The sequence below is a fragment of the Streptomyces sp. NPDC050121 genome, assembly GCF_044460385.1.
In the GTDB taxonomy this organism is placed as follows: Bacteria; Actinomycetota; Actinomycetes; order Streptomycetales; family Streptomycetaceae; genus Streptomyces; species Streptomyces soliscabiei.
In genome coordinates this window covers 55,883-112,920 of the sequence record NZ_JBITJV010000028.1, presented here as the reverse complement: position 1 = coordinate 112,920, position 57,038 = coordinate 55,883, and the positions used below count along the sequence as shown (strand labels likewise).

Sequence of the window (57,038 nt, the reverse complement as noted above, 5' to 3'; positions counted from 1 at the left end):
GGGCGCCACCTGACGAGGCTGGCGCAGATGGCGATTCCGTCAGTGCAGGGGCGGCGTCGCCTGCCCTCTGGAGGCAACGGCCGCTCCCCGCACCGGCGCCGCTCAGGGCGGCACGTCATCGAGTTCAGCGGGCGGGCGATTGAATGGACAGCCAGATCCGCCACCCTGATCAATGGCCTAGTTGCAGGTCACGGGCACGGCGCACGACGCTGACCGAAGAGCGAGCCTTGGTTTGCCCTTCTGCCGAGGGCGCGAAGCTTCTCGGGTCACAGCGCCGCATCCATGGGGAAGGCGGGTCGGGCAGGAGAGCGGTTGAGGGCGGGGCGACGGGAAAGCCCCCCGGATTCGAACGCAGAGCCGGTTGCGCGTGTTCACGTGATTCCTCTCGGTGCAGAGAAATGGATTCGAGGGCGCCGGTTCTTGTTCCGACCGTGCCGACCCCGCCGGCGCCAGGCATCGACTGTGGCAGCGAGGGGCTGTGGAGAAGCTGAGGCTTCCTGAAGGCCCGTGCGTCAACTCCCGGATGGTGTGCGGTTCTTCAGGTTGGTCACAGGCCGTCTCCCGCATGCTGGAGTCATGCGCTTACTGGTGGTTGAGGACGACCGGCGGATGGCGGAGCTGCTGCGGCGCGGCCTGGTCGGTGAGGGATGGGCGGTGGACGTCGTGCACGACGGGCCGTCAGGGCTCGAGCGGGCGGGCGAAAACCCGTATGACGCGATCGTGCTGGACGTGATGCTGCCGGGCCTGAACGGATACGGAGTGTGCGGCCGGCTGCGGGAGGCGGGCATCTGGGCGCCGGTGCTGATGCTGACGGCGATGGACGGGGAGTACGACGAGGCGGAAGGGCTGGACGTCGGGGCGGACGACTACGTGACCAAGCCGTTCTCGTTCGTGACGCTCCTGGCTCGGCTGCGGGCGCTGATGCGGCGCGGACAGCCGCAACGCCCCGCGGTGCTGCGCGTCGGGGACCTGGAGGTGGATCCCGCGGCCCGACACTGCCGTCGCGGCACGGTGCCGGTGGCCCTGACGGGGCGGGAGTTCTCGGTCCTGGAGTACCTGGCGCGGCGCGGCGGGCAGACGGTCACGAAGACGGAGATCCTGGAGCATGTCTGGGACGACCGGTTCGATGGAGACGTCAACGTGGTGGAGGTCTACATCAGCGTCCTGCGCCGCAAGATCGACACCCCCTTCGGTCGGCGGTCCATCCGCACGGTCCGGGGGATCGGCTACCGGCTCGACGTTGCCCCGGAGAGCGCATGCTGAGGACTCGCCGGGCACAACGAACCGAGCGCGGCCGGCGCCCAGGCAGCGTGCGACTGCGGCTCACACTGGCCGCGACCCTGGTCGCAGCCGTACTCCTGACGCTGGGCGCCGTCGCTGCCGCCACCGCGGTGCGCAACTCGCTCATGGCCTCGGCGCTCCAGCGAGTCACCGACGGCAGCCCCGTGCCGGCGGTGGAGACGTCGCTGTGCGTGAGCGACGCTTCTGGCACGTTGTCGTGCACCGCGGGGCCTCCTCATCGGGACGCCGTCCGACGGGACACGCTTCCCCTGATCCGGGGCGAACGCCTTTCGCAGTGGCCGTGGACCGATCCGGCCGACGCGATACCCGTGCGTCTGATTCCGGCCGACGGCTCCGACCCGATCGACTTCCCCGAGGCCTGGACGGACCAGGAGCGATTGAACACCACCGTGTGGTGGCTGGCAGGCGGCGCACTGACGCTCACCGCGCTGACGGCCGGCGGGGCTTGGCTGGTCGTCAGCCGGGTCCTGAAACCGGTGGACCTGATCCGGACGCAGTTCGCCGCGCTGAGCCTGAGCCGCCTCGACCAGCGCATCCCGACGCCACGCAGCGGCCGGGAATTCACACGGCTGGTGGCGACGATGAACAGCGCCCTGGACCGCATCGCCGCGGCAGCCGCTCGGCAACGGCAGTTCACCTCCGATGTCGCCCACGAGCTACGCACCCCGCTCGCCTGCTTGCGCGCCGAACTCGAACTCGCGCTCACCGGCTCCGGGACCGCCCACTGGCCCAATGCCGCCCGTGACGCCCTGCACGACACTCTTCATGTCCAGGACATCACCACGAACCTGCTGCTCCTGGCCCGCCTCGACGCCCAGGCCGCACACTCGAAAACCCTCCTGACCAAGCAAGTCGATCTGCCCGACCTGATCCGCGACGCCGTCGCCCGCCGTGACGTACCCGATCACCTGAGCCTGGTCGTCACCGCACCCGACGAATCCGCGCCCGTGAGCGGCCACCCAGGCCTGCTCGCCCGCGTCCTGGCCAACCTTCTCGACAACGCCGAACGCCACGCGGCCACCACCATCACCGTCACGCTCGCCCTGGACCACGAACGCCGACAAGCCGCACTCGACGTGGCCAACGACGGCCCGCCCATCCCGCCCGAACACCAGGAGACAATCTTCGAACGCTTCAGCCGGCTCGACGACGCCCGCACACGGGACGTCGGAGGCAGCGGCCTCGGCCTGGCCATCGCCCGCCGCATCACCACACTCCACCACGGCACCCTCGCCCTTGCCCCCATGCAGGATGACCATGCAGGCGCCCGCTTCACCGTACGACTTCCTCTCACCCACGAGGATGTCCTGCCACTGGTCACCGAACTCCTCCACGCCTGGGACCAGCCGGACGACATCCCAGCGCTCCTCACCCACAACGCCGGACAGCAGCCCCTCGAAGACGTCGTGCCCGACCTGGCACGTGCCCTTATCACAGCCGGACGCGACCACCACCTCCACGCACTGCTCCTCCACGTCGCACGCCAGGCACCCGCCTGGGAAGTCACCGGCCTCGCCGACATCCTCCGGGACGAAGGCATGCCCGCAGCCGCCGACGAACTGCTCGCCGCCCGCACCGCCCAGCGCAGGCCGGCACGGGGCGCCCGTGTGCGTTGAACCGGCATGACCATGTGGGCATTTCCCGCCCTCGATTCCCGGCAGCTGGTGTGTCACGGCACGGCGTGGAGATGCTGACCGAAGACGGTGCCTCTGGCTTGCCTTCCGTCACGCGCCTGCCTAGCCCGGCGGCTCGGCGTGCCGTATCCACGGGGGACAGGCGGGCAGTTGGGGGTGCTGTCGATGGCGGGGCGTCCGGAAAGCCCACTGGACCCGAGCGCGGGGCCGGTTGCACGGTTTGCCGCCGAGTTGCGCAAACTGCGTGCGGAGGCGGGGAGACCGACCTACCGCGTGATGGCGCAGCGCTCGGGTCAGGGGGCGAGCCCCCTGTCGCAGGCCGCCGAGGGGGGGAGCGGCTGTCGACGTTGCCGGTCGCGCTCGCCTGTGCGCGTGCCTGTGGTGGCAATGAGACGGAATGGGAGGAGCGGTGGCGTGAGGCGGCCACGGGGGTAGCGGCCGAGCCTCATCCCCAGAACGAGGACGACGAGTCCCCGTACCGGGGGCTCGTCCGCTTCGAACCCGGCGACGCAGGCCTGTTCTTCGGCCGCGACGAGCTCACCGACCGCCTGCTTGAAGGTCGATGCGAAGGTTCGCCTGTGGGATGTGGCGACGGGCAAGCTGCTCACCATCCTGAACGGACACACCGACACCGTCGAGTCGGTGGCGTTCAGCCCGGACGGCCGCACCCTGGCCAGCAGCGGGGACGACAAAACAGTCCGGCTGTGGAACATGGCCACCGGCGGGCTGCTCGTTCGTAGTGGCTGAGTCCCGACCTGCGGATGCGCTTGCCGTCAAGCCACAGGTCGAGCCACTCGCCGACGGCCGGACAGCCGATCAGGTCCTGACCGGACTTCAGGCGCCGACGGGTCTCCTCGACATCCGGCACCGGCGACTTTCTCGTCGCCGACCTCCTCCAGCATGGCGGCGATCAGCGCCATGCCCTCGGGGTCGTCGGTGTCGGCGGGGACTGAGACGTTCGGTGTAACTGGGCTGCTGCAACAGCTGGCCGAGCGGCTGCTGGAGTCCGCCCTGGAAGGCGAGATCACCGACCACCTCGGTCATGACAAGCACGATCCGGCGGGCAGGAGCGGCGGCAACTCCCGCAACGGCAAACGCTCCAAGACCGTGCTGACCGACGTCGGGCCAGTGGAGACAACCGTGCTCCGCGAGATGCGGTCACAGCCGAACCTCCGGGTGTGCGGCGGTGGCGGGCAGGGTCTGCGGATGGCGGGTGAGGGTGGTGTTCTCCGCAGCGACGTCGGCGAAGGCAAATAACGTGGGACGTGTTGCTGAGTGGATGTCAGGAGTTGCGCGGGGTTACCAGGCCGGATTCGTAGGCGAGGACGACGAGGTGGGCGCGGTCGCGGGCGTGGAGCTTGGTCATGGCCCGGTTGATGTGGGTTTTCGCGGTCAGTGGGCTGATCACCATGCGGTCGGCGATCTGGTCGTTGGACAGGCCCTGCGCGACCAGGGCGACGGCCTCGCGTTCGCGGCTGGTCAGCTCTTCCAGGCCCTTGTCGGTGCCGGTGTTGAGCGGCTGGGTGACGTAGCGGTTGATGAGCTTGCGGGTGATCGAGGGTGCGAGCAGGGCGTCGCCGCGTGCTGCGACGCGTACGGCGTGCAGGAGGTCTTCGGGCAGGATGTCCTTGACGAGGAATCCGGCGGCCCCGGCGCGCAGCGCGTTGAAGACGTATTCGTCCAGGCCGTAGTTGGTCAGGATGACGACGTGCACCCGGCCCAGGGCTGGGTCCGCGGCGATGCGCCGGGTGACCTCGATGCCGTCCATGACCGGCATCTGGATGTCGATGAGCGCGATGTCGGGCAGGTGCTGCTTGGCCAGAGCCAGGCCCTCTTTGCCGTCGGCGGCCTCGGCCACCACTTCGATGTCGTCTTCGAGGTCGAGGAGCGCGCGGAATCCGCTGCGGATGAGCGGCTGGTCGTCGACCAGCAAGACACGGATCATGGCGTCTGGCCCACGGGGAGTTCTGCCTGGACGGTGAATCCGCCCTCGTCGCGGGGTGCGGCGCGCAGCCGGCCGCCGAGGGCGGTGACTCGTTCGCGCATGCCGAGCAGCCCGACGCCGGGCACCGGGGCGGTGCCCGGCGTGGCCTTGCCGTCGTCGTCGACGCGTATGGCGAGGGCGTCCGGACGGCAGTCGATCCGCACCGACGCCGCGTTCGCGTCCGCGTGCCGGGCGATGTTGGTGAGCGACTCCTGAACGATCCGGTAGGCGGTCCGGTCCACCGCGGCGGGCACGTCGCATCGCTGTCCCTCGATCGTCAACGTTGCGTCCAGGCCCAACGTGCGGGCCCGTTCCACCAGTTCCTTGATGTGGTCGAGCCCGCGCGGCGGGGTCGTGTCGTCGTCGCGGAGCGCCTGAAGGGTCGCGCGCAGCTCCCGGCTCGCCTCCCGACCAGCCTCCTGGATGGCCAGCAGGGCTTCCGGCACCTGCTCGCCGCGTCTACGGGCCACGTGGACGGCGACTTCGGCCTGCACCTTGATGATCGAGATCTGGTGGGTCAGCGAATCGTGCAGCTCTCGTGCGATGCGGAGCCGCTCATCGTCGGCGCGGCGCCGGGCGGTCTCCTCCCGGGTGCGCTCGGCCTCGTCCGCCCGCCGCTCGGCCTGCCGCAGCGCCTCGCCCGCGGCACCTGCGGCGATCAGCCAGGCGATCTCCAGGGCGCCTCGGGCCTGCGCGAACGCCTCGCCGGTGTCGTGCAAGCCCGAGGCCAGGGCCGCGAGGGGCAGCAGGGCCAGCATGGCCACGCTCGCCGCGATCGTGATGGTGCGGTCTCCGGCTCGTACGGCGGCGTACACCGCGAACAGGTATGCGACGGCTGGCACGTCGAAGCCGGCCGCCTGGTAACCCACCGCGCACAGCCCGGTGACGGCCAGGACGACGACCGGAGCGTGGCGGCGTGCGGCCAGCGCCAGGCCGCCGCCCGTCATCAGCGCATAGCCGAGCAGGTCGGAGTCCGTGGCGGAGTGCTGCCCGGACAGCCCGGTGATCAGCAGCGTCGCCGCCACGCCGACGGCGATCGCCCAGTCTGTGACCCTGGCCCGGACACCGGAGAGTCCAGTCCTCATACGCGCACCCTAGCCGGGCGGTGCCGCGAGAGAGTCCCGCTCACGGACGAGCGGCCGACTACCGCACACGCAGTACTTCCCCTGCTCGTGCCGCGTCCGCGGTAGCCGGGTGCGCCGTCCGCGGCAGTGCGAAGTGCATCCGGCTGCGGGACGACCGGCGGTGGGTGCGGCGGACATGCTCGGACCACATCCAGTCGCAGGAGGAGACATGTCAGTCGGATTTGTGCTTGCCGCACCGGCGGCCGCGCACGCTTCGGTCCAGCCGGTCGCGGCCGATGCCTACGACCTGACCGCCGGGCGGCTCGTGGGAACCGTGGCCGCACTGGTGGCGCTGGCCGGCGTGGTCATCGGCGGGCTGGCTCTGGCCCGATCCGCCGGTCGTATCGGCAACGGCAACGGCAACGGCAACGGCAACGGGAAAAGGGGAGCCGTCGTCTCCCTGGTGGCGGGCCTGACCGGCATGGTCATCGGCGCGCTGAATCTGGCCGTCGCCGACGGTGGTCTCGGCACCGGCAACGGAGTGGCCGGGGGCGCCATTGCCCTGGTGCTGGGGCTGATCGCCATGGCCCTGGGCCGTCTGGCCCTGGCCCGCTCCCGCCGCACCGGCCGGACGACCGACCGGTCCGATCACGAGCGCGCGCTCCAGTGAGGGGAGCAGAACGACGCGAGGAGACGACGATGGCAACCGAAACCCCCCGTACGGACGGAGCTCTGGCGGGCCTGGCCCGGTTCTGTTACCGGCGGCGCCGCCTGGTCCTCCTGGTCTGGATCACCGGTGTGATCGCCGTGGCGTTCGTCGGCTTCGGCTACGCCGCCGCCTCCGACAACGACTTCTCCGGAGGAGACTCGCAGTCGGCCAAGGCGCAGAAGCTGATGGAGAAGCACTTCCCCGAGGAGCAAGGGGACAGGCTGACCCTCGCGATCAAGGCCGACAAGGGGATCGACGATCCTGCCGCCCGGCAGAAGATCGAGAAGACCATCGCCGATCTCGCCGACTCACCCGTTACCGGGCCGGTTCCCCGCACTCCGGGGCGCGTCCAGAGAGAGCACACTTTCGGCGAAGGGGTCGGCGCCGACGGATGAGGGTGAGTCGCCCCACCGCGCTTCTTGGCAGCGTGCGGCGGCGCACCGGGGCCGGTGAGGCGAGCGACGCAGCAAAGGCGGCGACCAGTAGGCGTTCCATGCCGTCATCGCGGAGGCGGCGTGCGGGCGGGCGTTCAGCCGGCAGGCGACGGGTAGTCCGCCGAGCTCGAACGGGTGGCTGGCGAGGATCCACTCGGCGCCGCGCAGCTCGTCCGGGCTCTCCGAGACGTCCGGAAGAACGCCTTTCCCGAGCCGATGCGCTCACCCGATCTGACGGTCGAGGTTGTAGGCGGCGCTGATCAGCGCCAGATGGGTGAAAGCTTGGGGGAAGTTGCCCAGTTGCTCGCCCGTCGGACCGATCTCCTCCGAGTACAGCCCGACGTGGTTCGCGTAGGTGAGCATCTTCTCGAAGGCCAGCCGCGCCTCGTCGAGTCGGCCGGCCCGGGCGAGCGCTTCCACCCACCAGAAGGAGCACATCGAGAAGGTCGCCTCCTTGCCGACGAGCCCGTCGGGTGAGGCTTCCGCGTTGTATCGGTAGACAAGGCTGTCGGAGACCAGCTCCGCGGTGATGGCGTCGAGCGTGGAGATCCAGCGCGGGTCGGTGGGCGCGACGAACTTGCACAGGGGCATGATCAGCAAGGAGGCGTCGAGCACGTCTGTGTCGTAGTGCTGGACGAACGCCTGGCGGGCGGGGTTCCAGCCGCGCTTCATGATCTGGTTGTAGATGGTGTCCCGGACGGCCATCCAGCGAGGGAGATCGGCAGGCAGGCCACGCTGGCGGGCCATGCGGACCGCGCGCTCGACCGCCACCCAGCTCATCAGGCGGGAGTACGTGTAGTCACGCCGGCCGCTGCGTGTCTCCCAGATCCCCTCGTCGGGCTGGTCCCAGTGGTCCATCAGCCACTCGAGGTTGCGGGTGAGCTCCATCCAGCCGTCGTGGTAGAGCGGCCGCCCGTACTTGTTGCACAGGTAGACGGAGTCCATCAGCTCGCCGTAGATGTCGAGCTGCAGCTGGGTGGCCGCCCGGTTGCCGATCCGCACCGGCGCCGAGCCCAGGTAGCCCTCCAGGTGGGAGAGTTCCTCCTCGGGCAGCTCCGCGCGCCCGTCGATGCCGTACATGATCTGCAAGGGGCCTTCTTCGCCGCAGTCGGCCGCGTGGCGGAAGCGCTGCTCCAGCCATTCCATGAACGCGCCCGCCTCCTCGGTGAACCCCAGCCTGAGCAGCGCGTAGAGCGAGAAGGCGGCGTCGCGCATCCACGTGTAGCGGTAGTCCCAGTTGCGCGCGCCGCCGAGTTCCTCCGGCAGGCTGGTGGTGGGAGCGGCCACGATCGCGCCGGTGGGCGCGTACGTGAGGAGCTTGAGCGTGAGTGCCGAACGGTGCACCGTCTCGCGCCAGCGCCCGCTGTAGCGCGAGCCCCGCAGCCAACGCCGCCAGAACGCCACCGTGGCGTCGAACTCGGCCGCGATGTCGGCATCGGCGTACGGCACCTGTCTCTCGCCGTGCTGGACGCGGTCGAGTACGAAGGTGGCCGTCTCACCGGCCCGGAGGGCGACACGCCCTCGGATGTCCCGGTCGCCCACGATCTGGAGCGGGTGGCGCGTCGAGAGGCCGAGTTGCAGCTCGGGAGAGCGGAAGAGCGCGCCGTGCGGGGTGAGTTCGACCTCGTGGCGGGCGCGTGCGTAGTCGAAGCGGGGGGCGAGGTCGACGACGAAGCGCATCTGTCCGCGCACGGCCAGCACCCGCCGGATCATGCGGTGGCGGTGCGCGGCCTCGCCGGTACGCGGCGGGGGCATGAAGTCCTGCACCTCTCCCACTCCGCCGGGCATCAGGAAGCGCGTGATGAGGATGGTGGTGTCGGGGAGGTAGAGCTGCTTGGAAGTCCAGCCGTCGCAATCGGGCGCGATACGGAACGCTCCCCCGCGGTCGGCGTCGAGGATCGCCCCGAAGACACTGGGCGAGTCGAAGTGGGGGCAGCAGTACCAGTCGATCGTGCCATCGGTGCCGACCAGAGCGGCGGTGTGCATGTCGCCGATCAGGCCGTGCTCGGCGATGGGCAGGTAGCGGGCCCGCGGCGCCTGCCGCGCTCCGCCGGACACGGCCTCCTCCACCCTGCCAGCAGGGCCGTCGCGCACCATGTGCGAGCGTCCTCCTCAGCCTCAGCCTCAGCCTCAGCCTCAGCCTCAGCCTCAGCCTCAGCCTCAGCCTCGGCCTCAGCCTCAGCCTCGGCCTCAGCCTCAGCCTCAGCCTCGGCCTCAGCCTCCGGCTTATGGCACGAGCACGAGCTTTCCCTTCGCCGCCGAGCGCTCGAGCATCTCGTGCGCTCGGCGGGCCTCGGACAGCGGCAGGCGTTCGGCCACGACCGGGTGGATCTTGTGCTCCCGGAGCAGCTCGAGCAGCGCGCGGAAGTCCGCCCGGTACTGGTCCGGATCCCGGGGGCCTCCACCCACAGCAAGCGCTGGGTGGCCGCCGGCCACGGGGACCAGCTGGCGGTGGTGGCCGTGCAGTTTCTGGATCCGGTAGACGAGCACCTGCCGATGGCGCGACAGCAGGCTCCAGAGCCCGACGGCCCCGGTCGACGCGTACCACTCCGCCCACGCCCGCCAGTTCTTGTGCCCGTGCTCGAGGGTGGCGTAGTGGCCGTACACGACAAGCCGTCCGCCGGGCCTCAGCGCGCGGAAGGAGCGCAGGGACACGGCACCGCCGAGCCCGTCGAGCACGACGTCGACGCCTCGCCCGGGGAGCCGGCGCACCCGCTCCAGGAAATCCTCGTTGCGGTAGTCGATCGCCACCGCGCCGAGCCGTTCCACCGCGGCGCGGTCGCGGGCGGACGCGGTCCCGTAGAGCTTGAGACCGGCGGCTGCCCCGAGCTCGAGGACAGCGGTGCCCACCCTGCCGGCAGCACCGTGCACGAGCACCGTCTCGCCCCTCCTCACCCTCGCCACGCGGTGCAGGAGCTGGTAGGCGGTCATGTAGGTGAAGACGAGGTTCAGAACCTCTGCCGGGTCGAGGTTCTCGGGCACCTCGACCGCCTCCGCCTCCGGCACGCACACGCGCTCCGCGTCCGCGCCCCACACCGTCAGCGCGCCGATGCGGTCCCCCACTCGCAGCCTGGAACAGTCCGGGCCGAGCTCCTCGACGACACCGACGAGCTCATAACCGGGCGTGAACGGCGGCTTCGGCACTCCGAGATAAGTGCCGGCGCGCAGCTGGGCATCGGTGAACGACACGCCTGCGGCCAGCACTCTGACGCAGACCTCACCAGGCCCCGGTCGGGGATCGTCGTCCTCCACGACCCTCAACACCTCGGGACCGCCGAAATGATCAACGACGACGCGCTTCATATTTCAAGCCTAGGTGGGCTGCACTGCCCTCGCATCCGATGGATCCTGCGGCTCGGGCAATACGAATCCGCCCTGAATCGGGTTCCGATGCGTGGCCGTCTCGCGGACTGCGCGGAACGGATTCAGCACACATGACGCCGGGAAACCCCGTGAACACGTGAGAACTCCCAGGGAAAACTCCTAAAGCGGGTGCCGCAGGTTCGAATCCTGCCTGGGGCAGGACGCATTACCGCTCTGACCTGGGGATTCTCCACCCAGGGAGGCGCTCTGTTCGGCCTCGGACTCATCCCCCGGGGTGCCGTATGGGGCAGACGAGCAGTGCGCTGGTATCGAGATCGTGGACGGGATGGTCGTCGTGAGCCCGAGTGCGTCCAAGCGGCACAACCGGCCGGCCCGGGTTCTGGCGAACGCCCTGGATGCCGCCGCGGGCCCGGAGCGGAACGCCGACACCGGCTTCGCCGTCCGGCTTCAGGACGTCCCGCTCACCAATCGCCGCTCGGACGTCGTCGTGTACCGCGCAGACACGATCGACATCACCACGCGCTGCTCAGCAGTCGGCTCGGCAGCGCCTGCGCGATGGGCGGCGGGAAGGCTCCCGCCAGGTGGAGTGGAGCCCGGTCAGGTCGGCAGCGGAAACAGCGTGCGCAGCGCCAGGTCGGCCACTTGGTGCACTTGGTCGCGGGTGTGTCCGCTTGCCGCCTGTACGGCGATGCCGTCGGTGAGGGTGTACACCAGCTGGGCGAGCACCCGAGGATCACAGTCCGCCGGCAGGTCGGCTGCCTGCTCGAAGCGTCGGCGAAGCGCGGCTTCGCCGGCCATCCGCCGCGCGATCACCTCCTGGCGGATCGGTTCGGAGTCCGGGCCGCAGGCATGGACGCTGTTGACGCTCAGGCACCCGTGGGGCGTGTGCGGCCCGGTGGTCAGCTCGACGGCCCCCAGGATCAGATGCTCGACGACCTCCCGCGCGGTGGGCGCCGCCAGGGCCTCCGTGGCGAAGGCGCCGGGGCTGGTGAAGTAGCGGTCGAGCACCGTGCGGAACAGTTGCTCCTTGTTGCCGAAAGCCGCGTAGAGACTGGGCCTGTTGATGCCCATGGCCGCGGTCAGGTCCGACAGGGACGTCCCCTCGTAGCCCTGCCGCCAGAACACCTCCAGCGCCCGGTCGAGCGCGACCCCCGGGTCGAAGGCGCGGGGGCGACCGCCTGGCATGCCGTACCTCCTCGGTTTCTTACCTATCGGTACGTTACCTCTTGAATCCCCGCTCCGGCTCCTCTAGTTTCATATCGTTCGGTACGAAACTGGGGAGGACGCGTGATCAAAGTCGGGATCGTCGGTGCCAGCGGCTGGGCCGGTGTATCGCACCTGCCGGCGCTCGCCGGACTGGCGGGGTTCGAGGTGACCGCTGTCGCGACGACCAACCAGGCCAGCGCCGACAAGGTGGCGGCCGCTCACGCGGTACCGCTCGCCTTCGCCGACGCCGGGACTCTCGCCGCCCACCCGGACGTGGACCTGGTTGCGGTGTCGGTCAGGGTGTCCGGGCACGCGAAGGTGATCAGGGCCGCGCTGGAGGCGGGCAAGCACGTGCTCTGCGAATGGCCGCTGGGCGTGGACGCCGCCGAAGCGGACGAACTCGCCCGGGAGGCCGCCGCGGCCGGCGTCGTTCACGCCGTGAACCTTCAGGGATACCAGTCCCCGGATGCCCGGTACGTGGCCGACCTGATGTCCGCAGGCACGATCGGCCCGCTCCAGTCGGCCGTACTGGTCGCCGCAGGCGACCCGCTGGGCGGCCCCCGTATCCCGCCGGAGCTGGCCTGGTCCACCGATCCGGCCGCGGGCACTTCGCTCCTGACCATCATGGCCGGCCACTTCCTGGCCACCCTGGATCGCATGGCGGGCAGGCTGGTCGAGGTCTCCGCCAGGCTGCCCCGCCCGCACGACCACGTCGAAGTCGCGGGAACCGGCCGGACGGTGCCCAACGGGGTGCCCGCGCACGTGCTGCTCCACGGCATCCTGGAGAACGGCGCCACCGCATCCGTCGCCGTTCACGGCGGCAGTGGGAGCCCGGACGGATTCCTCGTCAAGCTCATAGGCTCCGAGGGAACTCTGACGGTCGCCCCCACCCGGCCGGGCACGTACATGCACTGGACCGACTGGGACATCCGGGTCAACGGCGAGCAGGTGGCGGTTCCCGCCGACTACCGGACCGTCCCCTTCGACCCTGCCGCCGGACCGGTCGCCAACGTCGCTGCCGTCTATCAGGAAATCGCCCGATCGATCGCCGACGGACGCCGGCCCCACCCCGACTTCCACACCGCCGCCGCCCACCACCGGGTGCTCGCAGCCATCGAACGCGCCGCACGGACCGGAGGCCCCGAGAAGGTCTGACGCCGGCGAGGCCGATCGACAGCACCGCGAAGAACAGGCCGACGGTAACGGCGGCGCCCACCTGGAAGGGCGGAACAGCGTCCGAAGCGTCTCTGATCAGTTAAGCGATCTCATGTCAGACGTAGTGTCTGGCGCGGGATCTGCCCACCGTGGATGGGTAGCGTGGGCGTGGAGATGGAATCCCGCGCCCAGTGCTGCCCCTTGCGGCCTGTGCTGGCTGGTGGGTGTGCTGATCGTCGTCACGCCCTGGTGCCGGTGGGCTGCGCGGGGCAGCCGGGTCCGGTCCGTGTGAGCGTGTCCCTCCGGACGCTTGCCCGCCGGACCCGTAGGGCCGGTGGGGGAGGGTGCCCTGCGTCGCCTGGGCGCGGGGCGTGCTGTCTGTCGCCGGGTGGGTCCCGTCTTGGACCGGACCCGGCTGGTCTTCGCGGTGGTCGGGGTGATCACGGCTTTGGCTTCGAGTTTGTCTACCACCGCGCGGATGACCATGGCGCCGCTGGTGCGTTCGGTCACGGTCTTCGCTTGGTGGGTGAGGCCACGTGCGGCGAGGCGCATCCATGCGCCCACGTCGCGGTCGCCCTGATAACCGCAGGAGCCGCAGATGGCCCACTTCCAGCCCTGGGCGGTCGGGCGGTCGGGAGCTTTGCGGTGCCGCAGCGGTACGAGGCACTGCGGGCAGTGCTTGGAGGTGTTCCGGGCCGGGACCGTCACGACGGCGATGCCCACCTCGGCGGCCAGGTGTCGCATCCGGTCCACGATCTGCCCGCGCACCTGCTGGGACATCCGCGTGTTGATGCTGCGGCCCATGCCCTTGGCCTCCATCGAGCGAAGGTCTTCGACATGGATCACGGTTGCCGAGGCGGCGATTGCCTGGTCGACGGTCCAGCGGGCGGCGGCCCAGGCGAGGGAGTCGTTGAGGTTCGACCGACGGTTGGAGACGTGTCGGATCTCGTCGGTGAGGACCTGGTGCTCGGCGGACAAGGGATGTTCGGTTTCGCCGCCGGTGAGCTGCGGATGCCGGCCCGGGCGGCGCGGCTGAGCCCGCAGCGAGCACCGGGCATTCTGTTCCGGCGTCCGGCGGAACTCTGCTCCTGAGAAGGCCAGTTCGCGACCCCGGTCACCAGCCGGGCGTCAGAGCGCCTCGGGCAGCCCGAAGTCCACGACGTGCTCCGCCCCCAGGAACGAGACGATCTCCGCCACCCGCTCCTGGCGCAGTGTCAGGACCGTGAGCGACCAGGCCCCGTGCATCACGTCGGGCGCTGCACCCACGTAGAACGCCACGGCCGGCTGCCCGTTGGCCGAAGTGAGCCGATAGCGCCAGCTCGGGCAGCGGGTCAGCGGAACGGCCGTCGCGAAGTCCATCACCGCGTCCACACCGGCGTACCACTGCGCCAGCGGCGGCATCGACCAGGTGACGTCCTCGGTGAGCAGCGCGACCAGGGCGTCGGTGTCGCCGCGCTCCAGGGCGGTGGCGAACGAGGCTGCGACCTCACGTACCCGTGCGTCGCCGACCATCCGCAGGGTCTGCTGCTGGGACACGTCCGGCACCCTCGCCGCGAGCAGCCGCCGGGCCCGGGCCAGGGCGGAGTTCACCGAGGTGGTGGAGGTGTCCATCATCGTGGCGATCTCGGCGGCGGAGAAGCCGAGCACGTCGAACAGGAGCAGCGCGGCCCGCTGGTTGCCGGGCAGGTGCTGCATCGCCGCGACGAAGGCGAGCTCCACCGCCTCGCGTTGCTCGTACCTGGCGGCGGGGCCGGCGGGGCCGGCCGGCAGGCCCGCGTCGGCGTAAGGGCCCAGCCAGGCGACCTCCGGCAGCGGCGTGGCGTCGATCACCGCGTGGCCGTCGGCCGGGCCGAGGTCCATCGGCAGGGCCCGGCGGCCGCGGCGGTCGATGGCGTCCAGACAGGTGCGGGTGGCTACCGTGTAGAGCCAGGCGCGCAGCGAGCTGCGGCCCTCGAACCGTTCCAGGCCACGCCAGGCACGCAGCATGGCCTCCTGCAGCGCGTCGTCGGCGTCGTGGGTGGAGCCGAGCATGCGGTAGCAGTGGGCGTGCAGCTCCCGGCGCAGCGGCGCCACCAGGCGGGTGAACGCGGCGTCGTCGCCGTCGCGGGCCAGGGCCAGGTCGGCGGCCGGGGACGGTCCGGAGAATTCCTCGCTCACGGGAGACGATTCTGCCTCACCGCGTGAGTCACCTCTTGGACCGTGCGTTCCGATATCCCGAGGAGGACCCCGTGACGAGCCCCGACACGAACACCGAATACCCGCACACGGCCGCCTGGTTCGACATCTCGACCCCCGACGCGCCGCGCGCCCACCGCTTCTACCAGGAGCTGTTCGGCTGGCCGGTCAACGTGCTGGACGGGACCTACGCGCTGGTGGGCGCGGACGGTGGCCGACCGACCGGTGGGATCGGCCAGGCGGGTCCGGGCAGCCCGTACACCGGGATCGTCGTCTACTTCCGGGTCGCGGACGTGGACGTGGCCCTCGCCAAAGCCGAGGAGCTGGGCGGCAGCCGCCGGCTGGAGCCGCAGAGCCTGCCCGGGATGGGCCGGATGGCCGTGTTCACCGACCCGGACGGCAACCCCGTCGGCCTGCTCAGCGCCTGAGATCGGAGACCCTTCATGACGACCATCGACCTCAAGGCCGACCTGCGCCGCTACCTGCAGGATGCCCGCGAGACCGTGCTGTGGAAGCTGGACGGTCTGACGGAGCGTGACGTCCGCCGCCCGCTCACCCCGACCGGGACCAACCTGCTCGGCCTGGTCAAGCACCTGGCCGGCGTCGAGCTGCTCTACCTGGGCTGGGTGTTCGACCGGCACTACGCCGAGCCGGTCCCCTGGTTCCGCCCGGACCTGGGGCCGGCGGGGCTCGCGCCCAACACCGATCAGTGGGCCACCGCCGAGGAATCCCGTCAGTACATCGTGGACACCTACCGCAAGGCCTGGCAGCACGCCGATGCCACCATCGAGGCGCTGCCGCTGGACGCCGTCGGCCACGTCCCGTGGTGGCCGGCGCAGACCGGTGCCGCCAGCCTGCACCGGGTCCTGGTCAACGTGATCGCCGAGACCGAGCGGCACACCGGGCACGCCGACATCGTCCGCGAGCTGATCGACGGCGCGGTGGGCTATCGCCGGGGTACCGAGCGGTTGCCCGCGGCGGACGAGCAGTGGTGGGCGGCGTACCGCGACCGCGTGGCGGCGGTGGCCGAGCAGAGCTGAGCCGAGCCGGCCGGGCCCGCCGACCCACGGCGGGGCCGGCCCGCTCCGGCGACGCCGACGCACTCTGCCCGGTAGTCCGTTCACGCGGCCTGCCGCACCGGCTCCCGAACTGTTCGACGTCGGCGACCAGGTCACACACGACAAGCACGGCCTCGACTTCTGGGATCTTCCGGGACTGATGTCCGGACACGGCCTGTGCCTGAAGCGCGAGGACGCGGTCGCCGCGGGCGGCTTCGCCGAAGAGTACTTCCGGGGGTGGGGCGGGGAGGATCCGGCCTTCGGCGCGGTGCTCGCGGCGCGCGGGCACTACGTCGTACCAGCCCTGGACTGCTCGTCCCTGCACCTGCGGCAGGAGAGCCGCCACCAGGGCCGCCGCGCCGCCGAGCGCGAGAGCCTGTGGCGGAACTTCGGGCGGTATCTGCGTACACCCGGGAGCCGCTCCAGGACTCGGACGTGGTAGGTGACGGTAAGACGGCTACAGCGCTGATCGAGGAGATGAACGAGGGCGAGGGAGTCGGCGGTGACGGAACGAAATGGCACATCGAGAAGGCCGTCAATAAAATGGGCGGTCTGCGGAAACTCTTTTTCAATCGGCGATGGAAGCTCCGGAGATCGACGCGGAAGCGGAAGATTTTCTGAAGCGTTGTTTCGAGTTCATTGAGGCGCTTGAGGAGGACCCTACGGGGTTTTGGTGACCACGGCCTACTTCACCTTCGTTGAATACTTTTTGGAGAGCAAAGAAGTTCTCGACCGCGCCTTCCGGTTCGCCTGGCCCAGGACCAGGAATGAGATGCTGTCCATGGTTAAAGGATGGAATGTGCCCATGGATCCGTCCTGGGGCGATCTCGAATAAAAAGGTATTGATATGCAGGGAATCTGGTCCGATGATCTGGTGGTGCAGCTCAGGCGGCTGTTCCCGGAGATCGAGCCCTATTTCGAAAGGGCAGCCGCCCGGCACGGCCTGAGTGCGTCGCAGGTGACCCATTGGGAGCAGGTGAACACCCATCCCGGGACGCTCCTGTCCGAAGTGCTTGCTCACCCGCTGTTCCAGCCCGTGATGGAATCTCCGGAAATCGACGCGAAGCAGAAAGACTTCCTGGAGCGTTGCTTCGAGTTCATTGAGGGCCTCCAGGAAGACCCTACGGGTTGGCTCGTGGACACGGCCTACTTCACTTTCGTGGAATTTTTCCTGGAAAGTGATGAAGTGCTCGACCGCGCCTTCCAATTCGCCTGGCCGAAGACCAGGGCTGAGATCCTGGCCATGCTGCGAGGCTGGAACATCCCGGTGAAACCGTCCTGGGAATAAGCCGCTGTCGGCGTCAGGAGGCGGCGCGGCTCCGCTTGAGCACCTCGATGCCGGCCCGATCCGTTTCCTCCGGCGCCCCGTTGAGACGGTGGATCAGCACCCAGCGGCCGTCGTCCACCGCCCCGGCGAAGAGCGAGGCGTCGCGCGTCGCGCCGTTGTGCCAGTGCAGGGGGCCGGCCGTCTGCCAGGACGGCGCCGGGTCCCCCAGCCGGCGTTCCACCACCAGGCGCACGAGCAGATCGGCCGCCGCGCGGGGGGTGGCCCACAGACCTCCCGCGGGCAGGATCGCACCCCGCATCGTCCACGGCCTGCGGGGCCTTCCGAAGAAGCCCGGGGCGGCCAGGAGCCTGTTCGGGTCGGGGCTCGCGGTCACCTCCGCCACGTCCAGCGGCCGCAGGACGTACTCGGTCACCACCTCCTCGTAGGCGGCGCCGGCCGCGACGGCCAGAGCCTCGCCGAGGAACGCGTAGCCGAGATTGGAGTACTCCTCCTCCTGGCCCGGCGGGCGGGTGGCGAGCGTGTCGAGCCGGTTCAGCAAGTGGTGCACCGCGGCCCGGTCGAACGCCGCGTACGGGTCGCGGCGCGCGACGCGGGGCGGCAGGCGGGGGAGGCCGGACGTGTGCCGCGCCAGGTGCAGCAGCGTGATCCCGGTTCCGGCAACCGCGGGAAGCCACCGTTCGACCGGATCGTCGAGCGAGAGGACGCCGGCCGCGGCCATGCGGGTCAGCGCCGTGCCGGTGACGACCTTCGTGAACGAGCCGATCTCGACGAAGCGGTCCACGGCATGACCGTCGCCGACCTCGGGTAAAGCCGCGCCGCTCAGGACGCAGGTGGGGATACGACGCACTGGGGAGCCTTTCGACAGACGGCGCACGAGGAAGCCCTTCGACGGGCGACGTGCGACGGACGACTTGCGGTGGGTTGTGGGTTGTGGGCGAGGGCTGAGGGGCGGGCGAGGGCGGCGGGCGGCGGGCCTGGGGAGGGCTGCGGTGAAGGTAGGGGCGGGCGCTCGGCCCACTCACCCCAGTTCGCGCACCGGCGTTCCCGCCAGATACGCCCGTACCCCCTCCACCGCCTGCCCGTAGTACCGCTCGTAGTTCGCGCGGGAGACGTACCCCAGGTGCGGGGTCGCCAGCAGCCGCGGAGCGCTCCGCATCGGGTGGTCGGCGGGGAGGGGTTCGACGTCGAAGACGTCCACGCCCGCGCCCGCGATACGGCCGTCCCGCAGCGACGCCAGCAGCGCCTCCTGGTCGACGATCGCCGCCCGCGAGGTGTTCACGAGATACGCCGTCCGCTTCAGAAGGGCCAGTTCGGCCGGGCCGAGCAGGCCACGGGTGCGGTCGCTCAGCGCCAGATGGATCGACACGAAGTCGCTCTCCGCCAGTAGTTCCTCCTTCGAGGCGGCGAGCCGTACGCCGACCTCCCCCGCCCGCCCCTCCGTCAGGTTCTGGCTCCACGCGCTCACCTCCATGCCGAAGGCCAGTCCCACCCGGGCCACCGAACTCCCGATCTTCCCCAGGCCCAGCAGGCCGAGACGGCGGCCGTGCAGGTCCGCACCCACGGTGGACTGCCAAGGGCCGTCCTCCCGCAGCGCGGTGTTCTCCTGGACGAGACCCCGCGCGAGGCCCAGCAACAGCGCCCACGTCAGCTCCACCGGCGGCGTCGACGAGCTCTCCGTGCCGCACACCGTCACCCCGTTCGCCCGCGCCGCCGCGTAGTCGATCACCGAGTTCCGCATGCCGGAGGCGATCAGCAGCCGCAGCCGGGGGAGCCGGTCGAACACCGACGCCGGGAAGGCGACCCGTTCCCGCAGGGTGACCACACAGTCGAAGGCGGCGAGCGCCGAGGTGAGTTCGTCCTCGTCGCCGAAGTGCCCGGTGAAGGACACCACCTCCAGCTCCTCACCTGGGACAGACCAGTCGGCGAAGGCCGTCGCGACGTTCTGGAAGTCGTCGAGCACGGCACAGCGGAAGGGCACGGGTTTCCTCCAGGGGAAGGGCCGGTGGAAGGCGCGGTGGAAGTCCGGTGGAAGGCGCGGTCCGAGACTACGGTGGAACCGCGAGCGCCCCTCCCCGCCCCCCTCGCCAAGAAGATCGGCACGGCGGGAACGGCAGAAAGGGCGAGCAAAATACGGAGGCGCCGGAGCAACGTCCCCACCTGAGGCAACATCTAGGAGAACGACGAGGCCGCACCCGTACGGGTCGCGGTCGCTGTCGAGGTCCGGATGGAATGAGGGACGTGGTGGAGCCGAGGATCGCCGTCGCCGTGGTCACCATGGGGAACCGGCCCGCCGAGGTCGACGCCCTGCTGGAGTCGGTGGCCAAGCAGGACCTGGCCCCCGCGCGCATCGTGATCGTGGGCAACGGCTGCCGCCTCCCCGAGTTCACGCACCGCCTCTCCCTGCCCGCCGAGGTCACCACGATCGACCTCGACGAGAACCTCGGCTGCCCCGGCGGCCGCAACGTCGCTCTCGCCCGGCTCCGCGAATTCGGGGACGTGGACGTCGTCGTGGAACTGGACGACGACGGGCTGCTCGTCGACGCCGACGTCCTGCGCCGCGTCCGCGCCCTGTACGCCGCCGACCCCGGCCTCGGCATCGTCGGCTTCCGCATCGCCGACGAGCACGGCGAGACCCAGCGCCGGCACGTGCCGCGCGCCGGCGACGCCGATCCGATGCGCGGCGGATACGTCACCGGCTTCCTCGGCGGCGGCCACGCCCTGAGCATGGCCATGCTCGCCGAGACCGGCGACTGGCCCGCCGAGTTCTTCTTCGCGCACGAGGAGACCGACCTGGCCTGGCGGGCCGTCGACGCCGGCTGGAAGATCCTCTACGCGCCCGAGCTGCTGCTCCAGCACCCCAAGACCTCGCCCGCCCGGCACGCCATCTACCACCGGGTCACCGCCCGCAACCGGGTCTGGCTCGTCCGGCGGAACCTTCCGCTGCCCCTCATCCCCGTCCACCTGGGCGTGTGGATCGCCGTCACCCTGCTGCGCACGCGTTCCGCCGGCGGCCTGAAGGCCTGGTTCGCCGGGTTCGCGGAGGGCGTGCGCAAACCCGCGGGCGGGCGGCGGCCCATGAAGTGGCGGACGGTGTGGCAGCTGACCCGACTCGGCCGACCGCCGATCATCTGACCCACCATCACGGCAACACGGAGTGCGGGGCCCGGTCGTTCACCTCCGACGACCGCAGCCCCGCACACCTCCGGACCCGGCCGCGGCGGCGACACTCCCCCGAGTTGCGCGTCGACACGCGCGCGCCGTCGAACCGGTTCCGATGTTGTGATCACATCAGATCGCGCCAACGAATCGCTAACATGTGGCCAACGGTTCTCCGCGTCGTCGCTGGTCACTTGGCCTGAAGTCGTCGGACGAACACGGGAGTCAGCCGTACCTACAGCAAATTCCCGGGGGACCGTCAGGGACAGGGTGGCGGAATTCCGGCGGCCGGGGGCGGAATTCCGCCAGACCGACGGGGTACCCGCCATGGATTGCGAGCGACCCGGCACGGGCCGGGCGCGGAAGGGCGACGGGCGGCGTGATGCGGCGGTACGGGCTGCGGTTCGGACTGCTGGGCCCACCGGTCCTGTACATGAACACACCCGGCGTCCCGACCGCGACGGACGTCCCGACCGCGGCTGTCGCTCCGGGCACGCCTGACGCCCCGGGCACGCCTGACGTCCGAACCGCGCCTGACGTCCCGAGCGCGGCTGTCGCTCCGGGCACAGCTCACGCCCCGGGCACGCCTGACGTCCCTGGCACGCCTGACTTCCGGACCGGGACGGATGTCCCTGGCACGCCTGACTTCCGGACCGGGACGGATGTCCCTGGCACGCCTGACTTCCCGACCGCGGCCGATCTCCCGTACGACACCGTCCGCAGCCCCAAAGTGCGTGCCCTGCTCGCCGCCCTCCTCCTCGACGCGGGCCGGATCGTCCCCGTCGAGTCGCTCAAGGAGGTGCTGTGGGGCGGCACGCCGCCCGCGTCCGCGCAGGCCTCGCTGCACAACCACGTGACCCGGCTGCGCCGGCTGCTCGACGACCCGGAGCGGCTGCGGGCCGTGCCGCCCGGCTACCAGCTCAGGGTCGAGCAGGGCGAGCTCGACGTCCACGTCTTCGAGCGGCACGTCGCCGCGGCGCGCGGCGCGCACGCCGCCCGGAACTGGGAACGGGTCGTGCGGGAGTGCACGGCGGCGCTCGCGCTGTGGCGGGGCGACCCGCTCAGCGGCCTCCCGGCCGACCTGGGCGGATACGCCTTCGTGCGACGCCTGCGGGAGGCCCGGCTGCTCCTGCTGGAGTGGCGCTACGACGCCGAACTGGCCCTGGGCGGCGTACGGTTCGAACGCATCGTCCCGGAGCTGACGGCCTTGGCCGCCGAGCATCCGCTGCGCGAGGCGTACCACCGTCAGCTGATGCTCGCCCTGCACCGCACCGGCCGCCAGGCCGAGGCCCTCGCCGTCCACCGCGACCTGCGCACCCGCCTCGTCGAGGAGCTCGGCGTAGAACCGGGCCCGGCGGTCCGTGAGGCGCATGCGGAGGTGCTGGCTCCGACGGTCGACGACCGTCCCCCGACCCCGCCCGTGACCCCGGCCGCCGCCTCGATCTCCGCCTCGCTCTCCGCCCCGTCCACCGCCTCGCCCCCCGGGTCCGCCCCGGCTGCCCCGCACGCCGGACCGGCCCAACTCCCGCCGCCCCCCGCCTACTTCACCGGTCGCGACGAAACCCTGCGCCTACTGCACCGATCCCTCGCGACCACCCCCGGTGGCGGCGCCACCCCGACCGTCGTCGTCCTCAGCGGTATGGCCGGCGTCGGCAAGAGCGCCCTCGCCCTGCACCTCGCCCATACCCTGAGGGAACGTTTCTCCAGCGGTCAGCTCTACCTCCACCTGCACGGCGCCACGCCTGGCATGACCCCCCTCACCGCAGGTCAGGCGCTCGCTGCCCTGCTGCGCGACCTCGGCACCGAGCCCCGACGCATCCCCGAGCACCCGGACGCGGCCGCCGCGTTGCTGCGCACCCTGCTCGCCCCGACGCGCACGCTGCTCGTCCTGGACGACGCCGCGACCGCCGCCCAGATCCGCCCGCTGTTGCCGGCCGGCCCCGGCTGCGCGGTGATCGTGACCAGTCGCTCGCCGCTGACCGTCCTCGACGGCGCCCGCCGTTTCCCGCTCGCGCCGCTGTCGGCCGAGGACAGCGCGGCTCTGCTGCGGGCGGCCTCCGGCCCGGGCGAGGGACGTGCCGACCTCGACGCCGACCACCCCCTCGTCGATCTCACCGGCCGCCTTCCGCTCGCCCTGCGCGTCGTCGCCGCCCGTCTCGCCGCGCGCAGTGCCCTCACCCCGGACGCGCTGGCCGGCCAACTGGCGGCGGCGGAGAGCAGGTTGTCCCACCTGGAGTACGACGATCTCAGCGTCCGCCGTTCCCTCGCCGTCGCCCACGACGCCCTCGCCGCCTCCGGACGCGCGGTCGACCGCGACGCGGCCCGCACCCTCCGCCGTATCGGCGCCCTCGACCTCCCCGCCTACGGCGTCCCCCTGCTCGCCCGCCTCACCGGCGCCGACGAAGCCCGCGCCGAGGCAGCCCTGAACCGTCTCGTCGACGTGGCGCTCCTGGAGGAACAGGCCTACGGCCGCTACACACCGCACGACCTGGTACGGGACTTCGCGCGCGAACTCGCGGAGTCCGAAGCGGGCGAGCTGGACGGAGGCGCCGACGCCGTGGACGCGATGCCGACGGCTCTGCACTGGTACGCCGCCGTGGCCGAACGCGCCCTCGCCGCCATCGTCGAAGGCGGCCCCGACCAGGACGACCGCCGCCTCCCGACCGCCGCACAGCTGCCCGCCCACGCGGCGCACGTCACAGCCGTACCCCCCTTCGCCGGCCCCGAAGAGGCCTTCGCGTGGTGCGACACGGAGTTGCAGAACATCGTCGCGCTGGTGAAGAGCGCATCAAACACAACCAAGACCACCGCCAGAACCCAAGCCCCACCGCCTCCCGACGCGACCCACCCCCCACCGCCTCCCGACGCGGCCCGTTTCGCAGAACGCGCTGGAGCAGCCCTCGTCTCCACCCTCCTTCGTCTCCTCTTCCCCTACCTCCATCGTCGGGGCCGGGTCGCCGAGATGGAGGTGCTCGGGCTGATCGCGCTGCGGGTAGCGCGGTGGCTCGGGGACGAGGCCGCCGAGGCCTACGCCCTGGGCGACCTCGCCGGCCTGCACTTCCTGACCGGCCGTCAGCGGGACGCGCTCGCCCTCAACGACCGGGCCCTCGCGATCTGGCGGCGGCTCGACCGGCTCTCCTGGGTCCGGCGCTGCCTCAACAACCGGGGTCTGCTGCTGGAGGGCCTCGGACGGTACGAGGAGTCCGGCGCGGCACTGCGCCAGAGCCTCACCTACTCGCGGCAGTTGAACGACCAGCACGGCGAGGCCGTCACCCACAGTCACCTCGGCAATCTGTACGAGCACACCGACCCGAGGGCCGCCATCGAGCAGCACCGGCGTTCCCTCGCGATCGGGGACGCGATCGGCGCCGTCATCGTGCAGCACTCGGCGCACTGCAACATCGGCTACGCCCACCTCACCCTCGGTGAACCCGCCGCCGCGTGGCCGCACTTCGAGGAGAGCCTGTGCATCCTCGGCGGTCTCGGCGACTGGCACGGCGAGTCCCAGACCCGGCTGGGGCTCGTCCGCGCCCTGCGCCCGTTGGGCCGCACCGAACAGGCGCTGGCGGAGTGCGCCGAACTGCTGCGCCGCGCCGACGCCCGCGGCGACCGCTACACCGGCGGCCTCGCCCGGCACCAGCACGGTCTTCTGCTGCGGGACCAGGGTCGTATTGAGCAGGCGTACGAGGAGTGGCGAGCGGCCCTCGCCGCGCTGGCCGGGACGGACGAGCAGGCCGTCGTACGAGAGCTCAGGGAGCTGCTTGCCGGTGACGGTTGATCACTTCGCGTCGGCATAGCACTCCACCACCGCCGCAGTGAAGGGAAACCGCACCGGTGTCTCCCCGAACGTCAGCCGTCCGGCCAGGTCGGACGCCTCCCTGATCGCGGCGACGACCTTCTGCGCCTCCTCCTCGGGACAGTGCACGATCACCTCGTCGTGCTGGAAGAAGACCAGTTCCGCCGCCATCCCCGCGCAGGCCTGGCGCAGTGCGGCGAGCAGCAGCAGCGCCCAGTCGGCGGCGCTGCCCTGCACGACGAAGTTGCGGGCGAAGCGGCCACGCGCGCGTGCGTTGGTCGAGGCGTACCCCGGAACCCAGTGCCGGTCGCCGGAGAGCTCCTCCTCTCCGGCAGGGCCACCGGAGTCGACGGGGATGCCCGCCTCCTCCGCCCCGTCGTCGCCCGCCCCGGCTGCCGGTGGGCAGGTCCGCCCCAGCCAGGTGCGCACGAGCCGGCCCTCCTCGCCGGCCTTGGCCGCCTCGTCGACATACGCCACCGCGCGCGGGAAACGGCGGCGCAGCGCGGCGAGGTTCTTCAGACCGTCCCCGGAGGTCTGGCCGTAGACCGCGCCGAGGACGGCGAGCTTGGCCTGGGCGCGGTCGCCGGAGAAGGCGCGGTCGGAGACGGACTGGTAGAGGTCGGTCTCCCGGCCCGCGACCTCCATCAGCCCGGGGTCGCGGGAGATCGCCGCCAGCACCCGCGGCTCCATCTGGTCGGCGTCGGCCACGACCAGCCGCCAGCCCGGGTCGGCGACCACGGCCCGCCGGATGACCTTGGGGATCTGCAGGGCGCCCCCGCCGTTGGTCACCCAGCGCCCGGTGACCGTGCCGTGGGCCAGGAACTCCGGCCTGAACCGCCCGTCCCGCACCCAGTCCTGCAGCCAGGACCAGCCGTGGGCCACCCAGATGCGGTACAGCTTCTTGTACTCGATCAGCGGCTTCACGGCCGGGTGGTCGAGGGACTCGATCTCCCAGCGCCGCGTCGACCTGACCCGGATCCCGGCCTGCCCGAAGGCCTTGACGACGTCGGCGGGCAGGTCGGGCCGCACGCGCCGCCCGAAGGCGGCCGACACCTCGTCCGCCAGCTCGGCCAGCCGCCGGGGCTCGCCCCCGCCGGCATACCGCTCGCCGAGCAGATCCTGTAGGACCGCGCGGTGCACCTCCGCGCTCCACGGCAGTCCCGCCCGGTTCATCTCGGCGGCCACCAGCATCCCCGCCGACTCGGCCGCCGTCAGCAGCCGCATCCGCGCCGGGTGTTCGGCCCGCTCATGCCGCCGCTGCTGCTCGGCGTAGACGGCGAGGAGGTCGTCGAGGGGCAGCCGGACGGCGGTGTCCTGCGCCTCGAACAGCGAGGACTGCGCACCGGGCGCGGCGGAGCGCTGCGGCGGATCCGGCGGTACGGGGCCGCCGCGCAGCCGGGCCAGCGCGGCGGCCGCCGAGCGGGGCTCGCCGGAGTGCCCCTCGTGGCCCAGGAGGAGGGTCTCGGCGTCCTCGACGTCGTAGCACCGCTCTACTCGCACCCCCGTGGCGAGCAGACGCGGATACACCTCGGCCGTGGAACGCCAGACCCAGCGGGTGACGTCGGGCCGCTCGCGCACGGCCCGCGCCAGGTCCGCCTCCCGCAGCACCGGACCGGCGGGCAGCCCGTCGGGACCGAGGGGGGCGAGTTCCACGCCACCGTCCTCGGCCGGAGCGAGTGCCCACCGGTCGGCCATGCTGCGAGTGTGGCAGGGGGGTCTGACAACGGCCCTCAGCCGCCGTCCCGCCGCCCCTCCTCCTGCTGCTTCGAGGTGATCAGGGCCAGGACCTTCGCGACGTACCGCTCGGTGCCGGGCTTGTCGACGCCGAGACCGCTGAGGACGCCCTCGCCGTTCTCGAACTCCAGCAGCGCCAGCAGGATGTGCTCGGTGCCGATGTAGTTGTGGCCGAGGCGGAGCGCCTCACGGAAGGTGAGTTCCAGGGTCTTCTTGGCGTCGGGGCCGTACGGGATCAGCTCGGGCACCTCCGCGGCGGCCGGGGGGAGCGCGGCGACCGCGGCCTCGCGGACCGCGTCCAGGGTGACGCCCTGGTCGGCGATGGCCTTCGCCGCGAGGCCCTCCGGCTCGGCGAGCAGCCCGAGGACCAGGTGCGCGGGCAGTCCCTCCGTGTTGCCTGCGGCTTTGGCCTCGTTGTGGGCGGCCATGACCACGTTCCGCGCGCGCGGGGTGTAGCGGGCGAAGCCCTGGCTCGCGTCGAGGTCCGCGGACTCCTTCGGCACGAAGCGCTTCTGCGCGGCCTGCCGGGTGACCCCCATGCTGCGGCCGATGTCGGTCCAGGAGGCGCCCGAACGGCGGGCCTGGTCGACGAAGTGCCCGATGAGGTGGTCCGCCACGTCGCCCAGGTGGTCGGCGGCGATGACCGCGTCCTGGAGCTGGTCGAGCGGCTCGGGGTGGACCTTCTTGATGGCGTCGATGAGGTCGTCCAGACGGACGGATGAGGTGGTGACGGGTTGCGGATTCGTCATGTGTCAACCTTAGGTTGACAGTCCAGGGCTGTCAACCCAAGGTTGTCACCCACTTGCTCGCGTACCCACCTACTCGCGTACTCGCCTACTCACCCACTCCCGCGCGCGGGACGTGCCGCGCCCCCGTGGCACGATCGACCGGTGAGCAGCACCAATACCGGTACCGGCGACAACCCGCCCGGCACCGTCGACCGCGCCTTCCAGGCAGCCCTCTACGCCACCGCCGACGCCGCCCTCGACACGGGCGCGTCGCTCCTCGCCGCCGACCCCACGGCGGACGCCGAACTCGTCCGGCGGGGAGCGGAGTTCGTCGCGGCGCTCTGGCGGCGGGGCTGGCAGCCCGCGGACGTCGTGCGGATCGTGCGGCGCGACCTGGACGGCGTCCACGTCATCCTTGCGGCGGAGCTGATACGTGCCCACGCGCGGGACGACCGCCCGCGCGGTGGACGCTGGGCGGCCCAGCTGGCGGACCTGCCCGCAGGCGGCCCGCCGCAGACCGACCGTTTCTCGCACGCCACCGCGGTCCTGGAGCTCTACCGCCTGCTGCTGCGCCTGCCGGCCCTCGAACCCCTCCAGGAGCGGGAGGCCCGCCGAGCTCCCCAGACCAACCGTGGCCACCGCGGGCGGTCCGGCCGCGACGACCACGCCCGCATGCTCACCCGTATCCGCGCGCTGCTCGCCAAGGCCGAGGCGACAGGCTTTCCGGAGGAGGCGGAGGCGCTCACGGCGAAGGCGCAGGAGCTGATGGCCCGGCACAGTGTCGACGAGGCGCTGCTCGACGCCCAGGCGCCCGCCCCGGACGCGCCCGGCGCCTGCCGGATCGGCGTCGAGCCGCCGTACGAGCAGGCCAAGGCGGTGCTGCTGGACGCGGTCGCCGACGCCAACCACTGCCGGGCGGTATGGAACGAACCCTTCGCCTTCTCCACGGTCGTCGGCTTCGAGGCCGATCTGGAGGTGGTGGAGCTGCTCTACACCTCGCTGTTGGTGCAGGCGCAGTCCGCGATGGCGAAGGCGGAGGCCGCCCAGCGGGCGGGCGGCCGCAAGCGGACCAAGACGTTCAGGCAGTCCTTCCTCGCCGCCTACGCCCACCGCATCGGCGCCCGTCTCGGCGAGGTCACCGCCGCCGCCGAGACGCAGGTGGCGGACGACCTGCTGCCGGTCCTCGCCTCTCGCGAGGTCGCGGTGACCGCGGCGACGGACCGGATGTTCCCGGAGACGGTCTCCACCCGCCTGCGCGGCGTCACCGACGAGGCGGGCTGGACCGAGGGCGCGCAGGCGGCGGACCGGGCCCGAGTGCAGTCCCGGCCCCGGCTGCCCTGAAGCCCCCGCGCGGGTCAGCGGTCGACGAGTCAGTCGCCGGCCTGCTGGAAGGCACTGACGGTCGCGTCCGGCACGCCCTTGCTCTTCAGTGCGACATCGCCGTACGACCACGGGAAGGTCTGGGTGGCCGAGGAGCCCGGCAGGCCGTACTTCACGGTCTTGACGGCGAGGCTCTTGTCGCCGCCGCCCTCGCCGCGCACATAGGTGATCGTGAAGGAGGCGGTGCCCTGCGCCGGGAGGGTCAGCGGCTGCGCCTCGGCGGCCGCGTCCTTGGCCACGGTCGCGGAGGCGCCGTCGGCCTGGAGGTCGACCGCGGGGAAGCCGGTCAGGGTGCACTGTTCACCCTTGTTGGTGAACGTGACGGTGACGTTGCCGGTGTCACCTGCGGCGGGCGCGGCGTTGACGGGGCCGACCTCCTGGCCGAGCTTGTCGGCGGCGCAGGCGGATCCGGCGGCGCCGCCGGAGGAGGCGGAGGAGGCGGAGCCGGACGCCTTGCTCTTCGCGTCGCTGCCGGAGCCGCTGTCGTCCCCGCCTCCGCAGGCGGTGAGGAGCAGGGCCGCGGTGAGAGCGGTGACGGTGATGGGAACGGCGCGCATGAGTGGTCCCTCGGGTTTCGTGACGGTGCTCGAAGGATCATCACGCACGCGCGCGGGGATTCCGCGCGCGCCCCCGTCCTTGTGACCGCTTCGCTACTGGGGTTGTCCGATGCCCGCCGTCGGCAGCCCCGACGGCCACTGGCCGCCCTCCGCCTTGGTGAACGTCTCCTTGCCGGCCGCGCCCGACCAGGTGACCTTCAGGGAGTTCGCGTCGACGGCGTCGACCATGCCGGTCGTGCGGTCGTCCTTCCCGGTGGTGCACTTGAGGTGGATCATCTGCATGCCCGCCTCCTCACCGGCGGTTCCGCTGCACACGGTCCCGCCGGTCACGAAGAGGGCGGCCTGCTTCCCGGTGATGATCAGGGCGACGGGCTTGCCGTCCGTCGTGGCGAGCCAACTGCCCTCCAGCTTGCCGGAAGCGGAGACGGAGGCGGAGGCCGTGGCGCCGCCCGTGCCGCCGCCGTCCCCGGTCGCCGTCGTCGGCGTGGCCGAAGAGGCGTTGTCGGAGCCGCCGTCGCTGCTGCACGCGGTCAGCGCGAGCGCGCCCGCCAGCGTGACGGCCACGGCCGCGGCCCGCACCGGCCGGCGGGACGCGCCCCGCGAGAAGATCGCCGAAGTCACTGCAAGCTCCCAAGCTGTAGCCGGCCGGCCCGGTCGACCCGGTGGCCCGGCCGCTTCCGGTCGCCGACTGGAAGCGGCCGCAGGGACCACAAGAACCACAAGAACCACAAGAACCACGAGGACCACCGGTACCGGTATGGACCGCAGCAAGCTACCAGCAAGCCTCAGCAGAACCCTGAGGGCGTCCTGCGACCTGCGGCCTGTGACCAGGGCGCGCTTGCGCTCGGCCCACCGCTCGCCGTCGTGCTCCAGCCCGGCCGCGCAGCGGGCCCTCAGGTCCCGCGAGGCGAGCGTGCCCAGATGGTCACCGACCACACGCAGCACCTCCTCATCCCCGGCCGTCAGGCCCTTGAGCCGGTCGCGCACCGCCACACCGGACGGCCCCAGGGCGACGAACGACGCAGCCATCTCCCGCAACCCGCCCATCCCTTCCACCCCTCCCCGCGTCAGCCCGAGAAACCCTCACCGCACCCAACGACCACCACCGGCAAAGGTCACCCATTCGACCAGGAAACTCCTGTTCCCCTCCAGGGCCACCAGAGCTGCCGCGGCGGCAAGACTCATTCATGCGCGCCAGAACACGCCCGTGCGCACTCAGTCGCCAGCAGTTCACAACCCCTCTCGCGCCGCCTCGCGACCCGATGCCGACGCCCGCCCCGGGCGTAGCCCGCTCCAGCCCCCGCCCCGCGCGCCGTCCGGTGTCCGATACGCGCCCACCCCGTCCACCCGGCCCTCACCCACCCGCGTCTTCAGCCGTACGCCCGCCGCCATCCGGGCTGTAGACCGCCCTCCTCATTCATATGAGGAAAGTCACCTCCACCGTCTACTCGGCCTGGTCGGCTGCCTCCGCCACCTCCTCGGCGACCAGCCGACCTCGTCCTCATGCACCGAGCCGTCCCACCCCCACTCCCGCGGCCGACCTCACCGTCGTACGCGGGGGTGACGCGTGTCGTCGTCGGGCGTCCTGGCCAGGGGGCGTTGCCGTCCGGCCCGGGGGAGTGGGGCTGTGCGGGCAGGGGCCGGAGGGACACGTGCCCGGGTTTTTTTGGAGGTGGCGGGGGGACGGGGCGCGGCCGGAGGACGGGCCGGCGCTCGGCGGCCGGCCCGGCGCGGGACGGCACGGCCTCACATCCGGAGGTTCGGGGTACGCCGTCGAGCGGATGCCCGGCGTCCGCCGGAACGGTGTCCCTCGGGCGGGTTCCGACGGCGTGCGCCGACCCTGCGTCGGCGATCCCGTTGCCGTGCCGACGGAACACGATGGCCGTGGCGCGCGTCTGTTCCTAGGACACGAGTGGTTCGATCCGGACGACTTTCACGGGGGCTTCACGATGTCCGGCGAATCGAACGAGTTGGGTAAAGCGGGCGTCAAAGCTGTAACCGCACAAGCACCGCGCGTGCACGTGCATCTGCTCATGCGACTGCACGTGAACGGGGTTATGATCCGGGACAGTTGACCACGGCACCAATGGCCACACGGGCCACACGAGCCAGCGCACCACCAGGGAGCGACCTGTGGACCACGACGTTGACGGGGGGTACGACGTGTACAACGGCATGACGGCCACACAGCTGTACGGCGTTGCCTGGCAGAAGAGCCGGCACAGCAACTCGCAGGGTTCCTGCGTGGAGTTCGCGCGTCTGCCGGGCGGCGACGTGGCCGTACGCAACTCGCGTTTTCCGGACGGCCCCGCGCTCGTCTACACGCGGGCCGAGATCGAGGCGATGCTGCTCGGCATCAAGGACGGCGAGTTCGACCACCTGATCGCGAGCTGACGTCCCCGGCCGCCCCGTGCGTCGTCGCCGTCACGATCACCGCACCGCCCACATCGGAAATCCCGCTGGAAAACAGTGCACAACGCGCGTAGAACCGCGGCGCCAGGGTGCGCCGCGGTTCGTCATTCGGCGGGAGTGTGCAGCCGGAACAGCGCCCAGACGACCTTGCCGCCCAGGCTGCCGGAGAGCGGGTGCCAGCCCCAGCTGTCGGCGAACGAGTCGACGAGGAACAGGCCGCGGCCCGACTCCGCCGAGAAGTCCTCGCCCTCGCGGGGCAGGGGGCTGTCCTGGCTGGGATCGCGCACCGCGCACACGAGCCGCTCGGTCCATCGCATCAGGTGCAGCCGCACGGGCGGATGCAGATCCGTCATGCAGGGGCCGTCGTCCGGGGACAGTCCGTGTCTGAGCGCGTTGGTCACCAACTCCGAGACGACGAGACAGACGTCGTCGAAACGGTCGCCCACGTCCCACTGGCCGAGGGTCCTCTTGGTGAACTGGCGGGCTTCGCGCACCGCTTCGAAGCGGGCGGGCAGGGCGCACGAGGCGGCGTTGGACACGGCCGCGGGATCAAGCGGCGGAAGGCCCTGCCGTAACGGCTCGAGCATGGTCGATCCATTCGTCCCCATGCGAGGCACTCCCCGGATTCGCGGTCGTTGCGATGCAGCGGTGGCGCGAGACCATGGTTTCTGATGCGCACTGCGGATGCAAGGGCAGATGCACGTGCACGTGACCGAAATGGACCCGCCCGTACCGCTTCTTGGCCATTTTTTCCGCCAACTTCTCGCTCATCAGAGGCACTTCTCTTGCTTTCCCCTCACTCTTCCCTCGCATCGCTCTGTGCGTATCCTTTGGCTTCTTTCCATCTCTGTAATCAGACGAGTACTGCTCGAAGTGTTTTAGTGGCAGACTGCGGCCCTTAGGACGGGTTGGGGAGGCTGGCGAACGTGAGCGCGGGAGAGCCCGGATCGGTGGTGCGGCGGATGCTGCTCGGCTCGCAACTACGGCGGCTGCGTGAGACGCGGGGCATCACGCGCGAGGCGGCCGGATACTCGATCAGGGCGTCGGAGTCGAAGATCAGCCGCATGGAACTGGGCCGGGTGAGCTTCAAGACCCGGGACGTGGAGGACCTGCTGACGCTGTACGGCATCACGGACGACACCGAGCGCCAGGCCCTCGTCGGACTCGCCCGCGAGGCCAACGTGGCGGGCTGGTGGCACAGTTACTCGGACGTCCTGCCCAACTGGTTCCCCACCTACGTCGGTCTGGAGGGCGCGGCAGCGCTGATCCGGGCGTACGAGGTGCAGTTCGTGCACGGCCTGCTGCAGACCGAGGCGTACGCCCACGCGGTCGTCAGCCGGGGCATGAAGGGCGCGAACGCGGCCGACATCGACCGGCGGGTGGCGCTGCGCCTTGAGCGGCAGAAGCACCTCGTCGCCGAGAACGCCCCCGACTTCCACATCGTTCTCGACGAGGCCGCCCTGCGCCGCCCGTACGGCGACCGCGAGGTGATGCGCGGGCAGCTCCAGCATCTGATCGACTTCTCCGAACGCCCCAACGTGAAGCTTCAGGTGATGCCGTTCAGCTTCGGCGGGCACTCCGGTGAGTCCGGCGCGTTCACGATCCTGAGCTTCCCCGAGTCCGACCTGCAGGACGTCGTCTATCTGGAGCAGCTCACCAGCGCGCTCTACCTGGACAAGCGCGAGGACGTCGCCCAGTACGAACAGGCGCTGAAGGAGCTCCAGCAGGACAGCCCCGGACCTGACGAGAGCCGGGACCTGCTGCGCGGACTGATCCAGCTGTCGTAACGGGCTTCCCCCTCACTGGACGGCCTTCTCCCCCAACTCCCCTGAAACACCCGTACGATGACGTGTGATCAGTACGTGATGCCGAGCGATCACAGCCGATCGCAGCAGGGGATTGAGGGTTCACATGTCGTCCTACTTCACCGACCTGGCCCAGCAGTGCATCGACGGTAAGTGGCGTCCGGGGACGGGGTCCTGGGACATCATCACCGTGAACCCCTACAACGGCGAGAAGCTCGCCTCGATCACCATCGCCACCGTCGACGAGGTCGACGAGGCCTACCGTGCCGCCGCCCGCGCCCAGAAGCAGTGGGCCGCGACCAGCCCCTACGCCCGCCGCACGGTCTTCGAGAACGTGCTGCGTCTGGTGGAGGAGCGCGAGCCGGAGATCAGCGCGATCCTCGTCGACGAGGCCGGCGGCACGCTGGGCAAGGCCGCCTTCGAACTCCACCTGGCCAAGGAGTTCCTGCGCGAGTCGATCCAGCTGACGCTGCGCCCCCAGGGCCGCATCCTGCCCTCGCCGATCGACGGCAAGGAGAACCGCGTCTACCGCGAGCCGGTCGGCGTGGTCGGGGTGATCAGCCCCTTCAACGTCCCGTTCCTGCTGTCGCTGAAGTCCGTCGCCCCCGCGCTGGCCCTCGGCAACGGCGTGGTGCTCAAGCCGCACCAGAACACCCCGGTCGCCGGCGGCACCGTCATCGCCAAGCTCTTCGAGGAAGCGGGTCTGCCTCCGGGCCTGCTGAACGTCGTCGTGACCGACATCGCCGAGATCGGCGACGCCTTCCTGGAGCACCCGATCCCGCGGGTCATCTCCTTCACCGGCTCCGACACGGTCGGCCGGCACGTCGCCACCGTCGCCGCCTCGCACTTCAAGCGGTCCGTCATCGAGCTCGGCGGCAACAGCGCGTTCGTCGTCCTCGACGACGCCGACCTCGACTACGCGGTCGACGCGGCAGTCTTCAGCCGTTTCGTCCACCAGGGTCAGGTCTGCATGGCGGCCAACCGCATCCTGGTCGACCGCTCCGTCGCCGACGAGTTCACGGAGAAGTTCGTCGCCAAGGCGAAGACCCTCAAGGCCGGCGACCCCCGCGACCCGCAGACCACCATCGGCCCGCTGATCAACAGCTCGCAGGCGGAGGCGGTCTCGTCTGTCGTGACGCAGGCGATCGCCGCGGGCGCGAACGCGCTCCTGCACGGCACGACCACCGAAAACGTCGTCGAGCCCTCCGTGCTGGCGGGCCTCCCCACCGACTCCCCGCTGCTCCGGCAGGAGGTCTTCGGCCCGGTCGTCTTCCTCAACACCTTCGACGGCGAGGACGAGGCCGTACGCCTGGTCAACGACACCCCGTACGGCCTGAGCGGCGCGGTCCACACCGCCGACGTCGAGCGGGGCGTCGCCTTCGCCCGGCAGATCGTCACCGGCATGTTCCACGTCAACGACTCCACCGTCCACGACGAGCCGATCGTCCCCTTCGGCGGCGAGAAGAACTCCGGCGTCGGCCGTCTCAACGGCGAGACGACCGTGGAGGCCTTCACCACCACGAAGTGGATCTCCGTCCAGCACGGCCGCAGCGGCTTCCCCTTCTGAACGCGACCGGGGCGGGCACCCGCGCATTGGGGCGCCCGCCGACCACGCCCTAACCTGGGCACATGTCAGCGATCCGTCTTCTCGTGCTGGGCGCCGTGCGTCAGCACGGGCGGGCCCACGGCTACCAGGTGCGCGGCGACCTGGAGTACTGGGGCGCCCATGAGTGGTCCAACGCCAAGCCGGGCTCGATCTACCACGCCCTGAAGCAGATGGCGAAGCAGGGACTGCTGCGCGAGCACGAGACGGCCCCGTCCACCGCGGGCGGCCCGCCGCGCACCGAGTACGAGATCACCGAGGCCGGCACCGAGGAGTACCTCAGGCTGGTGCGCGAGGCGCTGACCTCGTACGACCAGAAGATGGACATGAAGACGGCGGCGATCGGCGCCGTGGTCGACCTCCCGCGCGCGGAGGCCGTGTCGCTCCTGAAGGAGCGCATCCGCCGCATCGAGGAGTGGCGCTCCGCCGTCACCGAGCACTATGTCCCCGAGGACGGCCCGGAACAGCTGGGCCACATCGGCGAGATCATGAACCTCTGGGTCCACACGGCCGACACGGACGCCGAGTGGACCCGCGGCCTCATCGCCCGGATCGAGGAGGGGGCGTACACCTTCGCCGGGGAGGGCGAGCCGTTCGTCGGCGTGCTGGCGGAGGGCCAGGAGAACCCGTACGCGACGAAGGACCCGCATCCGGGGGACTCCCGCTGACACCTGCACGAACCGCTGCCGCCCGGGACCGCTGCCGCCCGGACCGCTGCCGCCCGGGACCGGTGGTGGCCGGGGCCGGTGGTGGCCGGGGCCGGTGGTGGCCGCCACCGGGACAGCCCCGCGGGTCGACCCGCCTAGTGATGGAACCCGGTCGCCACCCCCTTGTCCCGGGTGGACGGCCCCGACTGCCGCCGCAGCTCGGGCAGCAGCCGGGTCAGGTCCTCCACGAACAGCTCGGCGAGGTCCTCCGAGAAGCCGTTCCTGCACACGACCCGTAGGACGGACAGGTCCTCCCGGTTCGGCGGGAAGGTGTACGCGGGCACCAGCCAACCCCTCTCGCGCAGCCGCCGGGAGACGTCGAAGACGTCGTACGACTCCACGCCCGGCGCCGTCGTGAAGGCGAACACCGGCAGCTGGTCGCCCCGGGTGAGGAGGCGGAAGTCGCCGAGCGCCTCCACCCGGTCGGCGATGCCCCGGGCCACCTCCCGAGCGGACCGCTGCACCGCCCGGAAGCCCTCGCGGCCCAGCCGCAGCAGCGTGTAGTACTGCGCGACGACCTGCGCGCCCGGCCGGGAGAAGTTCAGCGCGAAGGTCGGCATGTCACCGCCCAGATAGTTCACGCGGAACACCAGCTCCTCCGGCAGGGCCTCCTTGTCGCGCCACAGCGCCCAGCCCACCCCCGGGTACACCAGCCCGTACTTGTGCCCCGAGGTGTTGATGGACGCCACACGCGGGAGACGGAAGTCCCACACCAGGTCCTCGTCGAGGAAAGGGGCGATCATCGCGCCGGACGCGCCGTCCACATGCACCGGGATGTCGAGCCCGGTCCGCGCCTGGAGGGCGTCCAGGGCCGCGCACAGCTCGGCGATCGGCTCGTAGGACCCGTCGAAGGTGGAGCCGAGGATGCCGACGACCCCGATGGTGTTCTCGTCGCACAGCTCGGCCGCGGCCTGCGGGTCGAGATGGAACCGGTCGCCCTCCATGGGGACCAGGCGGGCCTCCACCTCCCAGAAGTTGCAGAACTTGTCCCAGCAGACCTGGACGTTGACCCCCATCACGAGGTTCGGTCGGACATCGCGCGCGGGATAGCGATCGGCGTTGCGCTGCGCCCACCGCCGCTTCATCGCCATCCCGGCAAGCATGCACGCCTCGCTCGACCCCGTCGTCGAACATCCCACGGCCGCCGACGGGTCGGGCGCGTTCCACAGGTCGGCGAGCATCGCCACGCACCGCCGCTCCAGTTCGGCGGTGCGCGGATACTCGTCCTTGTCGATCATGTTCTTGTCCCGGCACTCCGCCATCAGCACCCCGGCCTGCGGCTCCATCCACGTGGTGACGAACGTGGCCAGGTTGAGCCGTGCGTTGCCGTCCAGCATCAGCTCGTCGTGCACCATCTGATACGCCGTCGACGGAGGCATCGGCGTGTCCGGCAGCCGATGCTTGGGCGGCGCCTCGGTCATGCCGCCGACCGGATTCGCCTCGCCGTAGAAGGGGTTCACGGACAGGGGACGCTCGTCGGGCTTCTGGGGACCTTCGTGGAGGGGCATGGCTTCTTCTCCCAACTACGGAGCGGCGACCGCCGGGTGCGGTTCTACCGCTTCATCGGATCGAGGGGTCTGATCGGTTCACGCAGTCACCGCACCGCCGTTCCGTCGTCGCGCAACTGCATCTGCGGCCGCCCCGTCACCAGCAGCCAGGCCGGCAGCGAGGCGATGCACAGCAGGGCGATGATCGCGGGCGAGGCGACCAGCACGGCGGCCGTGAACAGGCTTACCCACCCCTGCCGGGTGACGGCCAGGAGCACCCCCAGCACGCCGGTCGCCACGCCCACCGCCGGATGCACCCCGGGCACGAGGGCATGCGCGGCGAGGCCGAGGGCGACGCCCACGAACACGGACGGGAAGATCCGCCCGCCCCGGAAGCCGCAGGACGCGGCGACGAGCATCGCCGTCAGCTTCACCACCGTCATCGTCGCGAACTGTCCGGCCGACCAGCCCTCGGGATCGGCCGCGAGCTCCCCGATCTCGTCCAGCCCCTTGAAGAGCGTCAGATGGCCGCCCAGGGCCCCCAGCAGGCCCAGGACGAGTCCGCCGGCCGGCAGCGCCAGCATCGGGTGCCCCAGCCGCCCGAACGCGCCGTGCACATACGGGAAGGCGCGCACGGCGCACATGCCGAGTGCCGCGCCCGCCGACGCGATCACGAGTGACGCCGTCAGGTCGCCCCACCCGGGCCGCCCGAACGCGGGCAGATGCAGGTCGAAGGTCGGATGGGCCACCAGGGTGGTCGTCATCGAGCCGGCCGCGGCGGCGACCAGCGGCGCGAAGACGTTGTCCCACAGCGCCCCCCCGGGTCTGCCGCCCCGCCAGCGCCTCGGAGATCAGCAGCGCCGCCGCGACGGGTGTCCCGAACAGCGCGCCGATCGTCGCCGCCTCGGCCAGCGCGGGCCACAGCGCGCCCGGCAGCCGGGGCAGGAGCCTGCCGCCCAGCCAGAAGGCGAGCCCGACGTTCACGGTGATGACCGGGTTCTCGGGGCCCAGGCTGGGCCCGCCCGCCAGCATCAGCACGGTCGCCACCAGCAGCCCGGGCAGCACGGCCGGCGGGAGCACGCGCGCCTCCAGCCCCATCGTGGCCGGATCCGGCCCGGCATGCCCCGGCGCCTTCCACACCACCAGCCCCACCAGCACGCCGGTCGCGGTGAGCATGACGAGCATCCACAGCACCGAGTACCGGCCCACGCCCAGCGCGTCCGGCAGATTCCGCCACAGCACGTGCTGGAGCTGCTCCGCCGCCCCGCTCACCAGCAGTAACAGCAGGCTCGCCAGCACACCGACGACGAGAGCGGGCAGGATCAACGGCAGCAGGACGCGTGCCGGAGTCGCCGGAGCGAAAGGCGTCTGCCGCGCGGTGTCCTGGGCCACGGGCTCACGATAAGCGGGCCCAACGGGACGAACATCTTGAAAAGTGCCACTCGGGGGCGGGGCTTGCACCTCACGTGACGTGAGGACACATCGTGGAGCGCGTACCCAGAAGGGAGCGGGTGAAGTGAGCTACTCCGTAGGACAGGTCGCCGGATTCGCCGGGGTCACGGTGCGCACCCTGCACCACTACGACGACATCGGCCTGCTCGTCCCCGGTGAGCGCAGCCACGCGGGTCACCGGCGCTACGAGGACGCCGACCTCGACCGGCTGCAGCAGATCCTGTTCTACCGCGAGCTCGGCTTCCCGCTCGAGGAGGTCGCGGCCCTGCTCGACGACCCGGCGACCGACCCGCGCGCGCACCTGCGCCGCCAGCACGAACTGCTGACCGCCCGGATCGAGAAGCTGCAGAAGATGGCCGCGGCCGTGGAACACGCCATGGAGGCACGCAAGATGGGCATCAACCTCACTCCCGAAGAGAAGTTCGAGGTCTTCGGCGACAAGGACCCCGAGCAGTACGCCGAGGAGGCGGAGCAGCGCTGGGGCGGCACCGAGGCCTACGCCGAGTCCCAGCGCCGCGCCGCCGGCTACAGCAAGGACGACTGGAAGCGCCTGCAGGCCGAGGTCGACGACTGGAGCGAGCGTTACGCCGACCTGGTGGCCGCGGGCGAACCGCCCACCGGTGAGCCGGCGATGGACATGGCCGAGGAACACCGCCGGCACATCAGCACATGGTTCTACGACTGCCCGCACACGACGCACCTGTGCCTGGGGGAGATGTACGTCTCCGACGAACGCTTCAAGGCGTTCTACGACTCCATGCACCCGGGCCTCGCCGAGCACCTCAAGGAGGCGATCACGGCGAACGCGGCGCGACGGACGTCGTAACCGGACGTCGTAAGGCGACGCCTCTGTGGTCCTGGTCCGGGCCTACTCCCTACTCCCTACTCCTGGACCAGGACCACCGCCGTCCCGTACGCGCACACCTCGGTGCCCACGTCCGCCGCCTCCGTCACGTCGAAGCGGAACATGAGCACGCCGTTGGCGCCACGCGCGCGTGCCTGCGCGACGAGGCGTTCCATGGCCTGGTTGCGGGTCTCCACGAGGGTCTTGGTCAACCCCTTGAGCTCGCCGCCGATCATCGACTTCAGGCCCGCGCCGATCTGGCTGCCCAGGTGCCGTGAGCGCACGGTCAGCCCGAAGACCTCACCGATGACCCGCTGAACCCGGAACCCGGGTACGTCGTTCGTGGTGACGACCAGTACGTCCGGCTCGGGGCCCTGCCCGCCGCCGTAATCCTCGATGCCCATGGCTCACAGCCTGGTCCCGGTCGGGGCACAGCGCATCCTGGGGGCACCCGTGGAACCTGGGGCGGGCACGTTGCGTTGATAGCTTTGTGCGGCCGTACCAAGGACGCCGTACATCCCCCACCCGTAGGAGCCCGGAACCGTGACGACTCTTGCCCTCGGGCCGAGCTGGCTGGACCCCAACTATCTGCTCGACACCTACAGCATCTGGGGCCTGCTGCTCATCGTCTTCGCGGAGTCGGGTCTGCTGATCGGGTTCTTCCTGCCGGGCGACTCGCTGCTGTTCACCGCCGGCCTGCTGATCACCTCGCACCAGCTGGACTTCCCGCTGTGGGGTGCGATCGCCCTCATCTGCGTCGCCGCGATCCTGGGCGACCAGGCGGGTTACATGTTCGGCAAGAAGGTCGGCCCCTCGCTCTTCAACCGTCCGGACTCCCGCCTCTTCAAGCAGGAGAACGTCACCAAGGCGCACGAGTTCTTCGAGAAGTACGGCCCGAAGTCCCTGGTCCTGGCCCGCTTCGTGCCCATCGTGCGCACGTTCACGCCGATCATCGCCGGCGTCAGCGGCATGAAGTACCGGTCGTTCCTGATCTTCAACGTCATCGGCGGCGTGCTGTGGGGCGCGGGCGTGACGCTGCTCGGCTCCTGGCTCGGCAAGATCGACTTCGTCAAGGCGAACATCGAGGCGATCCTCATCCTGATCGTCCTCGTCTCCGTGATCCCGATCATCATCGAGTTCCTGCGCGCGCGTTCCCAGGCCAAGAAGAACCCCCCGCAGGCCGCCCCCGCCCAGCAGCGGCCCCCGGTCATGGACGACGCGACGACCCAGCTCCGCCGCATCGAAGAGCCCGCCCCGTACGGCAACCACACCTACGACCAGAACCAGGGCTACCAGGACCAGAGCCGCCAGAACCAGGGCCACCAGAACCCCGGCCATCAGAACCAGGGCCACCCGAACCAGGGCCACCCGAACGACTACTACGGCGGCCAGCAGCAGTACCCGCAACAGCAGCAGTACCCGCAACAGCAGCAGTACCCCCAGGACTGGCAGCAGCAGCCCCAGCAGCCCCAGTACCCGTACGACAACCAGAACCAGGGCTACTAGCCAGGGCTACTGGAAGCGAGCGCCCCTGAGGGCCGCGGGGCGTCCTCAGAACCCCCGCGTCCTCTTGGCGGCCCGCCGCTTCTCCGCGGAGCCGATCCGCAGGAACAGCCGCGACACCTCGGACCCCAGGTTCACGCCGATGGCGATGGCCATGGCGAGCGCCGCGGCCTTGGTGAGCGACACCAGCCCCGCGTCCACCTTGTTCTGCGCGATTGCCAACAGCCCGAAATACGTCGCCGACCCCGGCAGCAGGGGCCCGATCGCGGCGGTCGTGTACGGCAGGGCGGACGCGAACCGGTACCGCGAGAGCAGCTGCCCGAACAGTCCCACCACCCCCGCCGCGACGGCCGTGGAGGCCACCGGCGAGATCTCCCCGGTGTAGTGCATCGCGCCGTACACCGACCAGGCCACGCCGCCGTTCAGCGTCACGGCCAGCACGGTGGATCGTTCCTGCTGGAGCAGCACCGCGAACGTCAGCGACAGCAGCATGGACGCCCCGATCTGCCACAGCGGGTGCTTGCCGATGCCCAGGGCCGCGTCGGGGTTGAGATGGGCGCCGAGCTGCACGCCGACGTAGAGCATCACCAGCACCCCGACGACGATGCCCACGAAGAAGTACGTGACCTCCAGCAGGCGGGCGGCGGCGGTGATGTAGAAGCCCGTCAGACCGTCCTGGACGCCCGCCACCAGCGCCCGTCCCGGCAGCAGCGCGAACAGCCCACCCGTGACGACCGCGGAGGCCTTCACATCGACGCGACCCAGCGTCAGCGCGATGCCTATCGCGGCCGGCGGCATCGCGGCGACCAGAAACTGGTAGAACTCCGGCAGCCCGCGTCCCGCGCAGAGCCACGCCAGCCGGTCGCCGAGCATCGCGCCGAGCGCGGCCGCGACGAACACGACCACGTCACCGCCGACCAGCACCGAGGCCGCGCCCGCGAGCAGCCCGCTCGCCGAGGTCAGCACCCAGGTCGGGTACGGGTGCCGGTTGCGGCGCATCTCCGCGAGCCGCCGGTAGGCCTCCTCCAGGGAGAGGTGGGTCTCCGGATCGCTCAGGTCGTCCACGAGCCGGAAGACGGCCGCCAGGCGCGTGTAGTCGGTGCCCCGGCGGCGCACGGTCCGCGACGCCGTCACCGGGTCCTCCACCAGGGACGGCTGGTACGAGATCGACAGCAGCGTGAAGGTGACGTTCGGCTCGCAGCGGTCGAGCCCGTAGGAGCGGCAGACGGCGAACATCGCGGCCTCCACGTCCTCGGCGCCCTCCCCGCCCGCCAGCAGCAACTCGCCGATGCGCAGCGTGAGGTCGAGCACGCGCGGGACGGCCGGGCCGCCCTCCTCCGCCTTGGGGCCCGGCTCCGGCGCGGGCCGTTCGGCCACCGGCATCCGCAGCATCGTGCGCATCCGGTCCTGCCAGGGCACGTCCTTGGTCAGACTCACCATCGGCACGCCGGCCGCCGGCGTGAACGCGGCCGGGGCCTGCCGGGCGCTGTACGTGCGCGGCAGACTGAACGCCGACCCCTCGGTCTCCCCGGCGGCCTGCTGCCCCACATCCAGGCCCTGCGGAACGGCGAACTCCGAGGTGTTCTCCGAATCGACCCCGGCCTTCGGGACGGCCAGCCCCGCCGGGATCGCGAACTCCGACGTGATCTCGGGGTCGAAGGCACTCCTCGCCTCGTCCGACTGCGGTTTGCGGTCCTCCGCCTCCGACACTCAGCAACGCTCCCTGAACGACACCTTCCGTAGGCCTCAGTATGCGCACAGACACGCGAAAGGGCCGCACGCGTGCGCGTGCAGCCCTCTACGCACCTCTACGCGGCCGCAGCCTCAGTGACCGCCCTGGTCCTTGAACCGCTTGTAGGACCGCTCGATCTCCGCCTCGGCGTCCGTACGGCCGACCCAGTCGGCGCCCTCCACGGACTTGCCGGGCTCCAGGTCCTTGTAGACCTCGAAAAAGTGCTGGATCTCCAGGCGGTCGAACTCCGACACGTGGTGGATGTCCCGCAGGTGCTCCACGCGCGGGTCGGTCGCCGGGACGCACAGCAGCTTGTCGTCGCCGCCGGCCTCGTCCGTCATCCGGAACATGCCGATCGCGCGGCACCGGATCAGACAGCCCGGGAAGGTGGGCTCGTCCAGGATGACCAGCGCGTCCAGCGGGTCGCCGTCCTCGCCGAGAGTGTTCTCGACGAAGCCGTAGTCGGTCGGATAGGCGGTCGAGGTGAAGAGTCGACGGTCCAGGCGGATCCGACCGGTCTCGTGGTCCACCTCGTACTTGTTCCGCGAACCCTTCGGGATCTCGATCGTGACGTCGAACTCCACCGGTGGCTCCTCCATGATCAGCACATAGTTCTGGTGGTTAAGTGTCCCTCACGCAGCTGTGTGATCGCGAAAGGGGCTGGTGATCGTGCCAGAGCTGAGGCCTTGGCGGGCCGCGAGACCGCATGTGGTGCGGGTCGCGGACGCCGTACGACCGCGTCTGGCGCAGGCCGCAGGGATCGTACGACCCCGCCTCGCGCGCGTGGGCGCCGCCGCCAAGCCGCAGGTCGCACGGCTCACACGGGCGGCGAAGCCGCACCTCGCACGCGTCACGAAGCCGATGACCTCCGGACCGAACGCCAGGTCCTGGCAGTACACCGCGGGTGCGGCGACCGCCGGGCTGGCGCTGGCCGCCGGCGTGGTGACCGCCGCAGGCCCCTGGGACTCCACCGGTCAGCGTACGGCGGAGCGGGACCGGGCAGCCGCCCTCGAACGGACGGGTGGCGCAGATCACGGCCGCCCGGACGATTCGTCCGGTACGTCCGACACGGCGGCCGGTGCGCCGCGGCCCGCCCCCAGTGCCGCCTCCGTCCTCACCGGCCTCGGCCGCACCGTCGGCAGCACCGTGAAGTCGGCCCCCGCGACCCTCCCCACCGGTCCGGGCCTCGCGAACGTCCTGGCCCCCCTCCTGGACGATCCGGCTCTCGGCGCCCGGCACACCGCCGCGGTCGTCGACGTGGCCACCGGCAGGCAGCTGTACGGCACCGGAGCCGACCAGGCGTTGACCCCGGCCTCCACCACGAAGATCGCCACCGCGGTCGCCGCGCTCTCCGCGATGGGGGCCGAGCACCGCCTCACCACGCGCGCGGCACTCGAGCCCGACACCAAGGAGCTCGTCCTCGTCGGCGGCGGCGACCCCACCCTCACGGCCCGCTCCGACGCCGAGGGCTGGGCGAGCCTTCGCACCCTCGCCGTGTCCACCGCCGCCGCCCTGAAGAAGCGCGGCCTCACCCAGGTGACGCTCTCGTACGACACGACCCTGTACGCCGGAACCCAAGTTCACCCCATCGGGGTCAACCCCAACGTCGCCCCCGTCACCGCCCTCTCCGCCGACGAGGGCCGCACCGACGACTCCACCAGCGGTCCGGCGACCCGGGTGAGCGACCCGGCGGCCGACGCGACCCGCAGGTTCGCGGAGTTCCTGAAAGCCGCCGGCATCAGGACCACGGCCCCCGGCCCCTCCAAGGCCACCACGCGCGCGCAAAGCCTCGCCACCGTCTCCTCGCCGCCGCTGTCCGCCCTGGTGGAGCGGATGCTCACCAACAGCGACAACGACATCGCCGAGGCCCTCGCCCGCCAGACCGCCGTCGCGACCGGCGTCCGCGCCGACTTCGACGGCGCCGGCAAGGCCGTCCAGGCCCAGCTGAAGAAGCTCGGACTGCCGACGGCTGGCGCCCGCTTCAGGGACGGCAGCGGCCTCAACCGCGAGGACCGGCTTACTGCGAACCTGCTGACCGCCCTCCTGGTCAAGGCGGGCGACCCCGCCCGGCCCAACCTGCGCCCGGTCCTCACCGGCCTCCCGGTCGCCGGCTTCACCGGCACCCTCACCAGCCGCTACGGCGACGGCGCGGCCGGTGTCGTCCGCGCCAAGACCGGCACCCTGACCGGCGTGAACACCCTCGCCGGCACGGTCGTCGACCGGGACGGCCGCCTCCTCGCGTTCGCCCTCCTGACCGCCGACACGACCGATCCGGCGGCCGCCCAGGCGGCGTTGGACCGGGCGGCCACGGCGCTCGCCGGATGCGGCTGCCGCTGAGGGCGCGGCCCACCACCCCCGAGCCACCCCGGCCCCGACCCTGACATCTCCCTGACCGGCCGCCTGCGGCCTGCCCCCAACGGCGGCGCTCACGTACGGTTGACGCATGACGAGCATCGGTGGTGCCGCATCTTCGGGGATGGTCGACTGGAATCTCGCGGTGGCGACCGCGACCCGCCTGGTACGGCCGGGACCCGAGGTCAGCCGTGACGAGGCCCGTGCCGTCGTCGCCGAACTGCGCCGACACGCCAAGGCCTCGGAGGAACACGTCCGGGGCTTCACTCGTATGGGCACCGAGGACATCCACGACACCCCGATCCTCGTCGTCGACCGCCCCGGCTGGGTGCGGGCGAACGTCGCGGGCTTCCGGGAGATCCTCAAACCCCTCCTCGACAAGATGCAGGAGCGCCGCGGCAACACCCCCGGCGGCGCGGTCCTCGGCGCCGTCGGCGGCAAGGTCACCGGCGTCGAACTCGGCATGTTGCTGTCCTTCCTGTCCTCCCGGGTCCTCGGCCAGTACGAGACCTTCGCGCCCGCCACCCGCGAACTGCCCGCGGGCGCGGGCGGCGGCGGCCGGCTGCTGCTCGTCGCGCCGAACATCGTCCATGTGGAACGCGAACTCGACGTACAGCCCCACGACTTCCGCCTGTGGGTGTGCCTCCACGAGGAGACGCACCGCACCCAGTTCTCCGCCGTGCCCTGGCTGCGCGACCACCTGGAGGGCGAAATCCAGTCGTTCTTGGGCGAGACCGACGTCGACCCCATGACCTTCCTGGAGCGCGTCCGGGAAGCCGCCCAGTCGCTCGCGGGCGGCCGACCCGAGGGCGAGGAGGACGACGGCGGGCGTTCCCTGGTCGAACTCGTGCAGACGCCCGCGCAGCGTGAGATCCTCGCCCGCCTCACCGCCGTGATGTCCCTCCTGGAGGGTCACGCCGACTTCGTCATGGACGGAGTCGGACCGGAAGTCGTGTCGACGGTCGCCGAGATCCGCGAGAAGTTCCAGCAGCGCCGCGCCAAGGGCGCCTCCCGGCTGGACCTCGCCCTGCGCAAACTGCTGGGCCTGGACGCCAAACTCAAGCAGTACCGGGACGGCGAACGCTTCGTCCGGGCCGTCGTCGACCAGGTCGGCATGGACGGCTTCAACCGCGTATGGACCTCCCCGAACACACTTCCGACCAAGGCCGAGATCGCCAAACCGGCGGACTGGGTCGCGCGGGTGCACCGCAAGGCCGAGTCGTGAACCCCGGACACAGGTGGTGAACCGAATCCGGCCGTCGGCAGGCGAACGCCCCTTCAATCACCCGTCCGAGGGACCGTGAGCCCTCGGTAGGCGTGCAATGCTCAGGGAACGGCCCGGTTCTGTCACCATCTACACACTCTGAGTGACCGATCCTCGGGTTCACCCCCGAAAACTTCATGAAGGGAACCGGACAATGGGTCCCCATCCTGCGGTCGCGGCGATACGCCTGGCGGTCCGCCGCGTCCTTCACGACATCCTCAACGACCACCCCGCCCCCGAGGCAAGCCCGCACGAGCGCCCGCCGTCGCCGCTCGTGCTCGTGGCGTGCTCCGGCGGCGCCGACTCCATGGCGCTCGCCTCCGCCCTCGCCTTCGAGGCCCCCCGGCTCGGCATCCGCGCCGGCGGCGTCACCGTGGACCACGGCCTGCAGCCCGGCTCCGACCTGCGCGCCGAGGAAGTCGTCCTGCGACTGCGTGAACTCGGCCTCGATCCGGTCGAGTCCACCGCCGTGTCCGTCGGCCGCGCAGGCGGCCCCGAGGCCGCCGCCCGCGACGCGCGCTACACCGCCCTGGACGCCGCGGCCGAACGCCACGGCGCCGCCGCGATCCTCCTCGGCCACACCCGCGACGACCAGGCCGAAACAGTCCTCCTCGGCCTCGCGCGCGGCTCCGGCATCCGCTCCCTGTCCGGCATGGCCGCGGTCTCGGGGGCCGGCGGCCGCTACCGCCGCCCCTTCCTCCAGCTCGACCGGCAGACCGCCCGCAAGGCCTGCATGGTCCAGTCCCTGCCCGTCTGGGACGACCCCCACAACGCCGACCCGGCCTACACCCGCTCCCGGCTGCGCCACGAGGGCCTGCCCGCCCTGGAGAAAGCCCTCGGCAAGGGCGTCGTCGAAGCCCTCGCCCGTACGGCCCAGCTCTCCCGCGACGACGCCGACGCCCTCGACGCCTGGGCCGGCCAGGCCGAGTCCTCCGTACGGGACGCAGCCGGCCTCCTGGAGTGCGCCAAGCTCTACGCGCTGCCGCCCGCCGTACGCCGCCGGATCCTGCGGCGTGCCGCCATCGAGGCGGGCGCCCCAGCCGGTTCCCTCTTCGCCCGGCACATCGAGGAGGTCGACCGGCTGATCACCGGTTGGCGCGGCCAGGGAGTCATCAATCTCCCCGGCAAAGTCGTCGCCCAGCGCCAGGGTGGCAGACTGGTGATTCGGCAAGGCTGAATCCGGGCCCTCCGGCAGGACCGCTTACGTGGTCGTGGGCGGTCCCGGTGGCCGGTGGGACAACCGAAAGTGATGCGGGTGGACGCGAAAGACATGGGCACCGACCTCAAAGAGGTGCTCATCACCAAGGAAGAGATCGACGCGAAGCTGGCCGAGCTGGCCGCGAAGATCGACGCGGAGTACGCGGGCAAGGACCTGCTCATCGTCGGCGTCCTCAAGGGCGCCGTGATGGTCATGGCCGACCTCGCCCGAGCGCTGTCCACCCCCGTCACCATGGACTGGATGGCCGTGTCGTCCTACGGCGCGGGCACCCAGTCCTCCGGTGTGGTGCGGATCCTCAAGGACCTCGACACCGACATCAAGGGCAAACACGTCCTGATCGTCGAGGACATCATCGACTCCGGCCTGACCCTGTCCTGGCTGCTGTCCAACCTCGGCTCGCGCGAGCCCGCCTCCCTGAAGGTGTGCACGCTGCTGCGCAAGCCCGAGGCCGCCAAGGTCGCCATCGACGTGCAGTGGGTCGGCTTCGACATCCCCAACGAGTTCGTCGTCGGCTACGGCCTCGACTACGCCGAGAAGTACCGCAACCTCCCGTTCGTCGGTACGCTCGCGCCCCACGTCTACGGCGGCTGAACCCGAAGGGCCCAAGCCCCGTACGAAGATCGGGAACCCCTGCGGCCCTCTCGCCGTTGGAGCATGCAGACGGGTGCGCCAGCCGTCCCGTGCGGCTTCGCGCGACAAAGCTGGGGTACCGTCAGAAGAACTGTCTTATCAAACTCACTATGGCAGGAGGGACGGGGCGACACCGCTCCGTATGGATGGACGTGAAGCGATACTTCCGTGGGCCGGTCATGTGGATCGTGCTGGCCGTCCTTGCCGTGGTCGTGTTGATGCAGGTCGTCGGCTCGTCCGGCGGCTACAAGACGGTGGACACAGGCCAGGTCATTGCAGCGATCAACGACAACAAGGTCGAGTCGGCCAAGCTCACCACCGGTGACGAGCAGACCATCAAGGCCACGCTCAAGGACGGCACAAAGATCGAGGGCAGCTCGAAGATCCAGGCGAGCTATATCGGCGATCAGGGCGTGACCATCGCCAACACGCTGCAGACCAAATACCAGGACAAGCAGATTCCGGACGGCTACACGGTCTCGCCGACGAAGCAGAACGCCTTCGTCGGGATCCTGCTGTCCCTGCTCCCCTTTGTTCTCATCGTGGTCGTGTTCCTGTTCCTGATGAATCAGATGCAGGGCGGCGGCTCCCGGGTCATGAACTTCGGGAAGTCCAAGGCCAAGCTCATCACCAAGGACACCCCGAAGACGACGTTCGCCGACGTCGCCGGCTCGGACGAGGCCGTCGAGGAACTCCACGAGATCAAGGAGTTCCTCCAGGAACCGGCGAAGTTCCAGGCCGTCGGCGCCAAGATCCCCAAGGGCGTGCTCCTGTACGGGCCTCCCGGCACCGGCAAGACCCTGCTCGCGCGCGCCGTCGCCGGCGAGGCGGGCGTCCCCTTCTACTCGATCTCCGGTTCCGACTTCGTCGAGATGTTCGTCGGTGTCGGTGCCTCCCGAGTCCGTGACCTCTTCGAGCAGGCCAAGGCGAACGCCCCGGCGATCGTCTTCGTCGACGAGATCGACGCGGTCGGCCGCCACCGCGGCGCCGGCCTCGGCGGCGGTCACGACGAGCGCGAGCAGACGCTGAACCAGCTGCTCGTCGAAATGGACGGCTTCGACGTCAAGGGCGGTGTGATCCTCATCGCCGCGACGAACCGGCCCGACATCCTCGACCCGGCCCTTCTGCGCCCCGGCCGCTTCGACCGCCAGATCGCGGTCGACCGCCCGGACATGCAGGGCCGTCTGGAGATCCTCAAGGTTCACCAGAAGGGCAAGCCGGTCGCGCCCGACGTCGACCTGTCCGCCGTCGCCCGCCGCACCCCCGGCTTCACGGGTGCCGATCTCGCCAACGTGCTGAACGAGGCCGCGCTGCTGACGGCCCGCTCGGACCTGAAGCTGATCGACAACCACATGCTGGACGAGGCGATCGACCGTGTGGTCGCGGGCCCGCAGAAGCGGACCCGGATCATGTCGGACAAGGAGAAGAAGATCACCGCGTACCACGAGGGCGGTCACGCCCTGGTCGCGGCGGCTTCGCCGAACTCCGACCCGGTCCACAAGATCACCATCCTGTCCCGCGGCCGTGCCCTCGGCTACACGATGGTGCTCCCGGACGAGGACAAGTACTCCACCACCCGCAACGAGATGCTCGACCAGCTGGCCTACATGCTGGGCGGCCGAGCGGCGGAGGAGCTCGTCTTCCACGACCCGACCACGGGCGCCGCGAACGACATCGAGAAGGCCACGGCGACCGCGCGGGCGATGGTCACCCAGTACGGCATGACCGAGCGTCTGGGCGCCATCAAGTTCGGCGGCGACAACACCGAGCCGTTCCTCGGCCGTGAGATGGCTCACCAGCGCGACTACTCGGAAGAGGTCGCCGCCCTGGTGGACGAGGAAGTCAAGAAGCTCATCGAGAACGCGCACAACGAGGCCTGGGAGATCCTGGTCGAGAACCGCGACGTCCTCGACAACCTGGTGCTTCAGCTGCTGGAGAAGGAGACGCTGGGCAAGGAGCAGATCGCCGAGATCTTCTCGGCCATCGTCAAGCGCCCGGCACGGCCCGCCTGGACCGGCTCCTCGCGGCGCACGCCTTCCACCCGTCCGCCGGTGCTCTCCCCCAAGGAGCTCGCACTGACGAACGGCGCCAACGGCGCGACGCCGGCGATCTCCACCGCCAAGTCCACCGCGGTGGAGTCCAGCCCGGTGGCCGAGCCCGCCCCGGAGGACCGTCCGGAGAGCTGACCCGGCTCCGGGAGCCCCACCAGGCCCGGAATGGATGCCGCGCCCCCCAGGACCTAGCCTGGGGGGCGCGGCATTTCGTATGACCGATGCTCTATGCCCGCAGATGAGGCGCGTGCCCCACACGCGCGAACCCGCACAGGAACGAGGCACCAGATGACCGACCCCGTGACGCTGGACGGTGAAGGCTCCATCGGCGAGTTCGACGAGAAGCGCGCCGAGAACGCCGTACGCGAACTGCTGATCGCGGTCGGCGAGGACCCGGACCGTGAGGGCCTCCGCGAGACGCCGGGGCGGGTGGCGCGGGCGTACAAGGAGATATTCGCGGGGCTGTGGCAGCAGCCCGAGGACGTTTTGACCACGACGTTCGACCTCGGGCACGACGAGATGGTGCTCGTGAAGGACATCGAAGTGTTCAGCACCTGTGAACACCATCTGGTGCCGTTCAGAGGCGTCGCCCACGTCGGTTACATCCCCTCCACCAGCGGGAAGATCACCGGCCTGTCGAAGCTGGCCCGCCTCGTGGACGTCTACGCTCGTCGGCCGCAGGTGCAGGAACGTCTCACCACGCAGATCGCCGACTCCCTGATGGGGATCCTGGAGCCGCGCGGTGTGATCGTCGTCATCGAGTGCGAGCACATGTGCATGTCCATGCGGGGTATTCGCAAGCCCGGTGCCAAGACCATCACCTCGGCGGTCCGCGGGCAGTTGCGGGACGCGGCGACGCGCAACGAGGCGATGAGCCTGATCATGGCGGACTGACGCCAGCCTGCCCCGCCTGTTCCGCCTGCGTGGGCACGCGCGGCGTCACGCCGTCGACGCTGCGCCGTTTTGGTGGTCGTCGTCCTCGGGGAGCCTGCAGACGCGTTCCAGGAAGATGGCCGCCGCTATGACCGCGATGCCCGCCAGGACCGAGAAGCCCGCGTAGATGGCCTGATCGCGACGGGCCGGGATGTCGAGGGACTCCAGGAGAAAGACGCCCGTGCCTCCGTACATGCCGGAGACCAGGGCGGCCACCAGAGCGCTGGCCTGACCGAAGACGACGGCACGGGCCGCCATCAAGGGGTCGACTCCCTTGGCCTCGGGGCGCCGCTCACGCTGGGCCTTGAGACGCCCGCGCAGCGAGAACGCCGTCGCGAGCAGGACCACGGCGATCAGGGCGAGCACGATGGGGGCGGCCAGCGGGACGCTGGGTAGGGTCCCGATCGAGTTCCAGAGGCGGGCACCCGCCCAGGACAGGATCGCGGCGACGACGAACACGCCGGCCAGCACCCTGATGCGCAGCTCTCTCACGGTGTCCCTTCAGCTCCCCCGAGCCCGCGGGCGCGGACAGCACGCGGGCAGTGGTCTTCCTGACCTTAACGACTACTCGGGCAGCTGGAGTTCCAGGTCCTTGCGGGCCGCGATGCCCTCGCGGGTGACGGCGTCGAGGAGGTCGGCGACCGCGCCGCGCCCGGGGAGTTGGGCCCCGGGCTCCACGTCGTGCCAGGGGGCGAGGACGAAGGCGCGTTCGTGGGCGCGGGGGTGGGGGAGCGTGAGGGTCGGGTCGTCGTCGACGACGTCGGCGTACGCGACGATGTCGACGTCGAGGGTGCGGGCACCCCAGCGCTCGTCCCGCACCCGGTGGAAGGCCTCCTCGACGGCGTGCGCCCGCTCCAGGAGCGAGGACGGCGGCAAGGTCGTCTTCAGCAGGATCACCGCGTTGAAGTACGACGGCTGACTGCCGGGCTCCACGCCCCACGGGTCGGTCTCGTACACCGGGGAGACGGCCTTGATGCGGACGCCCGGGGTGTCCTCCAGGGCGTCGATGGCGCCCTGGAGGGTCTCCAGACGGTTGCCGAGGTTGGCGCCGAGGGAGATCACGGCCCGTTGCGGGTTGTGCAGCGTGGTGTCGGCGGCGTCGACCTTCTCGACGACGGAGGCGGGTACCGGCTGTACGGTCGGGTCGCTCTGACCCCCGGTGAAGAACGCGGTCATGCACGGCTCCGGGTGATGGTGACGGTCACGTCGTCGAAGGGGACGGTGATCGGGGCGTCCGGTTTGTGGACGCAGACCTCGACCTCCTGGACCCCTTCGTGCTTCAGGCAGGCCTGGGCGATGCGCTCGGCGAGCGTCTCGATGAGGTCGACGGGGTCGCCCTGGACGACGGCCACGACCTCCTCCGCCACGATGCCGTAGTGCACGGTCTTCGCCAGGTCGTCGTCGGCGGCGGCCGGTCGGGTGTCCAGGCCCAGGACGAGGTCCACGATGAAGGTCTGGCCCTCCTCGCGTTCCTTGGGGAACACGCCGTGGTACCCGCGGGCCTTCAGGCCGCGCAGCGCGACACGATCCACGCGAATCCTCCTGCAGTCGTCGGTTCGGCCGGTGCGTACCGGGTGCGGGCAACGCCCCGGCCCTCGAACGAATCTACCTGCGAGCACTGACAGACCCTGGCCCCGGCCGCGGTGGCCCGGGTCGGAGCCAGGAGTGTTCACCGGGTGTTTTCCTTGGGGCGCCCGGCGGCTCACACGTCGGTAGCCGCGCCTACCCATGGGTTCGTGATTCCAACCACTTCTTGGTTCCTGTGGGTCCTCTACCCGTTCAGGAGGGGGTGTCCTCGTCCTCGGAGTCCTCGGGCTCGTCGTTTTCGGCCAGCACCGGAGATCCGTGGTGCGACCACAGCTTCCAGCCGTCGGACGTGCGGCGGAACACGTTCGTGGCGACCACCAGCTGGCCGACGAGCGGCCCGAGCTCCTCGCCGGCCTCCGGCGCGGGGCCGCCGCTGAGGATGTTCTCGGTGCAGGTCACGACCGCGGTGTCGCCGGTGACGGAGACATGCACATCGGTGAGGAAGAACTGGATGTAGTCGGTGTTCGCCATGATCAGCGCGTACGACCTGAGGACCTCGCCGCGGCCGGTCAGCACGGGCCAGCCGGGGTGCACGCAGGAGATCACGCCGACGTCCGCCGGGTCGTGGTAGGTCTCGTCCACGCCCAGGTCGGCCGGGGCGAGCCAGAGCGAGGACACCCCTTCGAAGTCGCCCCGTTCCAGTGCTTCGTAGAAGGCGGTGTTGGCGGCCTCGACCTGCTCGACATCGGTGTGGGGGGCGCTCACCGGGCTCCTTCTGCGCCGTGCGGGCCGTGCGGACGGTGGGCGTCGGGGTGCGCGTCCTGAGTGTTGTGCGTGTCGGGCGTGTCGCTTGCCTCGCGCGCCTCCTCCACGGCGCGTGCGACGCGTACCGCGTCCGCCGTCGCGCGTACCTCGTGCACGCGGACCGCCCAGGCGCCGGCCTGGGCGACGAGGGCGGAGACGGCGGCCGTGGCGGCGTCGCGCTCGCGCGCGGGCGGCGGCGCGCTCCCGGGGCCGGCGAGGACGCGGCCGAGGAAACGCTTGCGGGAGGCGGCGACGAGCAGCGGGTGGCCGAGGGACCGCAGACGGTCGAGGTGGGCCAGCAGCGAGAGGTCGTGGTCGGCCTCCTTGGAGAAGCCGAGGCCCGGGTCGACGACGATGCGGTCCGGGGAGATGCCGCCCGCGAGGACGGCGTCCACGCGCGCGTGCAGTTCGTCCACGACGTCGGCGACGACGTCGGCGTAGACGCCCTTGACGTTGCCGCCCTCCAGGAAGCCGCGCCAGTGCATGACCACGAAGGGGGCGCCCGCGTCCGCCACGGCCGGGATCATCGCCGGGTCGGCGAGGCCACCGCTGACGTCGTTGACGAGGGCGGCGCCGGCCGCGAGGGCCTGAGCGGCGACGGAGGCGCGCATCGTGTCGACGGAAACGACGACGCCCTCGGAGGCGAGACCGCGGACGACGGGGACGACCCGGCGCAGCTCCTCGGCCTCGTCGACGCGGGTGGCGCCGGGGCGGGTGGACTCACCGCCGACGTCGACCAGGTCCGCACCCTCGGCGACGAGCTGGAGGCCGTGCTTGACGGCGGCCGTCGTGTCGAACCAGCGGCCGCCGTCGGAGAAGGAGTCGGGGGTCACGTTGACGACCCCCATGACCGCGCAGCGGTCCCAATCCGGAAGGCCGTCGACGCGCCCGCGTCCGCTCTGCTTGCTCATACGTTCAGCGTAGGCCCAGGAAGGGCCCGGGCCGCGGTGCGGCCCGGGCCCGGGTCCCGTTACCTCCATCGTGCGGCTATGCCGCCCGTACGTCTCTCTCCGCCATCGTGTGCGCACACGCGCGTGCCGCGGTGGTGCGGCGGCGCAGGAAACGCGGCAGGGGGAGGGCGAGATCGACGAAGCCTTCGGCCTGCATGGCGGCGAAGCCGATGCGGGGGAGGTCGCCGGAGTTGCGGTAGACGACGAAGCGGGGTTCCCAGCGGGGCTGGAACTTGGCGTTGAACTTGTACAGGGACTCGATCTGGAACCAGCGGGAGAGGAAGACCAGCAGGCCGCGCCAGGCGCGCAGGACGGGTCCGGCGCCGATCTTCTCGCCGCGGGCGAGGGCCGAGCGGAACATGGCGAAGTTCAGCGAGACGCGCGTGATGTCGAACTTGGGGGCGGCCTGGAGCGCGGCGACGATGAGCAGCTCGTTCATGCCGGGGTCGGCGGAGCGGTCGCGGCGCATCAGGTCCAAAGAGGCGCCGTCGGGGCCCCAGGGCACGAAGTGCAGGATCGCCTTCAGGTCGCCGTATTCGCCGGGGGTCTCGTCGGCCTTGTGGGCGGTGGCGATGAGGCAGTCGCCGTCGCCCGGGTCGCCGATGCGGCCCAGGGCCATGGAGAAGCCGCGTTCGGTGTCGGTGCCGCGCCAGTCCTCGGCGGCGCGGCGGACGCGCTCGAGTTCGGCTTCGCCGAGGTCACCCACGCGCCGTACGCGGGTCTCGTAACCGGCGCGTTCGATGCGCTTGACCATCTGGCGCACGTTGCGCATCGCGCGGCCGGCGAGGGAGAAATCCGCTACGTCCACCACCGCCTCGTCGCCCAGTTCGAGGGCGTCCAGACCCGTCTCGCGGGTCCAGACCTCGCCGCCGGTCTCGGAGCAGCCCATGACGGCCGGCGTCCAGGAGTGGGCCTTGGCCTCGTCCATGAAGCGTTCGATCGCGCCGGGCCAGGCCTCGACGTCGCCGATGGGGTCGCCGCTGGCGAGCATCACGCCGGAGACGACGCGGTAGGTGACGGCGGCCTTGCCGCTGGGGGAGAAGACGACGGCCTTGTCGCGGCGCAGGGCGAAGTGGCCGAGGGAGTCGCGGCGGCCGTGCTTGTCCAGCAGGGCGCGCAGGCGGGTCTCGTCCTCCTCGGTCAGGCGCGCCGCCGGGTGCTCGGGGCGGAACGCGAGGTAGATCGTCGTCACCGCGGTGATCCAGCCCAGGGCGCCCAGCGAGAAGGCGACGGTCCAGGAGGTGTTGCCCTGGTAGTCGACCGGGCCCTCGAAGCCGAAGAGGCCGTACAGGACGTGCGTAATGCGATCGGCCAGGCTCGGGTCGCCGATCATGCGGTTGGGGTGGACGCTGACGATGATCAGCCCCAGACCGAGGGAGCCGGCTCCCATGAGGACGAAGTTGGCCAGCGCGCGCCAGCGGCTGCGCGGATCGGGCAGCGCAGCGAACTGGTCGCGGTGCACCAGCAGGGGCACCAGGAGCGCGACCGAGATGAGCGCGCCGACGATCGAGTGCCGGTACACGAACTGTGCGACCGCGCCCGCCGGAAGCAGCACCACCGCCGCACGCCAGGCGCGCCGCTTGCTGCGCTTGAGGCCGTGGGCGAGCAGCAGCAGCAGGACGCCGGCGCTCAGCGACAGCGCGGCCACGAAGGGCCCGAAGGAGCCGGGCAGCACCTCGGCGAAGGTGTGCATACGGCTGTGCCGGAACCGCGGGAAGACACCCGCGGCGACGTCCAGCAGACCCACGAGGGCACACGCTCTGCCGACGAGGGCAGGTACGGACTCGGGGCGCGGACCTCGCACTATCTGCCGCACCCGGCTTGATCGGTGCGGAACCCCGCCCGACATTTCCCCATCTTCCGTGACAGACATCGCATCCCGTAGTTCCGCGAGAGACCTTGAACCCGGTGCCGATTCGGGCATCCGGCGACATTGCGCCCTCTAGGACGGTGTCTTGGGCTAAGAGGTTCACTCGTCTCCTTAAAGCCACTGAAAAAGCCAAGGAAAGTCTGGGACAAGCCCTCGCGAAGGAGTCGGGGGGACGGGCGTGTTCCCCGACGGAGAGCAGGCAGGAAACCACCGTGGGTCTCACGAGCAACAAAGTGCTGCTGTTGTCAGTGCTGTTCGCCCTCTCGCTGTTCGTCGGCACGGTGTGGCTGTGGCCGCGCCTGGCCCGGCGCAGCTGGCTGGCCGTCAGCGGCCGCGTCGGCCTGCTGCTCGCCACCCAGTTGGCGCTGTTCGCGTCGGTTGGGCTCTCCGCCAACCAGGCCTTCGGCTTCTACGCCAGCTGGGCGGACCTCTTCGGCAAGGAGACCGACCAGGGCGTGGTCGTCGACCATGCGGCGGGAGGGGGCCCGGCGGGACCGCTGCAGGTGGTCGACACGCGGCGCGTGGACGGCGGGGGCAGCGGGCGGCCGCAGGTGGGCGGGCAGGTCCAGAAGGTCGCCGTCAACGGGAGGACGACGCACATAGCCACGACCGCGTACGTGTACCTGCCGCCGGAGTACTTCGACCCGGCGTACCGCACGCGTACGTTCCCCGCGGCCGTCATCCTGACGGGGTACCCCGGTACGGCGGAGGCGCTCGTCAACAAGTTGCACTACCCGAGCACCGCGCGGAAGCTCGCCAAGGACGGGCGGATGCAGCCGATGATCCTGGTGATGCTGCGGCCGACGGTCGCGCCGCCGCGGGACACGGAGTGCGTGGACATCCCGGGCGGGCCGCAGACCGAGTCGTTCTTCGCGAAGGACCTGCCGGACGCCGTGACGGCCCACTACAGGGTGGGCAAGAAGCCCGGCAACTGGGGGATCATCGGCGACTCCACGGGCGGCTACTGCGCCCTGAAGCTGGCGATGCACCACCCGGAGGTCTACGCGGCCGGTGTGGGCCTTTCGGCGTACTACAAGGCACCGAGCGACCCGACCACGGGCGATCTCTTCCACGGAAACAAGACGCTGCGCAACGAGGCGGATTTGCTCTGGTATCTGAAGAATCGCCCCGGTCCGAATACCTCGCTGCTCGTCACCACCAGCAAGGTTGGAGAATCCAACTACAAGGCCACGATGAAGTTCATAGCGC

The 57,038-nt window shown here is 70.8% G+C and carries 50 protein-coding genes and 3 pseudogenes (1 of these 53 cut by a window edge); 28 read left to right on the top strand and 25 right to left on the bottom strand.

Annotated features, from left to right (window positions below):
* The first annotated feature begins 576 nt into the window (after positions 1-576).
* From ACIBTS_RS34000 to ACIBTS_RS33985, 4 genes and pseudogenes are all read left to right on the top strand, one after another.
* Positions 577-1,263, top strand: a complete 687-nt coding sequence (locus ACIBTS_RS34000; protein ID WP_399324558.1) for a response regulator transcription factor — start codon at positions 577-579, stop codon at positions 1,261-1,263.
* A 47-nt stretch (positions 1,264-1,310) separates the two neighbouring features.
* Positions 1,311-2,918, top strand: coding sequence for a sensor histidine kinase (locus ACIBTS_RS33995; RefSeq protein ID WP_399324556.1), 1,608 nt, complete (start codon positions 1,311-1,313; stop codon positions 2,916-2,918).
* Positions 2,919-3,488: 570 nt separating this feature from the next.
* Positions 3,489-3,683, top strand: a complete 195-nt coding sequence (locus ACIBTS_RS33990) for a WD40 repeat domain-containing protein (RefSeq protein WP_399324554.1) — start codon at positions 3,489-3,491, stop codon at positions 3,681-3,683.
* Between the two features lie 198 nt (positions 3,684-3,881).
* A pseudogene (locus ACIBTS_RS33985) lies at positions 3,882-4,088 on the top strand (transposase); the annotation flags it as partial.
* Between the two features lie 130 nt (positions 4,089-4,218).
* Here ACIBTS_RS33985 and ACIBTS_RS33980 read toward each other — a convergent pair.
* Together ACIBTS_RS33980 and ACIBTS_RS33975 are read right to left on the bottom strand one after the other, a co-directional pair.
* Positions 4,219-4,881: a response regulator gene (locus tag ACIBTS_RS33980; RefSeq protein WP_399324552.1), complete on the bottom strand. Its 663-nt coding sequence runs from the start codon at positions 4,879-4,881 to the stop codon at positions 4,219-4,221.
* Entirely contained in the window at positions 4,878-6,005 is a 1,128-nt protein-coding gene (locus ACIBTS_RS33975; RefSeq protein WP_399324550.1) for a sensor histidine kinase, read from the bottom strand. The genes ACIBTS_RS33980 and ACIBTS_RS33975 overlap by 4 nt, the downstream gene beginning before the upstream one ends.
* A 208-nt stretch (positions 6,006-6,213) precedes the next feature.
* Here ACIBTS_RS33975 and ACIBTS_RS33970 point away from each other — a divergent pair, with 208 nt between their 5' ends.
* The gene (locus ACIBTS_RS33970) at positions 6,214-6,654 is read left to right on the top strand and encodes a DUF6223 family protein (protein WP_399324548.1); all 441 of its coding nucleotides are present in this window, start codon (positions 6,214-6,216) and stop codon (positions 6,652-6,654) included.
* Between the two features lie 29 nt (positions 6,655-6,683).
* Entirely contained in the window at positions 6,684-7,088 is a 405-nt protein-coding gene (locus ACIBTS_RS33965; protein ID WP_399324545.1) for a hypothetical protein, read from the top strand.
* A gap of 261 nt (positions 7,089-7,349) precedes the next feature.
* Here ACIBTS_RS33965 and ACIBTS_RS33960 read toward each other — a convergent pair whose 3' ends face one another.
* On the bottom strand, positions 7,350-9,224 hold the full coding sequence (locus tag ACIBTS_RS33960; RefSeq protein WP_399324543.1) for a glycoside hydrolase family 15 protein: 1,875 nt from the start codon (positions 9,222-9,224) through the stop codon (positions 7,350-7,352).
* Positions 9,225-9,353: 129 nt separating this feature from the next.
* Positions 9,354-10,430, bottom strand: a complete 1,077-nt coding sequence (locus ACIBTS_RS33955; RefSeq protein WP_399324540.1) for a medium chain dehydrogenase/reductase family protein — start codon at positions 10,428-10,430, stop codon at positions 9,354-9,356.
* Positions 10,431-10,725: 295 nt separating this feature from the next.
* Between ACIBTS_RS33955 and ACIBTS_RS33950 the strand changes: the two are divergent.
* Positions 10,726-10,968 (top strand): annotated as a pseudogene (locus ACIBTS_RS33950) (Uma2 family endonuclease); the annotation flags it as partial.
* A gap of 80 nt (positions 10,969-11,048) precedes the next feature.
* Here ACIBTS_RS33950 and ACIBTS_RS33945 read toward each other — a convergent pair.
* The gene (locus ACIBTS_RS33945) at positions 11,049-11,636 is read right to left on the bottom strand and encodes a TetR/AcrR family transcriptional regulator (RefSeq protein ID WP_319675569.1); all 588 of its coding nucleotides are present in this window, start codon (positions 11,634-11,636) and stop codon (positions 11,049-11,051) included.
* A gap of 102 nt (positions 11,637-11,738) precedes the next feature.
* Between ACIBTS_RS33945 and ACIBTS_RS33940 the strand changes: the two genes are divergently transcribed.
* A complete protein-coding gene (locus tag ACIBTS_RS33940) occupies positions 11,739-12,812 on the top strand; it encodes a Gfo/Idh/MocA family protein (protein WP_399324536.1) in 1,074 nt (357 codons plus the stop codon).
* Positions 12,813-12,908: 96 nt separating this feature from the next.
* On the opposite strand, the gene ACIBTS_RS33935 is transcribed toward ACIBTS_RS33940, so the two are convergent.
* Together ACIBTS_RS33935 and ACIBTS_RS33930 are read right to left on the bottom strand one after the other, a co-directional pair.
* The gene (locus ACIBTS_RS33935; RefSeq protein WP_399324535.1) at positions 12,909-13,790 is read right to left on the bottom strand and encodes a zinc ribbon domain-containing protein; all 882 of its coding nucleotides are present in this window, start codon (positions 13,788-13,790) and stop codon (positions 12,909-12,911) included.
* Between the two features lie 150 nt (positions 13,791-13,940).
* On the bottom strand, positions 13,941-14,969 hold the full coding sequence (locus tag ACIBTS_RS33930) for a sigma-70 family RNA polymerase sigma factor (protein ID WP_399324533.1): 1,029 nt from the start codon (positions 14,967-14,969) through the stop codon (positions 13,941-13,943).
* 71 nt (positions 14,970-15,040) lie between these two features.
* Here ACIBTS_RS33930 and ACIBTS_RS33925 point away from each other — a divergent pair, with 71 nt between their 5' ends.
* The 4 genes from ACIBTS_RS33925 (at position 15,041) to ACIBTS_RS33910 (ending at position 17,333) form a co-directional block, all read left to right on the top strand.
* Entirely contained in the window at positions 15,041-15,415 is a 375-nt protein-coding gene (locus ACIBTS_RS33925; RefSeq protein WP_399324532.1) for a VOC family protein, read from the top strand.
* 15 nt (positions 15,416-15,430) lie between these two features.
* Positions 15,431-16,027: a DinB family protein gene (locus ACIBTS_RS33920; RefSeq protein WP_399324530.1), complete on the top strand. Its 597-nt coding sequence runs from the start codon at positions 15,431-15,433 to the stop codon at positions 16,025-16,027.
* Between the two features lie 178 nt (positions 16,028-16,205).
* Entirely contained in the window at positions 16,206-16,487 is a 282-nt protein-coding gene (locus tag ACIBTS_RS33915) for a hypothetical protein (protein WP_399324528.1), read from the top strand.
* 405 nt (positions 16,488-16,892) lie between these two features.
* The gene (locus ACIBTS_RS33910) at positions 16,893-17,333 is read left to right on the top strand and encodes a hypothetical protein (protein WP_399324527.1); all 441 of its coding nucleotides are present in this window, start codon (positions 16,893-16,895) and stop codon (positions 17,331-17,333) included.
* Positions 17,334-17,346: 13 nt separating this feature from the next.
* Here the strand turns inward: ACIBTS_RS33910 and ACIBTS_RS33905 are convergent, their stop codons facing one another.
* Together ACIBTS_RS33905 and ACIBTS_RS33900 are read right to left on the bottom strand one after the other, a co-directional pair.
* Positions 17,347-18,114: a serine hydrolase domain-containing protein gene (locus ACIBTS_RS33905; RefSeq protein WP_399324525.1), complete on the bottom strand. Its 768-nt coding sequence runs from the start codon at positions 18,112-18,114 to the stop codon at positions 17,347-17,349.
* 237 nt (positions 18,115-18,351) lie between these two features.
* Positions 18,352-19,311: a D-2-hydroxyacid dehydrogenase family protein gene (locus ACIBTS_RS33900; protein ID WP_399324523.1), complete on the bottom strand. Its 960-nt coding sequence runs from the start codon at positions 19,309-19,311 to the stop codon at positions 18,352-18,354.
* 251 nt (positions 19,312-19,562) lie between these two features.
* Here ACIBTS_RS33900 and ACIBTS_RS33895 point away from each other — a divergent pair, with 251 nt between their 5' ends.
* Positions 19,563-20,465, top strand: coding sequence for a glycosyltransferase family 2 protein (locus ACIBTS_RS33895; protein WP_399324521.1), 903 nt, complete (start codon positions 19,563-19,565; stop codon positions 20,463-20,465).
* Positions 20,466-20,871: 406 nt separating this feature from the next.
* A complete protein-coding gene (locus ACIBTS_RS33890; protein WP_399324587.1) occupies positions 20,872-24,267 on the top strand; it encodes a BTAD domain-containing putative transcriptional regulator in 3,396 nt (1,131 codons plus the stop codon).
* On the opposite strand, the gene ACIBTS_RS33885 is transcribed toward ACIBTS_RS33890, so the two are convergent.
* Positions 24,268-25,980: a bifunctional 3'-5' exonuclease/DNA polymerase gene (locus tag ACIBTS_RS33885; RefSeq protein ID WP_399324519.1), complete on the bottom strand. Its 1,713-nt coding sequence runs from the start codon at positions 25,978-25,980 to the stop codon at positions 24,268-24,270. It lies immediately after the preceding gene.
* Between the two features lie 35 nt (positions 25,981-26,015).
* Positions 26,016-26,768 carry a Clp protease N-terminal domain-containing protein gene (locus ACIBTS_RS33880; protein WP_399324517.1) on the bottom strand — a complete coding sequence of 251 codons (753 nt, stop codon included), beginning with the start codon at positions 26,766-26,768 and terminating at the stop codon, positions 26,016-26,018.
* Positions 26,769-26,909: 141 nt separating this feature from the next.
* On the opposite strand from ACIBTS_RS33880, the gene ACIBTS_RS33875 reads away from it, so the two are divergent.
* A complete protein-coding gene (locus ACIBTS_RS33875; RefSeq protein WP_399324515.1) occupies positions 26,910-28,088 on the top strand; it encodes a DUF2786 domain-containing protein in 1,179 nt (392 codons plus the stop codon).
* Between the two features lie 29 nt (positions 28,089-28,117).
* Here the strand turns inward: ACIBTS_RS33875 and ACIBTS_RS33870 are convergent, their stop codons facing one another.
* Entirely contained in the window at positions 28,118-28,684 is a 567-nt protein-coding gene (locus tag ACIBTS_RS33870; protein ID WP_399324514.1) for a DUF4232 domain-containing protein, read from the bottom strand.
* 93 nt (positions 28,685-28,777) lie between these two features.
* Entirely contained in the window at positions 28,778-29,713 is a 936-nt protein-coding gene (locus ACIBTS_RS33865; RefSeq protein ID WP_399324512.1) for a hypothetical protein, read from the bottom strand.
* Between the two features lie 1,104 nt (positions 29,714-30,817).
* On the opposite strand from ACIBTS_RS33865, the gene ACIBTS_RS33860 reads away from it, so the two are divergent.
* A complete protein-coding gene (locus tag ACIBTS_RS33860; RefSeq protein WP_389341490.1) occupies positions 30,818-31,078 on the top strand; it encodes a DUF397 domain-containing protein in 261 nt (86 codons plus the stop codon).
* A gap of 122 nt (positions 31,079-31,200) precedes the next feature.
* Here the strand turns inward: ACIBTS_RS33860 and ACIBTS_RS33855 are convergent, their stop codons facing one another.
* Positions 31,201-31,683 carry an ATP-binding protein gene (locus tag ACIBTS_RS33855; RefSeq protein ID WP_399324511.1) on the bottom strand — a complete coding sequence of 161 codons (483 nt, stop codon included), beginning with the start codon at positions 31,681-31,683 and terminating at the stop codon, positions 31,201-31,203.
* Between the two features lie 375 nt (positions 31,684-32,058).
* Between ACIBTS_RS33855 and ACIBTS_RS33850 the strand changes: the two genes are divergently transcribed.
* The 3 genes from ACIBTS_RS33850 (at position 32,059) to ACIBTS_RS33840 (ending at position 35,172) form a co-directional block, all read left to right on the top strand.
* A complete protein-coding gene (locus ACIBTS_RS33850) occupies positions 32,059-32,883 on the top strand; it encodes a helix-turn-helix transcriptional regulator (protein WP_319676468.1) in 825 nt (274 codons plus the stop codon).
* A gap of 124 nt (positions 32,884-33,007) precedes the next feature.
* The gene (locus ACIBTS_RS33845) at positions 33,008-34,468 is read left to right on the top strand and encodes an aldehyde dehydrogenase family protein (RefSeq protein ID WP_399324509.1); all 1,461 of its coding nucleotides are present in this window, start codon (positions 33,008-33,010) and stop codon (positions 34,466-34,468) included.
* Positions 34,469-34,530: 62 nt separating this feature from the next.
* The gene (locus ACIBTS_RS33840) at positions 34,531-35,172 is read left to right on the top strand and encodes a PadR family transcriptional regulator (RefSeq protein WP_319347424.1); all 642 of its coding nucleotides are present in this window, start codon (positions 34,531-34,533) and stop codon (positions 35,170-35,172) included.
* Positions 35,173-35,306: 134 nt separating this feature from the next.
* On the opposite strand, the gene ACIBTS_RS33835 is transcribed toward ACIBTS_RS33840, so the two are convergent.
* Entirely contained in the window at positions 35,307-36,719 is a 1,413-nt protein-coding gene (locus tag ACIBTS_RS33835; RefSeq protein WP_399324507.1) for a glutamate decarboxylase, read from the bottom strand.
* An 86-nt stretch (positions 36,720-36,805) separates the two neighbouring features.
* Positions 36,806-38,090 (bottom strand): annotated as a pseudogene (locus tag ACIBTS_RS33830) (ion channel protein).
* Between the two features lie 124 nt (positions 38,091-38,214).
* On the opposite strand from ACIBTS_RS33830, the gene ACIBTS_RS33825 reads away from it, so the two are divergent.
* Complete coding sequence (locus ACIBTS_RS33825; RefSeq protein ID WP_399324504.1) at positions 38,215-38,976, top strand: MerR family transcriptional regulator; 762 nt, start codon at positions 38,215-38,217, stop codon at positions 38,974-38,976.
* Positions 38,977-39,032: 56 nt separating this feature from the next.
* Here ACIBTS_RS33825 and ACIBTS_RS33820 read toward each other — a convergent pair whose 3' ends face one another.
* Positions 39,033-39,398 carry a YbjQ family protein gene (locus ACIBTS_RS33820; protein WP_079660709.1) on the bottom strand — a complete coding sequence of 122 codons (366 nt, stop codon included), beginning with the start codon at positions 39,396-39,398 and terminating at the stop codon, positions 39,033-39,035.
* 139 nt (positions 39,399-39,537) lie between these two features.
* Here ACIBTS_RS33820 and ACIBTS_RS33815 point away from each other — a divergent pair, with 139 nt between their 5' ends.
* Positions 39,538-40,500: a VTT domain-containing protein gene (locus tag ACIBTS_RS33815; RefSeq protein ID WP_399324502.1), complete on the top strand. Its 963-nt coding sequence runs from the start codon at positions 39,538-39,540 to the stop codon at positions 40,498-40,500.
* 45 nt (positions 40,501-40,545) lie between these two features.
* Here the strand turns inward: ACIBTS_RS33815 and ACIBTS_RS33810 are convergent, their stop codons facing one another.
* Positions 40,546-42,207, bottom strand: a complete 1,662-nt coding sequence (locus tag ACIBTS_RS33810) for a threonine/serine exporter ThrE family protein (RefSeq protein ID WP_399324501.1) — start codon at positions 42,205-42,207, stop codon at positions 40,546-40,548.
* 114 nt (positions 42,208-42,321) lie between these two features.
* The gene (locus tag ACIBTS_RS33805; protein WP_055637912.1) at positions 42,322-42,813 is read right to left on the bottom strand and encodes an inorganic diphosphatase; all 492 of its coding nucleotides are present in this window, start codon (positions 42,811-42,813) and stop codon (positions 42,322-42,324) included.
* A gap of 79 nt (positions 42,814-42,892) precedes the next feature.
* Here ACIBTS_RS33805 and dacB point away from each other — a divergent pair, with 79 nt between their 5' ends.
* From dacB to folE, 6 genes are all read left to right on the top strand, one after another.
* The gene (dacB, locus tag ACIBTS_RS33800; protein ID WP_399324499.1) at positions 42,893-44,566 is read left to right on the top strand and encodes a D-alanyl-D-alanine carboxypeptidase/D-alanyl-D-alanine-endopeptidase; all 1,674 of its coding nucleotides are present in this window, start codon (positions 42,893-42,895) and stop codon (positions 44,564-44,566) included.
* A 106-nt stretch (positions 44,567-44,672) separates the two neighbouring features.
* Positions 44,673-45,806, top strand: coding sequence for a zinc-dependent metalloprotease (locus ACIBTS_RS33795; protein ID WP_399324497.1), 1,134 nt, complete (start codon positions 44,673-44,675; stop codon positions 45,804-45,806).
* Between the two features lie 193 nt (positions 45,807-45,999).
* Positions 46,000-47,022: a tRNA lysidine(34) synthetase TilS gene (gene tilS / locus ACIBTS_RS33790; protein ID WP_319675845.1), complete on the top strand. Its 1,023-nt coding sequence runs from the start codon at positions 46,000-46,002 to the stop codon at positions 47,020-47,022.
* A gap of 72 nt (positions 47,023-47,094) precedes the next feature.
* Positions 47,095-47,655, top strand: coding sequence for a hypoxanthine phosphoribosyltransferase (gene hpt / locus ACIBTS_RS33785; RefSeq protein ID WP_079660703.1), 561 nt, complete (start codon positions 47,095-47,097; stop codon positions 47,653-47,655).
* Between the two features lie 185 nt (positions 47,656-47,840).
* On the top strand, positions 47,841-49,880 hold the full coding sequence (gene ftsH / locus ACIBTS_RS33780) for an ATP-dependent zinc metalloprotease FtsH (protein ID WP_399324494.1): 2,040 nt from the start codon (positions 47,841-47,843) through the stop codon (positions 49,878-49,880).
* Between the two features lie 153 nt (positions 49,881-50,033).
* Positions 50,034-50,639, top strand: coding sequence for a GTP cyclohydrolase I FolE (gene folE / locus ACIBTS_RS33775; protein WP_079660701.1), 606 nt, complete (start codon positions 50,034-50,036; stop codon positions 50,637-50,639).
* A 45-nt stretch (positions 50,640-50,684) separates the two neighbouring features.
* On the opposite strand, the gene ACIBTS_RS33770 is transcribed toward folE, so the two are convergent.
* The 6 genes from ACIBTS_RS33770 to ACIBTS_RS33745 form a co-directional block, all read right to left on the bottom strand.
* Positions 50,685-51,170, bottom strand: a complete 486-nt coding sequence (locus ACIBTS_RS33770; RefSeq protein ID WP_319675847.1) for a DUF3180 domain-containing protein — start codon at positions 51,168-51,170, stop codon at positions 50,685-50,687.
* 72 nt (positions 51,171-51,242) lie between these two features.
* Positions 51,243-51,854 carry a 2-amino-4-hydroxy-6-hydroxymethyldihydropteridine diphosphokinase gene (gene folK / locus ACIBTS_RS33765; RefSeq protein WP_399324491.1) on the bottom strand — a complete coding sequence of 204 codons (612 nt, stop codon included), beginning with the start codon at positions 51,852-51,854 and terminating at the stop codon, positions 51,243-51,245.
* Positions 51,851-52,210 carry a dihydroneopterin aldolase gene (folB, locus tag ACIBTS_RS33760; protein ID WP_079660698.1) on the bottom strand — a complete coding sequence of 120 codons (360 nt, stop codon included), beginning with the start codon at positions 52,208-52,210 and terminating at the stop codon, positions 51,851-51,853. The genes folK and folB overlap by 4 nt, the downstream gene beginning before the upstream one ends.
* A gap of 247 nt (positions 52,211-52,457) precedes the next feature.
* Entirely contained in the window at positions 52,458-52,970 is a 513-nt protein-coding gene (locus tag ACIBTS_RS33755; protein WP_319675849.1) for a nuclear transport factor 2 family protein, read from the bottom strand.
* Entirely contained in the window at positions 52,967-53,920 is a 954-nt protein-coding gene (gene folP, locus ACIBTS_RS33750) for a dihydropteroate synthase (RefSeq protein WP_399324487.1), read from the bottom strand. Before folP ends, ACIBTS_RS33755 begins: the two co-directional genes overlap by 4 nt.
* Before the next feature lie 76 nt (positions 53,921-53,996).
* The gene (locus tag ACIBTS_RS33745) at positions 53,997-55,808 is read right to left on the bottom strand and encodes a phosphatidylglycerol lysyltransferase domain-containing protein (RefSeq protein ID WP_399324485.1); all 1,812 of its coding nucleotides are present in this window, start codon (positions 55,806-55,808) and stop codon (positions 53,997-53,999) included.
* A gap of 233 nt (positions 55,809-56,041) precedes the next feature.
* Between ACIBTS_RS33745 and ACIBTS_RS33740 the strand changes: the two genes are divergently transcribed.
* Positions 56,042-57,038, top strand: partial view of an alpha/beta hydrolase gene (locus ACIBTS_RS33740; protein ID WP_399324483.1) — the 5' portion only. 131 nt of this gene lie beyond the right edge of the window; 997 of the gene's 1,128 nt are visible here — the first part of the coding sequence; it begins with the start codon at positions 56,042-56,044; its stop codon lies off the right edge, out of view.

Coding starts and splice junctions, on each gene's coding strand:
- ACIBTS_RS33820 (WP_079660709.1), bottom strand. CDS start 39,398: ATGGGCATCGAGGATTACGGCGGCGGGCAGGGCCCCGAGCCGGACGTA.
- ACIBTS_RS33915 (WP_399324528.1), top strand. CDS start 16,206: ATGTCCGGACACGGCCTGTGCCTGAAGCGCGAGGACGCGGTCGCCGCG.
- ACIBTS_RS33895 (WP_399324521.1), top strand. CDS start 19,563: ATGAGGGACGTGGTGGAGCCGAGGATCGCCGTCGCCGTGGTCACCATG.
- ACIBTS_RS33970 (WP_399324548.1), top strand. CDS start 6,214: ATGTCAGTCGGATTTGTGCTTGCCGCACCGGCGGCCGCGCACGCTTCG.
- ACIBTS_RS33975 (WP_399324550.1), bottom strand. CDS start 6,005: ATGAGGACTGGACTCTCCGGTGTCCGGGCCAGGGTCACAGACTGGGCG.
- ACIBTS_RS33890 (WP_399324587.1), top strand. CDS start 20,872: ATGCGGCGGTACGGGCTGCGGTTCGGACTGCTGGGCCCACCGGTCCTG.
- folK (WP_399324491.1), bottom strand. CDS start 51,854: ATGACCGCGTTCTTCACCGGGGGTCAGAGCGACCCGACCGTACAGCCG.
- ACIBTS_RS33850 (WP_319676468.1), top strand. CDS start 32,059: ATGCTGCTCGGCTCGCAACTACGGCGGCTGCGTGAGACGCGGGGCATC.
- ACIBTS_RS33885 (WP_399324519.1), bottom strand. CDS start 25,980: ATGGCCGACCGGTGGGCACTCGCTCCGGCCGAGGACGGTGGCGTGGAA.
- ACIBTS_RS33955 (WP_399324540.1), bottom strand. CDS start 10,430: ATGAAGCGCGTCGTCGTTGATCATTTCGGCGGTCCCGAGGTGTTGAGG.
- ACIBTS_RS33795 (WP_399324497.1), top strand. CDS start 44,673: ATGACGAGCATCGGTGGTGCCGCATCTTCGGGGATGGTCGACTGGAAT.
- ACIBTS_RS33945 (WP_319675569.1), bottom strand. CDS start 11,636: ATGCCAGGCGGTCGCCCCCGCGCCTTCGACCCGGGGGTCGCGCTCGAC.
- ACIBTS_RS33855 (WP_399324511.1), bottom strand. CDS start 31,683: ATGCTCGAGCCGTTACGGCAGGGCCTTCCGCCGCTTGATCCCGCGGCC.
- ACIBTS_RS33870 (WP_399324514.1), bottom strand. CDS start 28,684: ATGCGCGCCGTTCCCATCACCGTCACCGCTCTCACCGCGGCCCTGCTC.
- ACIBTS_RS33960 (WP_399324543.1), bottom strand. CDS start 9,224: ATGGTGCGCGACGGCCCTGCTGGCAGGGTGGAGGAGGCCGTGTCCGGC.
- ftsH (WP_399324494.1), top strand. CDS start 47,841: ATGGACGTGAAGCGATACTTCCGTGGGCCGGTCATGTGGATCGTGCTG.
- hpt (WP_079660703.1), top strand. CDS start 47,095: ATGCGGGTGGACGCGAAAGACATGGGCACCGACCTCAAAGAGGTGCTC.
- ACIBTS_RS33745 (WP_399324485.1), bottom strand. CDS start 55,808: ATGTCGGGCGGGGTTCCGCACCGATCAAGCCGGGTGCGGCAGATAGTG.
- tilS (WP_319675845.1), top strand. CDS start 46,000: ATGGGTCCCCATCCTGCGGTCGCGGCGATACGCCTGGCGGTCCGCCGC.
- ACIBTS_RS33835 (WP_399324507.1), bottom strand. CDS start 36,719: ATGCCCCTCCACGAAGGTCCCCAGAAGCCCGACGAGCGTCCCCTGTCC.
- ACIBTS_RS33880 (WP_399324517.1), bottom strand. CDS start 26,768: ATGACGAATCCGCAACCCGTCACCACCTCATCCGTCCGTCTGGACGAC.
- ACIBTS_RS33965 (WP_399324545.1), top strand. CDS start 6,684: ATGGCAACCGAAACCCCCCGTACGGACGGAGCTCTGGCGGGCCTGGCC.
- folP (WP_399324487.1), bottom strand. CDS start 53,920: ATGAGCAAGCAGAGCGGACGCGGGCGCGTCGACGGCCTTCCGGATTGG.
- ACIBTS_RS34000 (WP_399324558.1), top strand. CDS start 577: ATGCGCTTACTGGTGGTTGAGGACGACCGGCGGATGGCGGAGCTGCTG.
- ACIBTS_RS33845 (WP_399324509.1), top strand. CDS start 33,008: ATGTCGTCCTACTTCACCGACCTGGCCCAGCAGTGCATCGACGGTAAG.
- folE (WP_079660701.1), top strand. CDS start 50,034: ATGACCGACCCCGTGACGCTGGACGGTGAAGGCTCCATCGGCGAGTTC.
- ACIBTS_RS33980 (WP_399324552.1), bottom strand. CDS start 4,881: ATGATCCGTGTCTTGCTGGTCGACGACCAGCCGCTCATCCGCAGCGGA.
- ACIBTS_RS33920 (WP_399324530.1), top strand. CDS start 15,431: ATGACGACCATCGACCTCAAGGCCGACCTGCGCCGCTACCTGCAGGAT.
- ACIBTS_RS33910 (WP_399324527.1), top strand. CDS start 16,893: ATGCAGGGAATCTGGTCCGATGATCTGGTGGTGCAGCTCAGGCGGCTG.
- ACIBTS_RS33865 (WP_399324512.1), bottom strand. CDS start 29,713: ATGGCTGCGTCGTTCGTCGCCCTGGGGCCGTCCGGTGTGGCGGTGCGC.
- ACIBTS_RS33840 (WP_319347424.1), top strand. CDS start 34,531: ATGTCAGCGATCCGTCTTCTCGTGCTGGGCGCCGTGCGTCAGCACGGG.